Source organism: Bradyrhizobium daqingense (genome assembly GCF_021044685.1).
Lineage (GTDB): Bacteria > Pseudomonadota > Alphaproteobacteria > Rhizobiales > Xanthobacteraceae > Bradyrhizobium > Bradyrhizobium daqingense.
In genome coordinates this window covers 4,898,821-4,954,789 of sequence record NZ_CP088014.1, presented here as the reverse complement: position 1 = coordinate 4,954,789, position 55,969 = coordinate 4,898,821, and the positions used below count along the sequence as shown (strand labels likewise).

The 55,969-nt window shown below is 64.7% G+C and carries 55 protein-coding genes and 1 pseudogene (2 of these 56 running past the window's edge); 30 read left to right on the top strand and 26 right to left on the bottom strand.

The features are described from left to right. Together LPJ38_RS23415 and LPJ38_RS23410 are read left to right on the top strand one after the other, a co-directional pair. Positions 1-166, top strand: partial view of an amidase gene (locus LPJ38_RS23415; protein WP_145631383.1) — the end only. 1,331 nt of this gene lie to the left of the window's left edge; only the last 166 of its 1,497 coding nucleotides appear in the window; the start codon falls outside the window, past its left edge; it ends in the stop codon at positions 164-166. Between the two features lie 25 nt (positions 167-191). Further along, positions 192-1,424, top strand: a complete 1,233-nt coding sequence (locus LPJ38_RS23410; RefSeq protein WP_145631386.1) for an NAD(P)/FAD-dependent oxidoreductase — start codon at positions 192-194, stop codon at positions 1,422-1,424. 21 nt (positions 1,425-1,445) lie between these two features. Here the strand turns inward: LPJ38_RS23410 and LPJ38_RS23405 are convergent. The 3 genes and pseudogenes from LPJ38_RS23405 to LPJ38_RS23395 all read right to left on the bottom strand — a co-directional run. Beyond that, positions 1,446-1,576, bottom strand: a pseudogene (locus LPJ38_RS23405) (cation:dicarboxylate symporter family transporter); the annotation flags it as partial. Between the two features lie 50 nt (positions 1,577-1,626). Beyond that, positions 1,627-2,184, bottom strand: a complete 558-nt coding sequence (locus tag LPJ38_RS23400) for a biotin transporter BioY (protein WP_145631389.1) — start codon at positions 2,182-2,184, stop codon at positions 1,627-1,629. 90 nt (positions 2,185-2,274) lie between these two features. Continuing rightward, positions 2,275-3,462 (bottom strand): pyridoxal phosphate-dependent aminotransferase, encoded by a 1,188-nt coding sequence (locus LPJ38_RS23395; RefSeq protein ID WP_145631392.1) that lies wholly within the window; start codon positions 3,460-3,462, stop codon positions 2,275-2,277. A gap of 204 nt (positions 3,463-3,666) precedes the next feature. Between LPJ38_RS23395 and LPJ38_RS23390 the strand changes: the two genes are divergently transcribed. The 10 genes from LPJ38_RS23390 to aat all read left to right on the top strand — a co-directional run bounded on the left by LPJ38_RS23390 (position 3,667) and on the right by aat (position 13,578). Next, a complete protein-coding gene (locus LPJ38_RS23390) occupies positions 3,667-5,067 on the top strand; it encodes a M48 family metalloprotease (protein WP_145631395.1) in 1,401 nt (466 codons plus the stop codon). A 102-nt stretch (positions 5,068-5,169) separates the two neighbouring features. Continuing rightward, on the top strand, positions 5,170-5,937 hold the full coding sequence (locus tag LPJ38_RS23385) for a DsbA family protein (protein WP_145631400.1): 768 nt from the start codon (positions 5,170-5,172) through the stop codon (positions 5,935-5,937). Positions 5,938-6,142: 205 nt separating this feature from the next. Next, entirely contained in the window at positions 6,143-7,006 is an 864-nt protein-coding gene (locus tag LPJ38_RS23380; protein ID WP_145631403.1) for a DUF1236 domain-containing protein, read from the top strand. Between the two features lie 230 nt (positions 7,007-7,236). Beyond that, positions 7,237-7,704: a type II 3-dehydroquinate dehydratase gene (gene aroQ, locus LPJ38_RS23375; protein ID WP_145631405.1), complete on the top strand. Its 468-nt coding sequence runs from the start codon at positions 7,237-7,239 to the stop codon at positions 7,702-7,704. A gap of 35 nt (positions 7,705-7,739) precedes the next feature. Continuing rightward, a complete protein-coding gene (gene accB, locus LPJ38_RS23370) occupies positions 7,740-8,234 on the top strand; it encodes an acetyl-CoA carboxylase biotin carboxyl carrier protein (RefSeq protein ID WP_145631408.1) in 495 nt (164 codons plus the stop codon). A gap of 81 nt (positions 8,235-8,315) precedes the next feature. After that, positions 8,316-9,674, top strand: coding sequence for an acetyl-CoA carboxylase biotin carboxylase subunit (accC, locus tag LPJ38_RS23365; RefSeq protein ID WP_145631412.1), 1,359 nt, complete (start codon positions 8,316-8,318; stop codon positions 9,672-9,674). 99 nt (positions 9,675-9,773) lie between these two features. Continuing rightward, positions 9,774-11,300, top strand: a complete 1,527-nt coding sequence (locus LPJ38_RS23360; protein ID WP_145631415.1) for a sensor histidine kinase — start codon at positions 9,774-9,776, stop codon at positions 11,298-11,300. After that, positions 11,297-11,737, top strand: coding sequence for a response regulator (locus LPJ38_RS23355; protein WP_145631418.1), 441 nt, complete (start codon positions 11,297-11,299; stop codon positions 11,735-11,737). The genes LPJ38_RS23360 and LPJ38_RS23355 overlap by 4 nt, the downstream gene beginning before the upstream one ends. Then, complete coding sequence (locus LPJ38_RS23350) at positions 11,734-12,837, top strand: sensor histidine kinase (protein WP_145631421.1); 1,104 nt, start codon at positions 11,734-11,736, stop codon at positions 12,835-12,837. The genes LPJ38_RS23355 and LPJ38_RS23350 overlap by 4 nt, the downstream gene beginning before the upstream one ends. A 60-nt stretch (positions 12,838-12,897) precedes the next feature. After that, on the top strand, positions 12,898-13,578 hold the full coding sequence (gene aat / locus LPJ38_RS23345; protein ID WP_145631424.1) for a leucyl/phenylalanyl-tRNA--protein transferase: 681 nt from the start codon (positions 12,898-12,900) through the stop codon (positions 13,576-13,578). Positions 13,579-13,587: 9 nt separating this feature from the next. Here aat and LPJ38_RS23340 read toward each other — a convergent pair whose 3' ends face one another. Beyond that, a complete protein-coding gene (locus LPJ38_RS23340) occupies positions 13,588-14,601 on the bottom strand; it encodes a DUF2155 domain-containing protein (RefSeq protein WP_167520410.1) in 1,014 nt (337 codons plus the stop codon). Between the two features lie 203 nt (positions 14,602-14,804). Here LPJ38_RS23340 and LPJ38_RS23335 point away from each other — a divergent pair, with 203 nt between their 5' ends. Continuing rightward, entirely contained in the window at positions 14,805-15,752 is a 948-nt protein-coding gene (locus LPJ38_RS23335) for an alpha/beta hydrolase (RefSeq protein ID WP_145631430.1), read from the top strand. Between the two features lie 13 nt (positions 15,753-15,765). Then, positions 15,766-16,830 (top strand): Na+-dependent transporter, encoded by a 1,065-nt coding sequence (locus tag LPJ38_RS23330; protein ID WP_145631433.1) that lies wholly within the window; start codon positions 15,766-15,768, stop codon positions 16,828-16,830. Positions 16,831-17,428: 598 nt separating this feature from the next. Here the strand turns inward: LPJ38_RS23330 and LPJ38_RS23325 are convergent. Further along, positions 17,429-18,373 carry a GlxA family transcriptional regulator gene (locus LPJ38_RS23325; RefSeq protein WP_145631439.1) on the bottom strand — a complete coding sequence of 315 codons (945 nt, stop codon included), beginning with the start codon at positions 18,371-18,373 and terminating at the stop codon, positions 17,429-17,431. Positions 18,374-18,482: 109 nt separating this feature from the next. On the opposite strand from LPJ38_RS23325, the gene LPJ38_RS23320 reads away from it, so the two are divergent. Beyond that, complete coding sequence (locus LPJ38_RS23320; protein ID WP_145631442.1) at positions 18,483-19,169, top strand: DJ-1/PfpI family protein; 687 nt, start codon at positions 18,483-18,485, stop codon at positions 19,167-19,169. Between the two features lie 495 nt (positions 19,170-19,664). Here LPJ38_RS23320 and LPJ38_RS23315 read toward each other — a convergent pair whose 3' ends face one another. Beyond that, positions 19,665-20,075 carry an NADH:ubiquinone oxidoreductase subunit NDUFA12 gene (locus LPJ38_RS23315; RefSeq protein ID WP_145631445.1) on the bottom strand — a complete coding sequence of 137 codons (411 nt, stop codon included), beginning with the start codon at positions 20,073-20,075 and terminating at the stop codon, positions 19,665-19,667. Positions 20,076-20,320: 245 nt separating this feature from the next. Between LPJ38_RS23315 and LPJ38_RS23310 the strand changes: the two genes are divergently transcribed. Then, the gene (locus tag LPJ38_RS23310) at positions 20,321-21,118 is read left to right on the top strand and encodes a BA14K family protein (RefSeq protein ID WP_145631448.1); all 798 of its coding nucleotides are present in this window, start codon (positions 20,321-20,323) and stop codon (positions 21,116-21,118) included. Positions 21,119-21,289: 171 nt separating this feature from the next. Here the strand turns inward: LPJ38_RS23310 and LPJ38_RS23305 are convergent, their stop codons facing one another. Further along, the gene (locus tag LPJ38_RS23305) at positions 21,290-22,429 is read right to left on the bottom strand and encodes a helix-turn-helix transcriptional regulator (protein WP_145631452.1); all 1,140 of its coding nucleotides are present in this window, start codon (positions 22,427-22,429) and stop codon (positions 21,290-21,292) included. 765 nt (positions 22,430-23,194) lie between these two features. On the opposite strand from LPJ38_RS23305, the gene LPJ38_RS23300 reads away from it, so the two are divergent. The 3 genes from LPJ38_RS23300 to LPJ38_RS23290 all read left to right on the top strand — a co-directional run bounded on the left by LPJ38_RS23300 (position 23,195) and on the right by LPJ38_RS23290 (position 27,825). Continuing rightward, positions 23,195-23,617, top strand: coding sequence for a response regulator (locus LPJ38_RS23300; RefSeq protein WP_145631456.1), 423 nt, complete (start codon positions 23,195-23,197; stop codon positions 23,615-23,617). Further along, positions 23,614-25,866 carry a CHASE3 domain-containing protein gene (locus tag LPJ38_RS23295; protein WP_145631459.1) on the top strand — a complete coding sequence of 751 codons (2,253 nt, stop codon included), beginning with the start codon at positions 23,614-23,616 and terminating at the stop codon, positions 25,864-25,866. The genes LPJ38_RS23300 and LPJ38_RS23295 overlap by 4 nt, the downstream gene beginning before the upstream one ends. A gap of 144 nt (positions 25,867-26,010) precedes the next feature. Beyond that, positions 26,011-27,825: a caspase family protein gene (locus LPJ38_RS23290; protein ID WP_145631462.1), complete on the top strand. Its 1,815-nt coding sequence runs from the start codon at positions 26,011-26,013 to the stop codon at positions 27,823-27,825. Here LPJ38_RS23290 and LPJ38_RS23285 read toward each other — a convergent pair. Further along, positions 27,822-28,721, bottom strand: coding sequence for a DMT family transporter (locus LPJ38_RS23285; protein ID WP_145631465.1), 900 nt, complete (start codon positions 28,719-28,721; stop codon positions 27,822-27,824). The two genes, LPJ38_RS23290 and LPJ38_RS23285, sit on opposite strands and share 4 nt — an antisense overlap. A 770-nt stretch (positions 28,722-29,491) precedes the next feature. Between LPJ38_RS23285 and LPJ38_RS23280 the strand changes: the two genes are divergently transcribed. The 3 genes from LPJ38_RS23280 to LPJ38_RS23270 all read left to right on the top strand — a co-directional run bounded on the left by LPJ38_RS23280 (position 29,492) and on the right by LPJ38_RS23270 (position 35,768). Continuing rightward, positions 29,492-33,262 (top strand): vitamin B12-dependent ribonucleotide reductase, encoded by a 3,771-nt coding sequence (locus tag LPJ38_RS23280; protein ID WP_145631468.1) that lies wholly within the window; start codon positions 29,492-29,494, stop codon positions 33,260-33,262. A 62-nt stretch (positions 33,263-33,324) separates the two neighbouring features. Beyond that, a complete protein-coding gene (locus LPJ38_RS23275) occupies positions 33,325-34,926 on the top strand; it encodes an AAA family ATPase (RefSeq protein WP_145631471.1) in 1,602 nt (533 codons plus the stop codon). A 326-nt stretch (positions 34,927-35,252) separates the two neighbouring features. Further along, positions 35,253-35,768 carry a ParB N-terminal domain-containing protein gene (locus LPJ38_RS23270; protein ID WP_145631474.1) on the top strand — a complete coding sequence of 172 codons (516 nt, stop codon included), beginning with the start codon at positions 35,253-35,255 and terminating at the stop codon, positions 35,766-35,768. Positions 35,769-36,048: 280 nt separating this feature from the next. Here LPJ38_RS23270 and LPJ38_RS23265 read toward each other — a convergent pair whose 3' ends face one another. Further along, a complete protein-coding gene (locus LPJ38_RS23265) occupies positions 36,049-36,315 on the bottom strand; it encodes a DUF2312 domain-containing protein (protein WP_145631477.1) in 267 nt (88 codons plus the stop codon). A 402-nt stretch (positions 36,316-36,717) separates the two neighbouring features. On the opposite strand from LPJ38_RS23265, the gene LPJ38_RS23260 reads away from it, so the two are divergent. After that, positions 36,718-37,701 (top strand): hypothetical protein, encoded by a 984-nt coding sequence (locus tag LPJ38_RS23260; RefSeq protein ID WP_145632487.1) that lies wholly within the window; start codon positions 36,718-36,720, stop codon positions 37,699-37,701. A gap of 92 nt (positions 37,702-37,793) precedes the next feature. Here LPJ38_RS23260 and LPJ38_RS23255 read toward each other — a convergent pair whose 3' ends face one another. After that, a complete protein-coding gene (locus LPJ38_RS23255; RefSeq protein WP_145631480.1) occupies positions 37,794-38,828 on the bottom strand; it encodes an acyl-CoA desaturase in 1,035 nt (344 codons plus the stop codon). Between the two features lie 257 nt (positions 38,829-39,085). On the opposite strand from LPJ38_RS23255, the gene LPJ38_RS23250 reads away from it, so the two are divergent. Beyond that, positions 39,086-39,820: a transglycosylase SLT domain-containing protein gene (locus tag LPJ38_RS23250; protein ID WP_404437689.1), complete on the top strand. Its 735-nt coding sequence runs from the start codon at positions 39,086-39,088 to the stop codon at positions 39,818-39,820. Positions 39,821-39,964: 144 nt separating this feature from the next. Here the strand turns inward: LPJ38_RS23250 and LPJ38_RS23245 are convergent, their stop codons facing one another. The 6 genes from LPJ38_RS23245 to LPJ38_RS23220 form a co-directional block, all read right to left on the bottom strand. After that, complete coding sequence (locus LPJ38_RS23245; protein ID WP_145631487.1) at positions 39,965-40,471, bottom strand: hypothetical protein; 507 nt, start codon at positions 40,469-40,471, stop codon at positions 39,965-39,967. Between the two features lie 336 nt (positions 40,472-40,807). Beyond that, positions 40,808-41,086 carry a hypothetical protein gene (locus LPJ38_RS23240; RefSeq protein ID WP_060737711.1) on the bottom strand — a complete coding sequence of 93 codons (279 nt, stop codon included), beginning with the start codon at positions 41,084-41,086 and terminating at the stop codon, positions 40,808-40,810. A 273-nt stretch (positions 41,087-41,359) separates the two neighbouring features. Then, positions 41,360-42,004 carry a cell envelope biogenesis protein TolA gene (locus LPJ38_RS23235; RefSeq protein ID WP_145631491.1) on the bottom strand — a complete coding sequence of 215 codons (645 nt, stop codon included), beginning with the start codon at positions 42,002-42,004 and terminating at the stop codon, positions 41,360-41,362. 228 nt (positions 42,005-42,232) lie between these two features. After that, a complete protein-coding gene (locus LPJ38_RS23230) occupies positions 42,233-42,643 on the bottom strand; it encodes a VOC family protein (protein WP_145631493.1) in 411 nt (136 codons plus the stop codon). Positions 42,644-42,940: 297 nt separating this feature from the next. Then, the gene (locus LPJ38_RS23225) at positions 42,941-43,861 is read right to left on the bottom strand and encodes a DMT family transporter (protein WP_145631496.1); all 921 of its coding nucleotides are present in this window, start codon (positions 43,859-43,861) and stop codon (positions 42,941-42,943) included. 88 nt (positions 43,862-43,949) lie between these two features. Continuing rightward, complete coding sequence (locus tag LPJ38_RS23220) at positions 43,950-44,366, bottom strand: nuclear transport factor 2 family protein (RefSeq protein WP_145631501.1); 417 nt, start codon at positions 44,364-44,366, stop codon at positions 43,950-43,952. 130 nt (positions 44,367-44,496) lie between these two features. Here LPJ38_RS23220 and LPJ38_RS23215 point away from each other — a divergent pair, with 130 nt between their 5' ends. Continuing rightward, on the top strand, positions 44,497-45,108 hold the full coding sequence (locus tag LPJ38_RS23215; protein WP_145631504.1) for a bifunctional transcriptional activator/DNA repair enzyme AdaA: 612 nt from the start codon (positions 44,497-44,499) through the stop codon (positions 45,106-45,108). 49 nt (positions 45,109-45,157) lie between these two features. On the opposite strand, the gene LPJ38_RS23210 is transcribed toward LPJ38_RS23215, so the two are convergent. The 3 genes from LPJ38_RS23210 to LPJ38_RS23200 all read right to left on the bottom strand — a co-directional run bounded on the left by LPJ38_RS23210 (position 45,158) and on the right by LPJ38_RS23200 (position 46,050). After that, on the bottom strand, positions 45,158-45,412 hold the full coding sequence (locus LPJ38_RS23210) for a hypothetical protein (RefSeq protein WP_145631507.1): 255 nt from the start codon (positions 45,410-45,412) through the stop codon (positions 45,158-45,160). A 170-nt stretch (positions 45,413-45,582) separates the two neighbouring features. Further along, positions 45,583-45,762: a hypothetical protein gene (locus LPJ38_RS23205; RefSeq protein WP_231088381.1), complete on the bottom strand. Its 180-nt coding sequence runs from the start codon at positions 45,760-45,762 to the stop codon at positions 45,583-45,585. A gap of 117 nt (positions 45,763-45,879) precedes the next feature. Continuing rightward, the gene (locus LPJ38_RS23200) at positions 45,880-46,050 is read right to left on the bottom strand and encodes a Flp family type IVb pilin (protein WP_145631510.1); all 171 of its coding nucleotides are present in this window, start codon (positions 46,048-46,050) and stop codon (positions 45,880-45,882) included. Between the two features lie 344 nt (positions 46,051-46,394). Between LPJ38_RS23200 and LPJ38_RS23195 the strand changes: the two genes are divergently transcribed. Then, positions 46,395-47,693, top strand: coding sequence for a M15 family metallopeptidase domain-containing protein (locus LPJ38_RS23195; protein WP_145631513.1), 1,299 nt, complete (start codon positions 46,395-46,397; stop codon positions 47,691-47,693). Between the two features lie 4 nt (positions 47,694-47,697). Here LPJ38_RS23195 and pdxY read toward each other — a convergent pair whose 3' ends face one another. Both pdxY and LPJ38_RS23185 read right to left on the bottom strand, forming a co-directional pair. After that, entirely contained in the window at positions 47,698-48,510 is an 813-nt protein-coding gene (gene pdxY, locus LPJ38_RS23190; RefSeq protein WP_145631517.1) for a pyridoxal kinase, read from the bottom strand. A gap of 40 nt (positions 48,511-48,550) precedes the next feature. Continuing rightward, positions 48,551-49,192 carry an FMN-binding negative transcriptional regulator gene (locus LPJ38_RS23185; RefSeq protein WP_145631520.1) on the bottom strand — a complete coding sequence of 214 codons (642 nt, stop codon included), beginning with the start codon at positions 49,190-49,192 and terminating at the stop codon, positions 48,551-48,553. Positions 49,193-49,529: 337 nt separating this feature from the next. Here LPJ38_RS23185 and LPJ38_RS23180 point away from each other — a divergent pair, with 337 nt between their 5' ends. Both LPJ38_RS23180 and LPJ38_RS23175 read left to right on the top strand, forming a co-directional pair. Then, complete coding sequence (locus LPJ38_RS23180; RefSeq protein ID WP_145632494.1) at positions 49,530-49,874, top strand: DMT family transporter; 345 nt, start codon at positions 49,530-49,532, stop codon at positions 49,872-49,874. Beyond that, entirely contained in the window at positions 49,874-50,443 is a 570-nt protein-coding gene (locus LPJ38_RS23175; protein ID WP_145631523.1) for a TetR/AcrR family transcriptional regulator, read from the top strand. The genes LPJ38_RS23180 and LPJ38_RS23175 overlap by 1 nt, the downstream gene beginning before the upstream one ends. Before the next feature lie 105 nt (positions 50,444-50,548). On the opposite strand, the gene LPJ38_RS23170 is transcribed toward LPJ38_RS23175, so the two are convergent. From LPJ38_RS23170 to LPJ38_RS23155, 4 genes are all read right to left on the bottom strand, one after another. Further along, positions 50,549-50,728 (bottom strand): hypothetical protein, encoded by a 180-nt coding sequence (locus LPJ38_RS23170; RefSeq protein ID WP_167520408.1) that lies wholly within the window; start codon positions 50,726-50,728, stop codon positions 50,549-50,551. A gap of 211 nt (positions 50,729-50,939) precedes the next feature. Next, the gene (locus tag LPJ38_RS23165; RefSeq protein WP_231088380.1) at positions 50,940-51,167 is read right to left on the bottom strand and encodes a hypothetical protein; all 228 of its coding nucleotides are present in this window, start codon (positions 51,165-51,167) and stop codon (positions 50,940-50,942) included. Positions 51,168-51,421: 254 nt separating this feature from the next. Further along, entirely contained in the window at positions 51,422-52,393 is a 972-nt protein-coding gene (locus LPJ38_RS23160) for an SH3 domain-containing protein (protein ID WP_145631530.1), read from the bottom strand. A gap of 152 nt (positions 52,394-52,545) precedes the next feature. Further along, the gene (locus tag LPJ38_RS23155) at positions 52,546-54,468 is read right to left on the bottom strand and encodes an FAD-binding monooxygenase (RefSeq protein ID WP_167520413.1); all 1,923 of its coding nucleotides are present in this window, start codon (positions 54,466-54,468) and stop codon (positions 52,546-52,548) included. Between the two features lie 101 nt (positions 54,469-54,569). Here LPJ38_RS23155 and LPJ38_RS23150 point away from each other — a divergent pair, with 101 nt between their 5' ends. Next, entirely contained in the window at positions 54,570-55,034 is a 465-nt protein-coding gene (locus tag LPJ38_RS23150) for a MarR family winged helix-turn-helix transcriptional regulator (protein WP_145631536.1), read from the top strand. 121 nt (positions 55,035-55,155) lie between these two features. After that, the gene (locus tag LPJ38_RS23145; protein ID WP_145631539.1) at positions 55,156-55,587 is read left to right on the top strand and encodes a COG4315 family predicted lipoprotein; all 432 of its coding nucleotides are present in this window, start codon (positions 55,156-55,158) and stop codon (positions 55,585-55,587) included. A gap of 60 nt (positions 55,588-55,647) precedes the next feature. Here LPJ38_RS23145 and LPJ38_RS23140 read toward each other — a convergent pair whose 3' ends face one another. Continuing rightward, positions 55,648-55,969 carry the 3' portion of a L,D-transpeptidase gene (locus LPJ38_RS23140; protein ID WP_167520414.1) on the bottom strand. 281 nt of this gene lie beyond the right edge of the window, so only the last 322 of its 603 coding nucleotides appear in the window; its start codon lies beyond the right edge, outside the window — the gene reads right to left on this strand; it ends in the stop codon at positions 55,648-55,650.

Sequence of the window (55,969 nt, the reverse complement as noted above, 5' to 3'; positions counted from 1 at the left end):
GATCGTCGGCCCGCGCGGCGGCGACGCGATCGTGCTCTCGGTGGCCGCCAGCATCGAGGCGGCGTTCACAAGCGATGCACAGCTGTGCCGGCCCGTGCCCGACCTGGCGCGGCTCGCCGCAGCGCCGCCTCTATCGTCCGCTCCCGGCTTCCTCGTTTGGGAATGACCCGGTCCGACAGGAGATTCTGCCAATGCAAAGCGTGATCGTTCTCGGCGGCGGCATGATCGGCGTCAGCGCGGCGCTGCACCTGCGCAAGCGCGGCTGGTCCGTCACGCTCGTCGACCGCAGGGAGCCCGGCCGCGAGACCAGCTACGGCAATGCCGGCATGATCCAGGCGGAAGCGGTCCGTCCCTATCCGATGCCGCGCGACCTCGCCACGCTCCTGAAGATCGCGACCGGTCGCACCAACGACGTGCGCTACAGCCTGTCGTCGCTTCATCGCCACATCGAGCCCTTGCTGCGCTATTGGTGGCATTCGGCGCCGAGGCGGCATCGCGAGGCGAGCGAGGCGTGGGCGCGGCTGATCGCCTACGCGACGGCGGAGCACGACGTCCTCATTCGCGAAGCCCATGCCGACAATCTGATCCGCCGCGCCGGATACCGGCACCTGCATCGCGACGCTGCCTCTCTCGAACTCGCCATCAAGGCGGCGGAACAAGACCAGCGTGAGTTCGGCGTGAAGTTTCGCGCGCTCACGGGGGCCGAGCTCGCCAAGGCCGAGCCGATCCTGCGCGACGACCTTCCCGGGGCGATCCATTGGCTCGACACCTGGACCGTGTCCGATCCCGGCGCGCTGGTCACGGCTTATGCCGAGCTGTTCGAGCGCCTCGGCGGCACCATCGTCCTCGGCGATGCGCAGAGCCTGCGGCAGACCGCGACCGGCTGGTCGGTCGATACGGACCAGGGGCGCCTCGATGCGCCCCACGCCGTCGTGACGCTCGGGCCGTGGTCGCCCGATCTGCTGCACAGGTTCGGCTACCGCATTCCGCTGGTGCGCAAGCGCGGCTACCACATGCATTACAGCGGCGGCGCCTCGCTCGACCTGCCTCTCGTCGACAAGGGCGGCGGCTACGCCATGGGTCCGATGGCCAAGGGCATCCGCATCACCACCGGCGCGGAATTGACCGGCATGGACGCGCTGGCGACGCCGGTGCAGCTCGCCAGCGCCGAAGCCTCCGCGCGCGAACTGATCGATCTCGGCAAGCGGGTCGAGCCCGACCCGTGGTTCGGCACCCGCCCCTGCACGCCCGACATGCTGCCGGTGCTCGGCCAGGCTCCGCGACATCAGGGCCTTTGGATGAATTTCGGCCACGGCCACCAGGGCTTTACCCTGGGACCCGCGACCGGACGCCTGCTCGCCGAGATCATGAGCGGCGAGCTGCCGGCGATCGATCCGGCACCGTACAGGCCGGAGCGGTTTTAGCTCTCGGCCTGCGCTATTGCTCGAGATGACGCCGAACACGGCATGGGCGGCGTCGTCGATGAAGCTGCGGATGGTTTGGCCGCGCGCTCGCCGAGGCTCATCAGCGCGAAGCCGAACAGCACCGAGAACAGCAGCACCTGCAGGATCTCGCCAAGATCAACTTGGCCGGCCCTGTCAATTCAAGCTGCTGGTTGTGTCGCCTCTATCCGCGGCGATCGACGATCCGCCGCGCAGCCGGCATCAACGCCGCGCCAAGCGCGTTCTTGACCAGCGAGCCCGCGATGAACGGCACAATGCCGACCTGCCAGGCCTTCGCGGCACCGAAACCAACGCCAAAGGCCAACCAGCCGAAGCCGGCAGCGAGAATGACGACATGGCCGGCGGCCATCGCTGCAAACAGCAGCACCACGCTGCGATCCCAGCCGCGCTCGGCGAGCCAACCGGTCACGAAGGCTGCCGCAACGAAGCCGAACAGATAGCCCGCGGTCGGCCCGACCAGCGGTGCGATCCCACCCACCGGGCCGGCAAACACCGGAAGCCCGAGCGCACCCTCGACGAGGTAAGCGATCATGGTTGCGCCGCCAAGGCGCCAGCCATAAGCGGCGCCGATCATCAGCACGACGAGCGTTTGCAACGTCATGGGCACGTAAGGCAGGGGCAGATTCACCTTGGCCGATAGCGTCATCAGAGCCGTGCCGAGTGCGATCAGCACGATCGCGCGCAACGCACCAACGGTTTCGCCCGGTCGGGTCGGCCACATCAAGGCAACAAGAGATGAATGCGAAGCGGCGGCAGACGGGGCAGATCGGTCGGACAAGTTGAACTCCGGAAGGCTGTCGAAAACTGCCGGCTATTTAAGCCAGTGAGCGATCCGGTCAACTGCCTCCCGCATCTCTTCAGGCGAACGTGCGTAGGAAAATCGGACGAACGAACGTCCATGGATCGGGTCGAAATCGAGGCCGGGCGTCGCCGCAACATGGGCCTCTTCCAGCATCTGCTTGGCGAATTCGAAACTGTCGGAGGTGAAGTCCGAGACGTCGGCATAGAGATAGAATGCACCATCGGCCGGCAGGAACTTGCTGAGCCCCGCTTTCGGCAATCCCTCGATCAAAATGCGCCGGTTTTCCTGATAGCCGTGCTTGATCTCCTCCATCTCGGCAGCGCCGTCGAAGGCCGCCTCTGCCGCGATCTGCGACAGTGACGGCACCGAGATCGAGAGGTTCTGCTGCAGCCGCTCGATCGGCCGCACCAGGATCTCAGGCACGACCATCCAGCCGACGCGCCAGCCCGTCATGCAAAAATATTTCGAGAACGAGTTGATCACGAGTGCGTGGTCCGACAGCGACGCCGCTGTCACCGCGGGAAACGCGTAGTCGAGCCCGTGATAGATCTCGTCGGAGATGAAGCGGATGCCGGCGTCCTCCGCCGCGGTGATGAGTCCCGCGAGCGCCTCGCGGGACATCATGGTCCCCGTGGGATTGGCGGGGCTGCCGACCAGCACGCCCTTCAGCGGCGCCTTGCGATGGGCTGCGAGCAGCGCCTCGCCGGTGAGCGCATGGCGAGTCTCGTTCGTGGTCTCGATCAGCACCGGCTCGCAGCCGAGCGCGGTGAGGATATGGCGGTATGGCGGGTAGCCCGGCACGGTTACGGCGACGCGATCGCCTGGCTCGAACATCGACAGGAAGGCCAGGATGAATCCGCCGGAGGACCCGGTGGTCACCACGATCCGCTCGGGATTGACCTCGCAGCCATGGACCTCGCGATAATGCCGGCCGATGCGCTGGCGCAGCGAGGGGATGCCTAGCGCCGAGGTATAATCGATCCGCCCCGCCTCGAGCGCCGCATGGGCGGCCGCGATCGCGGTCCTGGGCGCGCCGGCCGCGGGCTGGCCGACCTCCATGTGGATGACATGGCCGCCGGCGGCCTCGATTCGGGCCGCCGCGGCCATCACGTCCATCACCATGAACGGGGGAACATCGCTGCGGCGGGAAGGCTCGAGCCACTTCCACAACCGGTTCCTCAATGTCGCATCGTGCATCGATTTCTGCTATTTCGCTGGCGAACCGGTCCGTCCGGTCCGGAAAACGGGGCTCTTGCGCCCCAGACTAGCCGCATTGTACGGCTCATAAGGGGGACGGCGCAGAGGGGCTCACAAGGGCATATCGCGTAACCGGTCCGCCGCCAATCGCCAAAACCAATCACGAAAACTGCTCGACCAAGACCGTTTGACCCAGACCGTTTGATGTTGCTCCAGACCGCATTGCGCAGGAAGGCCTCTGCCCTCACCGCCCTCGTCACGGCTGCGGCGATCGCGCTGACGCCGTTCTCTGCCGTGCGCGCGCAAGCCAAGGGGCCGCCGGTCCTGCGCGACACCGAAACCGAGCAGCTGCTGCGCGACTATACCCGCCCCATCCTGCGGGTCGCCGGACTGGAAAAACAGAATATCCAGATGGTGATCATCAACGACGGCTCGTTCAACGCGTTCGTCGCGGATGGCCGCCGCATCTTCGTCAATTGGGGCGCGCTCCTGCAGTCTGAGACGCCGAACCAGATCATTGGCGTGCTCGCGCACGAGACCGGGCATCTGGCGGGCGGCCATCTGTCCAAGCTGCGCGAGCAGCTCGCCACCGCCCAGACCCAGATGATCATCGCGATGCTGCTCGGCGCGGGCGCGATCGCAGCCGGCAGCACCCAGCGCAGCAGCGCCGGCAACAACGGCCTTGCCAATGCCGGCGCGGCCGCGCTCTCGGCTCCGCAGGAAGTGATCCGCCGTACCCTGCTGTCCTATCAGCGCCAACAGGAGGAGAACGCCGACCGTGCCGGCGTGAAATTCCTGACCGCGACGGCACAGTCGCCCAAGGGCATGTACGAGACCTTCAAGCGCTTCACCAGCGAGAGCCTGTTCGCTGCGCGCGGCGCCGATCCCTACCTCCAGTCCCACCCGATGCCGGCCGAGCGCGTCGCCGCGCTCCAGGAATTCGCGAGCTCCAGTCCCTATTGGGACAAGAAGGACGATCCCGCGCTGCAGCTCCGCCACGACATGGTGCGCGCCAAGATCTCCGCCTTCATGGAGCGGCCGCAGACGGTGTATCGCCGCTATCCCCAGACCAACGACAGCATGCCGGCACGCTATGCTCGCGCCATCAGCACCTATCTGCATGGAGATTTGCGCAGCGCCCTCGCCCAGATCGACGCGCTGATCCAGGTGCAGCCGAACAACCCGTACTTCTACGAGGTGCGCGGGCAGGCCTTGCTGGAGAGCGGCAAGGCCGCCGAGGCCATAGCGCCCCTGCGCAAGGCGGCGCAGCTGTCGAACAATGCCCCCCTCATCGAGATGTTACTTGGGCAGGCTCTGGTTGGAACCGATAATAAGGCCTACACCGACGACGCCGTTCGGATTCTGCGCGCCGCGGTGGCACGAGAGCCCGAGGCCGTGCTCGGCTATACCCAGCTCGCGATGGCCTATGGCCGGAAGGGAGATTATGCCGAGGCGGATCTCGCGTCGGCGCAGGCCGCCTATCTGCGCGGCGACAACAAGACCGCCCGCGAGCTCGCCACGCGCGCGAAAACCCGTTTCGCCGTCGGCACGCCCGGATGGGTCAAGGCCGACGACATCGTGGCATCCAAGCCGCCACGCAACTGACGCAACGCATACGACACCCGACACCCGACACCATGACGTCACGACATCGAGCTTGAGTCCGGGACGTTTCATCGAAACCTGCTTTGGATAGAGGATTTGCCCATGCCTTCGCTGCGCCTGCTTGCTCCCGTGCTGTTCGCGCTCGCCATGTTCGGCGCGTCCGCGCCTGCGTCGGCTGACAGCTTCTCCGATGCGCAGCGCACCGATATCGAGAAGATCATCAAGAACTATATCGTCAGCCATCCCGAGGTGCTCGAGGAAGCGATGGCCGAGCTCAGCAAGCGCCAGGCGGCGGCGGAAGCACAGAAACATGAGGCGAGCGTCGCGCAGAATGCCGATGCGATCTTCAACTCGCCGCGTCAGGTCGTGCTCGGCAACCGAGACGGCGACGTCACTTTCGTCGAGTTCTTCGACTACAATTGCGGCTACTGCAAACGCGCCATGGGCGACATGCTCGACATCATGAAGAGCGATCCGAAGCTGAAGGTCGTGCTGAAGGAATTTCCGGTGCTGAGCCAGGGCTCGGTCGAAGCGGCCCAGGTCGGGGTCGCCGTACGCATGCAGGATCCGTCCGGCAAGAAATATCTCGACTTCCACCAGAAGCTGCTCAACGGTCGCGGCGCTGCGGACAAGGCGCGCGCGCTTCAGGCGGCCAAGGAGGCCGGCCTCGACACCGCCAGGATCGAGAAGGACATCGCCAGCCCGGAGGTGCGCGCCACCATCGAGGAGAACTTCAAGCTCGCCGAAGCGATGGGCATGAACGGCACGCCGAGCTACGTGATCGGCAAGCAGATCGTGATCGGCGCCGTCGGCGTCGAAGCCCTCAAGGAAAAGATCAGCATCGCCCGCTGCGGCAAAGCTACCTGCTGACCACGTTTACGACACGGAGAGTGCAAAAAGGCCGGCTGAAAAGCCGGCCTTTTATCTTGCCACGAACATTTGGCGTCTTCGTGCAAAGTCGTTCATCTGGCGTTCAACAAACAAAAGCCGCGGAACAGGCGAAGTTCCGGAACAACTGAAATCTCCTTTCGTTGTTGGCGCGGGCAATGACGCGAAACACGTGAGGAGAATTTCGATGTTGAACCGCTTTATGATCTCGGTCGCCGCAATCGCACTGGTCGCAGGCACCGGTCTGGCGAACGCACAGGGCACGGGCCGCGACAGCGGCGGCGCCGGTGGCGCACAGATGCAGAACTCGCAGCCCTCCGGCGGCGGCGCTGAACGCGGCTCGATGGGCCGCGATTCGATGAGCCAGGATAAGGGCACGGTCGGCCAGTCCGGCGGCGCCAACCGCGCCTCCGAAGACAAGTCCGGCGCGATGAAGGACGAGCGGCCTTCGGGCGGCGCGATGAACAAGAACGCGGCCGAGGACAAGGCCGGCGCTACCAAGGGTCAGCGTACTGACGACCGCGCGCAGGGCCAGATGGACAAATCCCAGCAGGACAAGTCCAAGAGCATGAGCCAGGACACCAGCAAGGACTCGACGAAGTCCGGCAAGGACCAGAAGGACATGAAGGCTGAGGGCAGCAAGAGCGGCACCTCGACCAACAATGCCGAGACCCAGAAGGGTACCGGCACGAGCACCAACCAGAATGCTCAGGGCCAGACCGGCACGAGCACCAACCAGAACGCGCAGGGCCAGAGCTCGACCTCGACCACGGTCGGCCAGGCTGGCGCAGCTGCGAAGCTCTCGACCGAGCAGCGCACGCAGATCACGTCCGTGATCCGCGAAGAGCGCGTGCAGCCCGTGACCAACGTCAACTTCTCGATCTCGGTCGGCACCCGCGTGCCGCGCGAGGGCGTCACCTTCCATCCGTTGCCGTCCCGCGTCGTGACGATCTATCCGGAGTGGCGGAGCTACAAGTACATCCTGGTCAGGGAAGAGATCGTTATCATCAATCCTGACACCTACGAGATCGTGGCGGTCCTGAACGTCTAAGGCCGGTTACGGTTGACCTCTTGGGGGCGGGCAGCGATGCCCGCCCCATTTGCGTTCGGCCGGCAGCCATGCTTTGGGCTGGTTAACAAGCAATTTCCGTAGCTTCCGCACAGGTTTTTGCGCACTGGATGAGGCACTTGAAGCCCCTGGGGAGGTCCTTCAAGGCTTCCCCTCACGCGGTTTGTTACCTATAACCGCCGCCACGCCGAAGCACCTCTTCCGGGATTGGAATGGCCGAACCTGCAACCGACACGATCCTCGTCCTGAACGGGCCGAACCTCAACATGCTGGGGACGCGCGAGCCCGAGAAATACGGCCATGCGACGCTGGCCGACGTCGAGGCGCTATGCCGCGAGAGCGCGGCGACCTTCGGCCTCAAGGCCGACTGCCGGCAGTCCAACCGCGAAGGCGAGCTGATCGATTTCATCCATGAGGCGCATGCGCGCAAGATGAAAGGCATCATCATCAATGCCGGCGGCTATTCCCACACCTCGATCGCACTCCATGACGCGCTGCTCGCGGTGCAGATTCCCACCGTCGAAGTGCACGTGACCAACATCCACGCCCGCGAGAGCTTCCGTCATCACTCCTACACCGCGCGCGCGGCCTTCGCCTCGCTGTGCGGCTTCGGCATCGAGGGCTACCGCCTCGCCATCCAGGGCCTTGCCGCCAAGCTCGGCATCAAGCCCAAAGCCTGACGCTCCCCTCCAACAGAACATTCGGATCAAACAATATGGCGCGCCAGCCAGACGACAAAGCAGCCGCAAAGTTCTCCAGCGAGGATTCCGCGCTCGTCCGCGAGCTCGCACTTCTGCTCGACGAGACCAGCCTCACCGAGATCGAGATCGAACGGGCGGGCCTGCGCCTGCGCGTCGCCCGCAACATCAGCGTTGCCGCGACCATGCCGATGCCGATGGCGGCCGCTCCCGCCGCCTTGCCCGTAGCAGCAAGCCCCACCGCGCCCGCAGCGGCTGCGGCCGATCTGTCGAAGCATCCCGGCGCCGTGACCTCGCCGATGGTCGGCACCGCCTATTGGGCGCCGGAGCCGGGCGCAAAACCGTTCATCGACGTCGGAGCCAAGGTCTCGGTCGGCCAGACCCTGCTGATCATCGAGGCGATGAAGACGATGAACCAGATCCCGTCGCCCCGCGCCGGCACGGTGACGCAGATCCTGGTCGAGGACGGCCAGCCGGTCGAGTACGGCGAGCCGCTGGTGATTATTGAGTAAGCGAATGGGGAATAGCGAATAGCGAATGGTCCACCCCTTCCCTACTCGCCATTCGCCACTCGCCATGCGCGACAGGACACCATGTTCGACAAGATCCTCATAGCCAATCGCGGCGAGATCGCCCTTCGCATCCTCCGGGCCTGCAAGGAGCTCGGGATCGCGACCGTCGCCGTGCACTCCACCGCCGACGCCGATGCCATGCATGTGCGTCTGTCGGACGAGAGCGTCTGCATCGGGCCGCCGCCCTCGAAGGACAGCTATCTCAACGTGCCCGCGCTGCTCGCGGCCTGCGAGATCACGGGCGCGGATGCGGTCCATCCCGGCTACGGCTTCCTGTCCGAAAACGCCCGCTTTGCGGAGATTCTCGGGGAGCACAATCTGCATTTCATCGGCCCCAAGGCCGAGCACATCCGCCTGATGGGCGACAAGATCGAGGCCAAGAAGACCGCCAAGCGCCTTGGTATCCCCGTCGTGCCCGGCTCCGACGGCGCCGTCGGCCCCGATGACGACGCGATGACGATCGCGAGGAAGATCGGCTTCCCCGTGCTGGTCAAGGCTGCGGCCGGCGGCGGTGGCCGTGGCATGAAGGTCGCCCGCAGCGAGGCCGACCTGCAGGTGGCGCTGTCGACGGCGGCCAACGAAGCCAAATCCGCCTTCGGCGATGCCTCGGTCTACCTCGAAAAATACCTGCAGAAGCCGCGCCACATCGAGATCCAGATCCTCGGCGACGGCCGCGGCGGCGCCATCCATCTCGGCGAGCGCGACTGCTCGCTGCAACGCCGCCACCAGAAGGTCTGGGAAGAAGGCCCCTCGCCCGTGCTTGCCGCCGCCGCGCGCGCGAGGATCGGCGAGACCTGCGCCAAGGCGATGCGCGAGATGAAATATCTCGGCGTCGGCACCATCGAGTTCCTGTTCGAGGACGGCGAGTTCTACTTCATCGAGATGAACACGCGCATCCAGGTCGAGCATCCCGTCACCGAGAGCATCACCGACATCGACCTCGTGCTGGAGCAGATCCGCATCGCCGCCGGCGGCGATCTGCCGGCGAAACAGGAAGAAGTTCAGATCATCGGCCACGCCATCGAGTGCCGTATCAACGCCGAGAATCCGCAAACCTTCCGGCCCTCGCCGGGTCGCATCACGCAATATCATCCGCCCGGCGGCCTCGGCGTCCGCATCGATTCCGCGGTCTATCAGGGCTACACGATCCCGCCCTATTACGACTCGCTGGTCGGTAAGCTGATCGTCCACGGCAAGACCCGGGCCGAGTGCCTGATGCGGCTGCGCCGGGCGCTGGACGAGATGGTGGTAGACGGCATCGAGACCACGCTGCCGCTGTTCCGCGACCTAGTCCGGCAGGACGACATCATCAACGGCGACTATCACATCCACTGGCTGGAACAGTATCTGGCCGGCAAGGCGGAACCCGCCCCGAGATAATCTGCTTCCCGTGGAACCCTTCGGCTTCGATCGCGTTCTGGACGGTTGGGGCCAGTTCCAAGGGGGCGTTGAATTCCGCTGAACGTAGACAGGTTCGTCGTGACGGCTGAAGGCCATCGGCGGCGCAAATTCTGGCAAATCCTGCTGCTTTCAGCGGGCCTCTTGGTGCTGACGGTGATCAGCGCCGGCTCCGTCTACCTCGTCAACAAAGCGCGGGAGGACAACAAATGGGTGGTTCACACCATCGAGGTGGAGAACCAGATCCACGCCCTGCTCCTCGAAGTTCGCCGCGCGGAAAGCTCCGCGCGCGGTTATCTCCTGACGCAGGGAGCGGATTTCAAGACCGATCATGAGAAGGCCGTGACAGCCATCATCCCGGCACTTGATCGGCTGACGCGTCTTTCCGGCGACAATCCGGGGCAGCGTGCAAAGATCGAAAAGCTGAGCGCCTCGATCGAGACCCGGCTCGGTCAGTTTGCGCAGGAAATGGATTTCATCAGCAAGGGTGAGCCGCAAAGGGCCGCAGCGCTTGTCCGCGAGATCGCCTCCACTGACGCTACCGCCGCGATCGCCAAAGTCGCGACCGAAATGCTCCAGGAGGAGGAGCGCCTATTCCGCCTACGCACGGCCAATGCCGACCGCAGCCAGACCTTCGCCGCCTCGATGACGGGCATCGGCTCCGGCCTCGTCGTGGTGTTGGCGCTGATCTCGATCTGGCTGGTGCGGCGCTCGGCCCGCGCCCGCGACGAGGCCGAAACTCGCCTGCGCGAAGCCTATGCCAACCTCGAGTCCGTCGTCGATGAGCGCACGGCGGACCTGCGCGAGGCCAATGACGAGATCCAGCGCTTTGCCTATATCGTCAGCCACGATCTGCGCTCGCCGCTCGTCAACATCATGGGTTTCACCAGCGAGCTCGATGAGCTCGGCAGCGATATCTTTCGCCGCATCGGCGGCCTCGCCCATGTGCCTGCAGACGGTGCGCCGCTCGCGCCCGCAGGGCCCGGCGAGATTGCGCTCGAAGGCCCGGACAAGCAGCTCTCGGAGGACTTCTCCGAAGCGCTTGGCTTCATCAAATCATCCATCGCCAAGATGGATCGGTTGATCTCGGCCATCCTCAACCTCACCCGCGAGGGCCGCCGCGAATTCCAGCCGGTGAAGATCGACACGACCGAGCTGATCGAGGCGATCGTGTCGACGGTGGCGCACCAGGCCGCCGAGGCGCAGGCCGAGATCCACCTCGAACCCCTGCCGAACCTCGTGAGCGACCGCCTCGCCCTCGAGCAAATCTTCTCCAACCTGATCGACAACGCGATCAAGTATTTGAAGAGCGGCGTGCCCGGCGAGATCAGAATCCGCGGGCGCACCAAGCTTGGTTATGCCATCTTCGAGATCAGCGACAATGGCCGCGGCATCGACCCGAAGGACCACCAGCGGATATTCGACCTGTTCCGCCGCGCGGGAACCCAGGACAAGCCCGGCCAGGGCATCGGTCTTGCGCATGTTCGTGCACTTGTGCGTCGCCTCGGCGGCACCATGTCGGTATCATCGGAACTGAACGCAGGCAGCACCTTCACCATCACGCTGCCGATCGCCTGGAACGCGAGTAACCGGAATAGAGAGCGATGACCCAGCCTGTCACCATCATCATGATCGAGGACGACGAGGGCCACGCCCGCCTGATCGAGCGCAACATCCGGCGGTCCGGCGTCAACAACGAGATCGTCTCCTTCAAGAACGGCACCGATGCGATGACGCACCTGTTCGGGACCGACGGCTCGGGGCTCGTACAGAAGGGCAATGCGCTCCTGATCCTGCTCGACCTCAACCTCCCCGACATGACCGGGATCGACATCCTGAAGCAGATCAAGGAGAATAAATATCTGAAGGCCTCGCCCGTGGTGGTTCTGACCACCACCGACGATTCCCAGGAAATCAAGCGCTGCTACGAGCTCGGCTGCAACGTCTACATCACCAAGCCGGTCAATTACGAGAATTTCGCCAATGCCATCCGGCAGCTCGGCCTGTTCTTCTCCGTCATCCAGGTCCCGCCCGCCGCCCCATGAACCAGCACATCCCGACACTGCTCTACATCGACGACGACAACGCGCTCGCGCGCCTGGTCGATCGCGGCCTGACGCGGCGCGGCTACCGGGTCGTTCATGCCGCGAGCGGCGAGGAAGGTCTCGAGCGCATCCGCCGCGCCGGCGCCGAGGGCGGCATCGATGTCGTGGCGCTCGACCAGTACATGCCGGGCCTCGACGGGCTGGAGACGCTCGAGCAGATCATGGCGATCCCGGAGGCGCCGCCGGTCGTGTTCGTCACGGCGTCGCAGGATTCCAGCATCGCGGTCACCGCGCTGAAGGCCGGCGCGGCCGATTATCTGGTCAAGGACGTCCAGGGCGATTTCATCCCGCTGCTCCACGTCGCCGCCGAAGGCGCGCTGCGTCAGGCCGAGTTGCAGCGGGCGCGCGAGGAAGCCGAAGCCGAGATCCACGCCTCGCGCGACCGCTACGCGGCGCTTGCCGCCGAGCGCGAGCTCCTGCTGCGCGAGGTCAACCATCGCGTCGGCAATTCGCTCCAGATCATCGCCTCGCTGCTGCACCTTCAGGCGAGCTCGGCCGCGCAGGACGAGGTTAAGGCAGCGCTGACCAATGCGATGGGCCGCGTCGCTGCGGTCGCGCAGGTGCACCGCCGGCTCTATACCTCGCAGGACCTGAAGAGCGTGGTCCTGAACCAATATCTGGACTCTTTGCTCGAGGATCTCCGCCGCTCGGCCGAAGGCAACCGGATGTCGCGCCTGACGCTGAAGGCGGAGCCGATCGAGATCGATCCGGACCGCGCCGTTGCCGTCGGCATCATCGTCAACGAGCTGGTGATGAACGCGGTGAAATACGCCTATCCCGACGGCGCCGGCCCGATCCATGTCGAGCTGATCTCGCGGGGCGACGATCTCCTGCTGTCGATCAGCGACGATGGCGTCGGCGATAACGTCAAGGCCGATCCGCGCTCCACCGGCATGGGCCAGCGTATCGTCGCGGCCATGGCTTCCAAGCTCGACGCCTCCGTCGAGCGCGATCCCGCCCATAGCGGAACCCGCATCGTGCTGAAGTTCCAGCGCGAGCCGCCGGCGCCCGGCAAGAGCAACCACGCGGCCGCGGGCTAACGCCGTCTCCGCCGCACCACCCATCGCAACGGCCTCGCGATCCTGCTATGGTCGCATGTCATGAATTCGCGCGACTCTGCCTCGTCTGAAATCACGCCGGCCGTGCTACTGCGCGCCTATGCCTGCGGCATCTTTCCGATGGCGGAGAGCGCCGACGATCCGACCCTGTTCTGGGTCGAGCCGGAGCTGCGCGGCGTCATCCCGCTCGACGGCTTTCGCGTCGCCTCGCGGCTCGCGCGCACGGTGCGCTCGGATACCTTCCGCGTCACCGTCAACCAAGCGTTCAAGGCGACGATCGCTGGCTGCGCCATGCCGCAGGAAGGCCGCGAGGACACCTGGATCAACAAGCGCATCCGCGACCTCTATGGCGGCCTGTTCGAGCTCGGCCATTGCCACAGCGTCGAGGCCTGGCAGGGTGACGATCTCGTCGGCGGGCTCTACGGCGTGAGCCTCGGGCGCGCCTTCTTCGGCGAGAGCATGTTCCACACCGCGCGCGATGCCTCGAAGGTCGCGCTGGTGCATCTGGTCGCGCGGCTCATTGAGGGCGGCTTCGAGCTGCTCGACACGCAATATGTCACCGAGCATCTGAAGAGTTTTGGCGCGGTCGAGATTTCCCGGCGGCGCTACACGGCGCTGCTCGACAAGGCCCTCGCCGGCGAGCCCGGCGATTTCCTGAGGCTCTCCGCTGGCGAAGCGATCCCGGGGGCGCGCGCGCTCGAGATCATCGCTTCGCGGCAATGATCGCTGGCTTCACCGGCTGAAGCCGGGGAAATTGAACAGGCCCGGCTGCTGCTGTGGCGGCGGCGGTGGAGGAGCCGGTTGCTGCTGCGGCGGTGGCGGCAAGGGTTGCGGCGGGCGCTGCTGCGTGGCCTGCTTGGGCGCGGCCTTTTTCTGCGCGGGCGGCGGCGGGGCCGGCTTGGCCGCGGGATCCGGCGCTGCGGTCGCAACGGTCTGCTGCGGCTCTTTGCAGTCGGTGAGCCAGATGTCGTAGATCGGATGCTCGACGCCGTGCAGGCCGGGGCTCGCGGCATACATCCAGCCCGAGAAGATGCGCTTCACCTCGCCCTGCAAGGTAATCTCGTCGACCTCGACGAAAGCGTCGGTATTGGCGGCCTCCGTGGCCGGCCGCGTATAGCAGGCGTTGGTCTTGACCCTGAGCGCGCCGAACTGGACGGTCTCGCCGATCTCCTCGTCGAAATTGATGATGCGCCCGGTGATCTTGTCGAGGCCTGAGAAGGTCGCCTTCTTGTTCACGATCTTCTGGGCCGGCGGCTCGGTCACGACCTCGTCGCCCGGCTGCAGGCTCGCGGGCGCCTGCGGCACCGCGCCTTTCTGCTGGGGCTGGCGCTGACCCGGCGCGCCTTGCGGAGGCGGCGGGATTGCGGCCGAGGGCGGCTGGTTCGGCGGCGCGACGCTCGACCCCGGCGGCGGCGCCAACGGCTGGCTCTCGACCGGCCCCGGCATCACGTTACCCTGGCGGCCCTGAGGCGGCGGCATCGGACGCGACGGCAGCACACGGCCCTGCGGCGGCAGCTCCGGCACCTCTTCGTCGTCCTCGGGCATCTGCTGCGGCTGCGGCTGACCACGCGGAATGTTTCCGGGCGGCCGCAGCGGCGGCGGATCGGAGAAGATCGTGCCGATCTGCGCCCGGGCCGGCGTCGCAACCGTCAGCGCGGTGGCGGCCAGCAATGCCGCAAGGCCTGTCAGGGAAAAGGTTTTGAGCATCTCGCGCGGCTTCAACAGCGAATCGGGCTCGTTGGACATTCTATAGAGGATACCGCCGCTCGCAGGCCCTCCGGTTAACACGCCGAATACGGCGGGGGAAGGGCGGCATCCCTGCCCCGCCCGGCCCCGGCTGGCCATACCGGCGCCCGGATGGGATAGTCGCAAAGCCCCTCCCGGCACCGAGACGGGCCCGCCCGCAAACGACGTTCCGAACCAGCCTGGAAACCCAGAGGCCGCCCCCCATGCCCGTTGTGCTCGATCCCGATGCCGCTGCCGTCTACAAGGCTTTCCAGGAGGCCGGCCGCCCCGCCTACGAGACCCTGACCGCACCGGAGGCGCGCGCCTATTATTCGCAGGCGCGCTTCGCCACCAATCCTGATGCGCCGGAACTCGCCCGCGTCGAAGAGCTCGCCATCCCGGCGCCGCACGGGAAAATCCCCGCCCGCCTCTACATTCCCAGGCAGCCGCGCCGGCACGACGGCCTGTCGCCGGCGCTGGTGTTCTTCCATGGCGGCGGCTGGGTGATCGGCGATCTCGACACCCACGACGTCGTCTGCCGCCAGCTCGCGGTCGAAGGCGCGCTGATCGTGATCTCGGTCGACTACCGTCTCGCGCCCGAGCACAAATTTCCCGCCGCGACCGAGGACGCCATCGCCGCGACCAAATGGATCGCTGCGAACGCGCGCGAGCTCGGCATCGACGCCGCGCGTCTTGCGATCGGCGGCGACAGTGCCGGCGGCAATCTCGCCGCGGTCGTAGCCCTTGCCGCGCGCGACGCCGGCGGCCCCGCCATCGCGGGCCAGCTGTTGATCTATCCCGCCACCGATTTCGCCATGACGCACGGCTCGCATCGCGAGCCTGAGACCAGCGTGCTCTTGACCCATTCCGTGATCCGCTGGTTCCGCGACCATTATCTCAATGGCGCTGACGCCATCCACGACTGGCGCGCCTCGCCAGCACGCGCGACCAGCCTTCTCGGATTGCCGCCCGCTTATGTCCTGACGGCCGGCGCCGATCCGCTGCGCGACGAAGGCAACGAATATGCCGCGCGCTTGAAGCAGGCCGGCGTGCCCGTGACGACCAGGCACTATCCCGGCCAATTCCATGGCTTCTTCACGATGGGCAAGCTGTTGCAACAGGCCAATGTCGCGGTGGGCGAAATCGGCGCGTGGTTGAAGGGGCTGGGCTGAGACGCCGCGGCGCATGCCTTCCGCACTTCAAATCGTCGCCCTCCCCCTGCGCGGACTGACATGGCTCGGCGGTCAGGGCACCCGCGCGGTGGCGGCCATCGCCTTCGTCGCGGTCGCGATGCCGCCGCTCGGCGCGCTGCTGCGCCCCTATGTCACCGAGGCGATCTTCCTTCTGCTCTGCATCTCCTTCATGCGCGTCGATCTCGTGGCGCTTTACGGGCACCTGCGCCGGCCGGGGCTGATCGCGGCCGCCACGGCCTGGACCACGATCGGCGTGCCGCTGATCGTCGCCCTCGCCGCCTACGCGACGGGGCTGACCACGAGCTCACCGGGCCTTGCGCTTGCGCTGATGCTCCAGGGCGTGGCCTCGCCGATGATGGCCGCACCGGCCCTTGCCGCGTTGATGGGCCTCGATGCAACGCTCGTGCTGGTCACGCTGGTGACCTCGACCGCGCTCGTACCATTCACGGCCTCGCTGTTCGCGAGCCTGTTTCTCGGCGGCATGCTCAGCATCTCGCCGGCCACGCTCGGCCTCAAGCTACTCGGCATCCTCGCCGCGTCGCTGCTGACCGCGACCATCATCCGCCGCATGTTCGGCACTGAGGCGATTCAACGCCACAAGCAGCCGATCGACGGCCTCAACATCATCATCCTTCTGGTGTTCGCCTCCGCGGTGATGGGCGACGTCGCAACCGACTTCATCGCCAATCCGCTGTTCATGATCGTAGTCGCCTTGCTCGCCTTTGCGGTCTACTTCACCCTGCTCGCGGTCACGACGCTGATCTTCCTCCGCGTCGGCACCGAGCGCGCCCTCGCGCTCGGCCTGATGGTGTCACAGCGCAATCTGGGCCTGATGCTGGCGGCAACCGCCGGCGCGTTGCCGCAGGCAACCTGGTCCTATTTCGCGCTGACGCAGTTCCCGATTCACCTCGCGCCATATCTGCTGATGCCGATCGCGCGGCGACTGACGGCGCTGACCGCCAATTTCGTGTCTGCCCCGCCTAAAGAGGGAAGAGTGCCCCAGGGCGCATCCGAGGTGCAACAACATGACGCGCCTCCCCGAACTGGTTGCCGCTAAGATCAACCAGCATATCCTCGTAATCATGACCGAGGCGATGCCGCTCTGAGATCCTGAGCTTCGTGAGTGCGATCTCGAAGCTGCCATCGGTGCGCTGGTGCGTCCGGCCGCTTCAAGGTCGGTCTGGATCCGAGAGCAGCGGGCAGCCGCCGAATAGACCACAGTTCTCGGCGCAGCAACCTATCGGCGTTCGCGGCTAGAGGAGGTGAGCATGGCTCTCATATGGCTAGGTGTGCTCCTTGTTTTTGTCGGCGTACTCCAATTGGCGTTCCAGCCCATCTGGCGAAGCCGATTCAGCGGTGGAAGGTGGCTTCGCTCCGGGCGTGACACTCTGGAGCCTGAAAGGCCAGCTAGCGGCTTCGACATCAAATCGAACTGGCCTGGACTTGTGATGGTCGCGCTCGGGGGCGCTTTCTTGCTGGCCGGAGCTGCCATCTGACTGAAACGCATGTCTCGGGCGTTGCCCGTTATCTGCCGCGCGCTCCCTTTGCCTGCTGCGCCGATTTGTCTGCTGCGCCCAATGTGCCAGAGCCATGTCTCTTCCAGTGGCAACGCGGCTTGCTCTCGCTCTCGCGCTGCGGATTGACGAGCACACGCCCTACCCCGCCCCCGCCCGCGCCGCGCGCCGTAGCGCCTGCGGTGGCTGGCCAAAGGCGCGGATGAAGGCGCGCCGCATTCGCTCGGGATCGCCGAAGCCCGTCACTTCCGCAACGCGCTCGATTGCCTCGCGCGAGGACTGCACACGCTCGCGCGCGACTTCGATCCGCAGGCGCTCGATGGCCTTCGACGGCGTCGTGCCGGTCTCGGCGGCGAAGGCGCGGGCAAAGTGCCGGGCGCTCATGCCGGCGCGATCGGCGAGGTCCTCGACCGTCAGAGGCGCATCGAGGTTTTCGCGCGCCCAGGACAACAGCGCGCCGAACCGCCCGTTCGGCGTCTTCAACTCCAGCAGCGATGAGAATTGCGACTGGCCGCCGCTGCGGCGGTGATAGAGCACGAGATGGCGCGCGGCTGCCCGCGCGATCTCCTCGCCATGGTCCTCGGTGACCATCGCGAGCGCGAGATCGATGCCAGCCGTGATGCCCGCCGAGGTCCAGACATTGCCGTCGCGGGTGAAGATCTGGTCCGGCTCGAACTTGACCTTCGGATAGCGCGCGACGAAATCGCGCGTGCGGCCCCAATGCGTGGTGGCGCGGCGACCGTCGAGCAGGCCGGCTTCAGCCAGCACATAGGCGCCCGAGCAGACGCTCGCGACCCGCACGCCCCGCTTTGCCAGCCGCTGCACCAAGGCGCGCGTGACTTCGCAGCGCGCCGCATCCACGACCCCCGCACCGCCGGCCACGACCAGCGTCGTGATCGCGTTCGCCGACTTGAAATCGCGCGCCATCATCTCGACCCCGGACGAGCTGCGTACCAGTCCCGCCTTCGCCGCAAGCACGCGGATGTTGGGCGGTTTGCCGAGGCAGCGCGCGGCGACCTCGAACGCCGAGATCGGCCCCGCCGCGTCGAGCAATTGGAAGTCCGGGAAGATCAGGATGCCGATCATTGACCGAGTCCGAAAGTGAGTGATGTCCGAAAATGAGGGAATTGCGCCATTTCGGACAGGAGGCCACCATGCCATCCTGCTCCCGTCAAGATCAATCTCGGAGGCCTCCATGTCGTCACCGCTTCAGATCGGAATCCTGGTGTTTCCGCGCGTCACCCAGCTCGACTTCACGGGCCCCCTGCAAGTGTTCGCCATGCTTCCGGGCGCGAAGCTGCACCTGATCTGGAAGCGGATCGAGCCGGTGCCGAGCGATTCCGTGATGACGCTGACGCCGACCACGACCTTTGCGGATTGCCCTGAGCTCGACGTGATCTGCGTGCCCGGCGGCCAAGGCACCAACGATCTGCTCAACGACGCGGAGGTGCTCGACTTCCTGCGCAGGCAAGCCGAAGGCGCCAGATATGTCACGTCGGTCTGCACGGGATCGCTGGCGCTCGGCGCCGCGGGCCTGCTCAAGGGCTACCGCGCTGCCACCCACTGGAGCGCGATGGAGATGCTCGCCCAGTTCGGCGCGACGCCGACCAAGACGCGCGTCTGCGTCGACCGCAACCGCATCACTGGCGGCGGCGTCACCGCCGGCATCGACTTCGCGCTGACGCTGGTGTCGATCTTGGTCGATCGCACCACGGCGGAAGCGATCCAGCTCCAGATAGAGTACAATCCCGCCCCGCCGTTCAATTCGGGCTCGCCCGACACGGCGCCAGGGGAGGTGTTGGCCCTGCTGAAGGAGCGCGGCGCGCAGAACCACGCCCGCCGGCTCGAGGCGGTGAAGCGCGCGGCCGAAAGGGTGATGTAGCGCGCCACTCCTCTCGTGTCCCGGACGCGCCGCAGCGCGTAGCGCTGCCGCGCAGAGCCGGGACCCAGGAAGCCAAACGGGTCGCTGCGAATTTTTGGGCCCCGGCTCTGCAGCGCACCGTCGAAGAGACGCTGCGCCGCGCCCGGGGCACGCGACCTTGCCAAAGAAAAAGGCCGCCCGGTTTCCCAAGCGGCCTTTCCTGTCTTACGGCAGCTGCACATTCCATCGGGCGATTTCGGAGCTTCCAGACCGGGGGCCTATCTCCCGATCGAGTCCTTCCTCGGCAGCCGCTGCATTTCGGGACAGTCGCGAACTGTTGCCCGAACCGAACGCGATGGTCTCCCATCTCCGTAAGATGGGATGATTGAGCCCGATCGCTCCTGTAAGCGCAACGGCTGCGCAGGCGGCATCCCCGCTGTTCCCGTTCTCCACAGCGCTACGAGACGCATGCGCGCGCATCCAGTGCCGCGACGACGATTCGCGTCCGGGCAGCGCTTAGCTGGCGGGCGTCCAGGGCTGATAGTCGCCGGTCGCCTTCGGCCGCCGGCCACTGGCGAGCGTCGAGCCGGAGGGACGGTAGGCCTTTGCCGTGCCGGTGAGATTCGGCTGGTGCGGCTTTTCCCACTCGCGCGGCTGGTAGTTGGCCTCGGTCGGCGGCACATCGACGACGTGGTGGATCCAGCCGTGCCAGGACGGCGGAATGCGGCTCGCCTCGGCATAGCCGTTATAGACAACCCAGCGCCGCTCGAAGCCGAGCGTCGGATCGATCGCCCCGCCGCGGGTGCGATAATAGAGATTGCCCTGCTCGTCCTGACCAACCAGCTCCCCGTACCGCCTGGTCCAGAGTTGGGTGCCAAACGTCTGGCCATTCCACCAGGTGAAGAACTTGAGGAAGAATTGTTTCATGCGGCACGGGCCCTGCTTCGTGGGGTCCTGATGCCATCCGGAGGCCGAAATGTCCAGTTCGGCGGGGGCGACCGTCCCCTCCGCAAATGCGGTGCCCGGGACGGGCGCTGCCGCAAATCGGACGCGATCCGTTCATGCGGGGTCCAGCGGTCGGATGGGGATTTTTCCTGTCCGCACGCAAACCGGCGTGATCCAGGAACCACCGCCTTTTCTCAGGGTTGGCTTGCGGGAAAAGGAGTTTGATCATGAACAATCTAAAAGTTTTGAGTGCCGCCGCGGCCGTGGCGCTGGTTCTTCCGCTGGCGAGCCCGAGCTTTGCTCAGAATCGTCCTGCGCTGGGCGGAGGCGCCCATGCAGGTGGTGGCGGTGGCGGTGCTAGCTTCGGCGGAGGCGGCGCCCGCATGGGCGGCGGCGGCTTCGGTGGCGGAGCAGGAATGGGCGGCGGCGCCGCATTCCGTGGAGGCGGTGGCAATTTCGGAGGCGGCGCAGCGGTTCGTCCGAGCGGCGGTGGTTTTGCAGCCGGTGCCGCGGTCCGTCCGAGCGGCGGTGGTTTCGCAGCCGGCGCCGCGGTCCGTCCGAGCGGCGGCGGATTCGCAGCCGCCGCGGTCCGTCCGGGCGGCGGCAGTTTCGCAGCACGCCCGACCGGTGGCAGTTTCGTAGCCGGAGCAGCGGCGGCTCGTCCCGCCCTTTCGCCGTCCGTCGGCGGTCCTCGCGATGTCGCAACCGCGGGCAGCTGGCAGGGCGGACGCAACTGGAGCGGCCGCCATTGGCATCACCATCGTCGCGGCGGCTTCTGGCCCGGTTTCGCAACGGGTGTGGCGTTCGGCGGCCTCGGCTCGTACGCCTATTACGGCGGCGGCTACGGCTATGGCGGCTATTATGACGATCCCTACTACTACGGCAGCTACTATGATGAGCCGTCGGTGGCGGTGGTGCAGGACGGCGGCGGTGACTCCGCCTATTGCGCGCAGCGCTACAAGTCCTACGACCCGGCCTCGGGCACCTATCTTGGCTACGACGGCAAGCGTCACCCTTGCCCGTAACGCGGTCTAAAGGATCGACACAAACAATTCGTGAGCGGCGCCGGTGACTCCCGGCGCCGCTCACGCGTTTTGGCGAACCGCGTGCATTTCGAACCCCACGAGTTCGTTCGAGGTCCTGCAATCCGGGTGCCAAAAAAGACCATCGACGCATGGTCCCGGCCTTGTGATGCATTAGTCTCGCGGATTCATGTCTCCGATCCGAACGCTGCCGAGGGCGGCGATGAGCCCAGCGAGTTCGGCTTGGCGTCCGGTCGCCGTCTTCGCGAAGACGCGGCGCAGATGAGTCTTGATGGTGTTAGGCGAGCATCCGAGCGACTGCGCGGTCTCAATGGTCGTGTTGCCGGCCGACGAGGCGAGCGCGACTCGCGCCTCGGCGTGGGTCAGACCGTAGGCATCCATGATCTGCTCGAGCGGGATCGATCGCCGGTTGGCGGGATCGACGACGAACAGCAGCACCGCCGCATCCTTAACGCCGGCATCTGAGAGCCGCCCCAGATCCTTGCTTCGGATCGAGGAGACCAGGATGGTCAGAAGCCGGCCGTCAAGATGACGCGGCAGGCTCATCGTACCGCCGGCACCTCCCTGCAGCGCGCCGCGGATCAACTCGATGAGTCGCTGCGAATGCGCTGGCGAATGAGTCGTGACCGACTGATGCAGCCCCAACGATCCCTCGTCCGCCATCTGCCGCACCGCTGCATTGGCGAACAGAACCCGCGCCTTGCGATCGAGGACGACGACGCCGTCCGCGAGCCGGTCCAGGACGTCGAATGCCGCTTGCTGCATGGCGAGGTAGCCGTCGATCCGAAACCCGAGCGTCACCGACCGGCACAGGTGCGGCGACAGCCATTCCAGAATTCGTTGCTGATCGGGAGCGAACGGCCCCCGCTGCGCGCTGCGGCACATGTTGAAGGCCGCGCGAAAATCGCGGCGCGCCGCGAGCGCTATCATTCCGTTGTGAGCAATCTGCTGCGGCTGCAGCACCTCTTCGTAGAACAGGGACTTCCGAAGGCTGGCCAACGGAACTGCTTCGTCAGACGGCACCAGTCGTCCGACCGGCTGCGTCTCCATGTATTGCGACCACGGGTTCTGCATATGCCGCTCCTGATAAGTGCGGTTGCATGCCTCGTCCAAGCGGCCGTTGAAATCAAAATAGACCCGCTTCGCGGTGAGAGACTGGCCGAACAGGATACCCCCTTCGCTCTGGGTGAGATCCGCGATCGCCGTCAGCGCCTGCCGCCATAAGGCGTTTTCTGCCGCGGCGTCGTAGATCAGGTCGAGGACCTTTTCGATCTTGTCGTCGGACAAATTCATCCTGTTCCTCCGCTCAAGGCCGTCGGCAGCCGGCCGGGCGGCAACCTAAGGAGGTAACATGATGATACGACGACTAGCGGCAAGCCGCCTCACCCGATCGGGTGACCACGCCCGATCTCAGTCAATATCCGTTTTCAATCTCCCATAATACACGTCGTCGGCCATCTGAAATACAACCTTTGAGCGACGACCTGATCAGCGCGGCGAAAATGATGAAATCGAATGCGCGCCCAGCGCCGTTGGATTGGCTGTCTCGCTGCGCTGGTTCTGGCACGCGTGCGGAGACGTGCGCATCCGCATCGCAAGTCTGGTCATCGTAGATCGTCCCGCACGACGGATGCGGGCATGCATCCATTCGCGAACGAAATCTCCGGCACGCCCCGACCAGGGATGCCGATCGCGCGTCATCATCCAGTCCGGTGAGACCGTGCGCATTGATCACGGACTCACGCCTCACGCCTGAGCGCGTTCTGGACGCGCGCCGAGCGACAGTCCGTGAGTTTTTGCTGGGCGCCGGACCGCAGGGGCTGCACCCCGGCCGGCGACATCGCAATGGGGAAGAGACGTCCTGTCGGATCGCTCGGTCTGCCTCGATTTTTCATCGAAATGTCGCGATTGATGGGGATCCGTAGCATTCTGAGGGACCCGCACGGAGCCTCCTATGCACCGCGCCGTGCATATCCTCATTGATCCAATCCAAAATTGACCGGGCATACGATTCGCGGATATCACCCTTATGGGGACTTCGATTTGCTGGGAAGAGTCATGCCGCGTATCCTCGTGGTTGATGACGATCCGATGGTCGGCGCGACCATCGAGGTCCTCCTCCAACGTCAGGGCTTCGACGTCACGTTGACCGACGGCGGAGAAACGGGATTGGCTGCGCTCGAAACACAGGTTTTCGACGTGATGCTGGTCGACATCTTCATGCCGCATATGCGCGGCTTCGAATCCATCCGCATCTTTCACGAGCGCGCGCCGGCCACGCCGCTGATCGCGATGTCCGGCTACGCCTTCGCCTCGTCGGCATCGCCCTCTCCCGACTTTCTCCGCATGGCGCTGGAGCTCGGCGCGACCCGATGCTTGCGCAAGCCGTTCACGCCGGACGCGCTGCTGACCACGATCCGGGAATGCCTCACCGGTATGGGCGAGAGCGCACAGCCGAAGGACAAGAAAGAAGCCCCTTGATCCCAACGCAGCGCGTCATTCTCGGTGCTGGACTTGCCATCCTCCTGATCATCACCGCAGCCTCGATCGCCCTCGACGTCAAGTCGCGGTCCGACGCGGCATGGGTCAATCACACCGTGCAGGTGCAGAAGAAGATTTCCGACCTGCGGGTGCTGATGCGCCGCGCCGAGAGCGCCGCGCGCGGCTATGAGCTCTATCGCAGCGCAGGCTTCAACGATGAGTTCCAGGCGGTGCGTGCCCAGATCGCGCCGGCGCTCGCCGATCTCAAGCGGAGCGTGCGCGACATTCCCGATCAGGTCGCGCTGATGGAGGGCACCGAGCCGCTGGCGCTGCGCCGGATCGAGATCGCCGCAGAAGCCATGCGCATGCGCGCCGCGAACGACCTCGCCGGCATCGCCGCGCTCCAAGGCAGGGCCGAGGGCCGCGGCTTGATGGATACGGTGATGGGCAATCTGGATAAATTGAGCGCCGCTGAGGAACGCCTGCTCAGCGAGCGCTCTCAGGATTCGCGCCGCACCGGCATTGTTCTGCTGGGCATCGACGTGGCTGGCGCGCTGGTGATCCTGCTGCTGGTCGTGATGGTGATGCGCGAAAGCCGGCGCACCGAATTCGCGCTCAAGAGCACGCTGATGGAGACCACGGCCGCCAAGGAGGCACTCGCCGAGGCGGTGGCCGAGCGCACCGAGCATCTGGTCACCGCGCATGACGAGCTGCGCCTCTCCGTCAACGTGCTGCAAAGCACGTTCCACAGCATGGCGGAGGCCGTGCTGGTCATCGATGCCGAGGGCACCGTCCTCCTGTCCAATCCGGCCGCCGAGCGCATGCTGCTGCACCGCGCCGGCATGAACTTGAAGAATCTGCGTGCGCTGTCCGACGTCTTCCATGGCGACGGCGTCACGCCGCTGAGGGCCGAGGAGCTACCGTCGACGCGCGTGCTGCGCGGCGAGCAGTTCGAAGAGCTCGAGATGATCGTCCGCCCGCACAGCGGCAATCCTCCGCGGCATCTCATGATCAGCGGCCGGCCGATGCTGGACGGGCAAGGCAATGTCTCCGGCGCCGTGCTGGTCTATCACGACGCAACGACCTCGCGGGAGACGGAGCGACAGCTGTATCAGTCGCAGAAGCTCGATGCGATCGGCAAGCTGACCGGCGGCGTCGCGCACGACTTCAACAACATGCTGACGGTCATCTCCGGCAACACCGAGACGCTGGTGGAGAGCCTGAAGAGCCAGCCCGAGCTCCAGCGCACCGCACGCCTGATCGACGATGCCGCCGAGCGCTGCGCCGAGCTGATCCAGCATTTGCTCGCCTTTGCACGCCGGCAGCCGCTCCAGCCGCGCAACGTCGAGATCAACGCCGCGGTCGCCGACATCGCAAAACTCCTGCGCCCCACCCTCGGCGAGCAGATCCAGATCGAGACCGTGCTCGAACAGGGTCGGATGACCAGCCACATCGATCCGTCCCGGCTCACCAATGCCGTGCTCAACATGGCCATCAACGCCCGCGACGCCATGCCGAACGGCGGCAAGCTGCTGCTGGAGACCCACCGCGTCGTGCTGGACGAAGCCTATGCGCAGGCCAATGCGGACGTGACGCCGGGTCCCTACGTGATGCTCGCAGTCAGCGACACCGGTACCGGCATGTCGACGGAAACCCAGCAGAAGGCGTTCGAGCCGTTCTTCACCACCAAGGAGGTCGGCAAGGGGTCGGGCCTCGGCCTGTCCATGGTCTATGGCTTCGTCAAGCAATCCGGCGGCCACATCAAGATCTACAGCGAGGAAGACCACGGCACCACGATCAAGCTCTATCTGCCGCCGGGCGAAGCCACGGCGGACGTGGCCGCTCCTGTCGCGCCGCAGGCCGAAGGCGGCGCCGAGACCATCTTCGTAGTCGAAGACGATAGCCTGGTGCGCAACTTCGTCACCGCACAGCTCCAGAGTCTCGGTTACAGGACGGTGGCCGCATCCGACGGCCGAAGCGCGCTGGAGTTGATCGACGCCGGTCAGAAGTTCGACCTGCTCTTCACCGACGTCGTCATCCCCGGCGGCATGAGCGGACGCGACCTCGCCGACGAGGTGGCCAGGCGCCGGCCGGGGCTGAAGGTGCTCTACACCTCCGGCTACACCGACAACGCCATCGTCCATCACGGCAAACTCGATGACGGCGTGATGCTCTTGACGAAACCCTACCGGCGCAACCAGCTCGCCGAGATGATCCGGAAGGCGCTGGGCACCGGGATGACCGGCTAGTGCACGCCCCGTGATGATCTGACGAGACGCGCGTACCCGCGCAGCTTCTTCCCGCCGGCCCCCGACGGTGACCGAGATCACAGAGGCGCGCCTTGCCTCGGATCAGTTTATGGAGACGCTGCGCACATATTACGCGAGGCTGAGATGGGCGCGTTTCGCTGGCTTTTGTTATTCCTTTTGATCTCGTTGACCTGCGGTTCGGCCCGAGCCGAGCGCCGTGTTGCGCTGGTGATCGGCAACTCCTCCTACAAGAACGTGCCGAAGTTGGCCAATCCCGTGAACGACGCCGCGCTGGTCGGCGGCATGTTCAAGAAGGCCGGGTTCGACAGCGTGGAAGTCAGGGCCGACCTCAGCGCCCCCGAGATGCGCAAAGCGTTGCGCGAGTTCGGCATGAGGACACGCGATGCCGAGATGGCCGTGGTCTACTACGCCGGCCATGGGATCGAGATCGACGGCAACAACTATCTGATTCCGGTCGATGCGGTTCTCGAGGTCGATACGGATGTCTACGACGAGGCATTTGCGCTCGACCGGGTGCTGGCATCCGTCGAACCCGCCAAGCAGCTTCGCCTCGTCATCCTCGACGCCTGCCGCGACAACCCGTTCGCCAAGACCATGAAGCGGACCGTTGCAGCGCGCGCGATCGGCAGGGGCCTTGCCAAGGTCGAACCGACTAGCCCGAATACGATGATCGCCTTTGCCGCGAAGGCGGGCTCGACAGCCTCCGATGGTGATTCCAGGAACAGCCCGTTCGCGGCATCGCTCGTCGACCGCCTGCCGACGCCCGGCCTCGACCTGCGCAAGGCGTTCGGATTCGTCCGCGACGACGTGTTGAAGAATACCGGCCACAGGCAGGAGCCCTACGTCTACGGCTCGCTCGGTGGCAACGACGTGCCACTGATCCCGGCAAAACCGGCCGCGGCTGGACCGCAGGCGAGCCCGGATGAATCTATCCGCCGCGACTATGAACTGGCGCTGCAGATCGGCACGCGAGAGGTCTGGACCGCTTTTCTCGCCAAATATACCGATGGCTTCTACGCCAGCCTCGCCCAAGGACAATTGAAACGGATCGCCGCCGAGGAAACGCGCCTCGCCGCGGCCGAAAAGGCGCGCCAAGCCGAGCATGAGAAAGCGCGTCTTGCCGCAGAACAGGCCAAGGCAGCCGAGCAGCAGAAAGCGGCTGCGGCGGTAAAGGCCGCGGAGGATGCACGGCTCGCCGCGGAGAAGGCAAAACAGGTCGAGGACGCCAAGGCGGCTGCGACCGAGCAGCGGCGCAAGGATGCCGAAGCCGCAGCGGCGAAGGTGATCGCTGAAAAGCAGGCCGCCGAGAGACAAGCCGCCGAAACGCAAGGCGCAGACAAGCCGGCGGCTACGAACCAGACCGTCGCTGCACTCGCGCCCGCGCCGACGCAGCCCGCACTCTCGCCTCAGGATATCACCAAGCTGACGCAACTGGAGCTGCGCCGGGTTGGCTGCCAGTCCGCCGCCGCGACCGGCGATTGGAATGCGACCGCACAGCGCTCACTTTCGACGTTCAACAAATATGCCGGCACGAAGCTCGACGCCAAGATGGCCAGCCTCGAGGCGCTCGATGCCATCAAGGCCAAGCCGGGCCGTGTCTGTCCGCTGGTCTGCGAACGCGGCTTCAAGACCGACGGCGATCAATGCACTAAGATCACCTGCCGGACCGGATTCCGCATCAATGACGACAACGAATGCGAGAAGATCCCGGATAGGAAGCCCGCGACCGCGCGTGAGGATTCGAAGCCACGCGACGAGCAGCGCAAGCAGGTCGAATCCGCGCCCAGCCAGCCGCAGGCCTCGGGTCAAATCCTGTGCAATCAGGCAGGGTGCAGACCGGTCAGATCGGGGTGCCGACTTCTGGCAACCAACAACAACGGCAAGCACGCGGCGCTCAATTCCGGTGGAGCGGTGCCGAGCATCGAGGTCTGCGACTAACCCCGCGTCGCCAGCACCACCGCGGCCAGCGTGAAGATCAGCGCCGCGATCTGCCCCGGCCCGAGCGGCTCACCGAGCGCGATCGCCGACGCCACCACGCCGATGACAGGCACTGCCATGGTGCCGATCGCTGCGACCGAGGCCGGCAGGCGCGCCAGCGCTGCGAACCAGCTGACATAGGCGATGCAGAACTGCACCACGGTGGAATAGACCAGGAGCCACCAGCCGAGCGGCGTCACGTTCGACAAATGCGTGGTCTCGACCAGGAGGCCGACGATCGAGATCGGCAGGCAGCCGATCCCGATCTGCCAGGCCGCAGCCGTGAGCGGCGGCAGATGGATCGGGTACTTCTTCGAGAACACCGTGCCGACCGCGAAGCCGAACGCGCCGCACAGCGCCATGATGATCCCAGGCGCCTTCTCGACGCTGGCGGCGATGCCATTGCCGCCCATGATCGAGGCAAGGCCGGCAAAGGCCATCACCAGCCCCAGCGTGCGCAGCACCGTCGGCCGCTCCCCCAGCACCGGCCAGGCGATGATCGAGGCCCAGACCGGCATGGTGTAGGCGATCAACGCCGCCTCGCTGGCCGGCAGCCACAGCAGCGCCAGCCCCATCAGCACCATCCAGCCGGTGACGTTGAGCACGGCGGCGGTGAGGAGGCGCGGCCAGATCGCCCGCTCGACCTTCAGGCTCTGCCGGCGCATGACCGCAAGCAGCGCCAGCAGCACGGCTCCGAGCACGCCGGTGACCCCGCGCAGGGTCAGCGGCGGCAGCTCGGCGAGCAGGAACTTGGTCACCGGCCAATTGAAGCCCCAGCCGATCGAGGTGATCGCGAGGAACATCAGGCCGGCCGGGGCGATGCGCGCGCGCGCATCCCGGCGGGTCGAATCAAGCATTGGGGCAGTCCGGCAAAAACTTGCGGTCAGCTTGGCGCGGATTCGCCGCGCAAACCACCGCCCCCGCGGGCATGCCTGCCCTCACCTTCCGTAGGGCTACGTGAGTCCTGCTGACGCAATCCCATGGCTCAAAAATATACCTGCCCTGTGAACAGCGGGATGAAGGCTCCGCATCATCACGGGACGCAAATTTTTTCGGTTGGGAATCTCTGAGGACTCACTGATACTTGCCTCCACAACAGGCGCGGCCGAGTCCCCTGTTATCCCCCACAATCCACCATATTTAGTATTTGATTCAGGAACTCGCACTAGTTCTTGACGGGCGCTTTGGAGAGTCCTAGCTTTCGGTCCGTTCGGCGCGAGTGAGTTTGCGTCCCGCCGGCACTCCCCCAAAGGGTCTCGCAAATCGACACTCCGCCCAGCCAGCCAAAGGCAGCGGATGAGGGCTTGTCTGCCCTCGGAATGCGGACTTTTCGGGCGCCAAACGGGCCGGCAACAGGCTCGCATGGCATCGGTAGAAGTTGTGACGTTGTGGGGCGTTGAACGCATGTCGGACCCATCCCCTTGGGGGCGGACGGGTCTGGACATGCCGGCGGATGCAAGGTGCTCGCACCGGGCCTTCGCCGGGAGAAAGTGAGCCGGATCCACCGGCCAGAACTGCGAAACCCTCTGGGGGCCACGAAGCCCTTCAAGGGCTCGCCAAACGAAATGTCGACCGGACGCCTGAACGGAGGCGGTTCGGTCAAGAGATTAAAGGACGGGGCAAGACCATGCGGATTGAGCGGCGCCACACCACTTCAGGACAGTCACCTTACGCGGGAATCGATTTCCGCCTGACCACGTCGGAGATTCGCAATCCCGACGGCTCGGTCGTGTTCAAGCTGGACGGCGTCGAGGTGCCGACCGAGTGGTCGCAGGTCGCCTCCGACGTGCTCGCCCAGAAATACTTCCGCAAGGCCGGCGTTGCCGCGCGCCTGAAGAAGGTCGAGGAGGAATCCGTCCCCTCCTTCCTGTGGCGCTCCGTCCCCGACACCGAGGCGCTCGCCGCCCTGCCCGAGAAGGAGCGCTATGTCAGCGAGCTCTCGGCCAAGCAGGTGTTCGACCGCCTCGCCGGCTGCTGGACCTATTGGGGCTGGAAGGGCGGCTATTTCTCCACCGACGAGGACGCGCAGGCCTTCTATGACGAGCTCCGCTACATGCTCGCCATGCAGATGGTCGCGCCGAACTCGCCGCAATGGTTCAACACCGGCCTGCACTGGGCCTATGGCATCGACGGCCCCGGCCAAGGCCACTATTACGTCGACCCCTTCACCGGCAAGCTGACCAAGTCCAAATCGGCCTATGAGCATCCGCAGCCGCATGCCTGCTTCATCCAGGGCGTCGGCGACGATCTCGTCAACGAGGGCGGCATCATGGATCTCTGGGTCCGCGAAGCGCGCCTGTTCAAATACGGCTCCGGCACCGGCTCCAACTTCTCGCGCCTGCGCGGCGAAGGCGAGAAGCTCTCGGGCGGCGGCCGCTCGTCCGGCCTGATGAGCTTCCTCAAGATCGGCGACCGCGCGGCGGGCGCGATCAAGAGCGGCGGCACCACGCGCCGCGCGGCCAAGATGGTCGTGGTCGACGTCGATCACCCCGACATCGAGACCTATATCGACTGGAAGGTGAAGGAGGAGCAGAAGGTCGCCGCCCTCGTCACGGGCTCCAAGATCAACCAGAAGCACCTCAAGGCGGTGCTGAAGGCCTGCGTGAACTGCGAAGGCTCGGGCGACGATTGCTTCGACCCCGAGAAGAACCCGGCGCTGCGCCGCGAGATCAAGCTCGCGCGCCGCTCGCTCGTGCCCGACAATTACATCAAGCGCGTCATCCAGTTCGCCAAGCAGGGCTACAAGGACATCGCGTTCGACACCTACGACACCGACTGGGACTCTGAAGCCTATCTCACGGTCTCCGGGCAGAACTCCAACAACTCGGTCTCGCTGAAGGACGACTTCCTGCGCGCCGTGGAGACCGACGGCGACTGGAATCTGAACGCCCGCACCTCCAAGAAGGTGACGAAGACGCTGAAGGCGCGCGACCTCTGGGAAAAGATCGGCTACGCCGCCTGGGCCTCGGCCGATCCCGGCCTGCACTTCAACACCACCATGAACGACTGGCATACCTGCAAGGCGTCCGGCGACATCCGCGCGTCCAATCCGTGCTCGGAATACATGTTCCTGGACGACACGGCGTGCAACCTCGCCTCCGCCAATCTGCTGACGTTCTACAACACCACGACCAAGCATTTCGACGTCGAGGGCTATGAGCATCTCTGCCGCTTGTGGACCCTCGTGCTCGAAATCTCCGTGATGATGGCGCAGTTCCCGTCCAAGGCGATCGCCGAGCTCTCCTACGAGTTCCGCACGCTCGGTCTCGGCTACGCCAATATCGGCGGCCTGCTGATGACCATGGGCCTGCCCTATGACAGCAAGGAAGGCCGCGCGCTCTGCGGCGCCCTCACCGCGGTCATGACCGGCATCACCTACAAGACCTCGGCAGAGATCGCTTCCGAGCTCGGCACCTTCCCCGGCTACAAGAAGAACGCCGCGCACATGCTGCGCGTCATCCGTAACCACCGCCGCGCCGCGCACGGCCAATCGAACGGCTATGAGGCGCTCAGCGTCAACCCTGTGCCGCTCGACCTCGTCTCCTGCCCGCAAGCCGACATCGTCAGCCACGCCCAGGCGGCCTGGGATGCGGCGCTCGAGCTCGGCGAGAAGCACGGCTATCGCAACGCCCAGACCACCGTCATCGCGCCGACCGGCACGATCGGCCTCGTCATGGATTGCGACACCACCGGCATCGAACCGGACTTCGCGCTGGTGAAGTTCAAGAAGCTCGCCGGCGGCGGCTACTTCAAGATCATCAACCGCGCGGTCCCCGCAGCGCTGCGCGCGCTCGGCTATCGCGAGAGCGAGATCGCGGAGATCGAGGCCTACGCCGTCGGCCACGGCTCGCTTTCCAACGCGCCCGGCATCAACGCCTCGACCCTGAAGGCCAAGGGCTTCACCGATGAGGCCATTGCCAAGGTCGAAAAGGCGCTGCCGACCGCCTTCGACATCAAGTTCGCCTTCAACAAGTGGACCTTTGGCGAGGACTTCATCCGCGACCAGCTCGGCATCGGTGCCGAGGCGATCGCAGCCCCCGGCTTCGACCTGCTCCAGGCCGTCGGCTTCACCCGACGCGAGATCGAGGCGGCCAACGTCCACATCTGCGGCGCGATGACGGTGGAAGGTGCCCCGCACCTCAAGGCCGAGCACTATCCGGTGTTCGACTGCGCCAATCCCTGCGGCAAGATCGGCAAGCGCTATCTGTCGGTCGAGAGCCACATCCGCATGATGGCGGCGGCGCAGCCCTTCATCTCGGGCGCGATCTCCAAGACCATCAACATGCCGAACGACGCCACGGTGGAGGACTGCAAGTCCGCCTACATGCTGTCGTGGAAGCTCGCCCTGAAGGCCAACGCACTCTATCGCGACGGCTCGAAGCTCAGCCAGCCGCTCAACTCGCAGCTCATCAGCGATGATGAGGACGAGGACGATGCGGTCGAGACCCTCTACGAGAAGCCGATGGCGGCGCGCGCCGCCCAGGTCTCGGAGAAGATCGTCGAGAAGCTCGTCGAGCGCATCATCGTGATGCGCGAGCGCGAGAAGATGCCGGATCGCCGCAAGGGCTATACCCAGAAGGCGGTCGTCGGCGGCCACAAGGTCTATCTGCGCACCGGCGAGTATGACGACGGCCGTCTCGGCGAGATCTTCATCGACATGCACAAGGAAGGCGCGGCGCTCCGCTCCTTCATCAACAACTTCGCCATCGCGGTGTCGCTCGGCCTGCAATACGGCGTGCCGCTGGACGAATATGTCGACGCCTTCACCTTCACCCGCTTCGAGCCGGCGGGCCCCGTGCAGGGCAACGACAGCATCAAGTACGCGACCTCGATCCTCGACTACGTCTTCCGCGAGCTCGCGGTGAGCTACCTCTCCCGCTTCGACCTCGCCCATGTCGATCCCAACGAGACGGGTTTTGACGCGCTCGGCAAGGGCGTCGAGGAAGGCAAGGAGCCGGACGAGGACGGCGGCCACCACGCCACCAAGCTGGTCTCGCGCGGCCTCACCCGCTCGCGCACGGACAACCTCGTTGTGATGCGCGGCGGCTCGACCGCGGTCTCGCAAGGCAACGATGGCGCGCCATCAGGCGGCAGCCGCGTCACGGCCCTCGCCGCGCACGGCACGAGTGCCCGCGCCGGCGATGCCATCGAAGGCGCCGTCGCCCTGAAGCAGGAAGCCCAGCACGATCTGTCTCCGACGGAGAAGCTCGAAGCGCTGCAGTGGAGCAAGGCCGGCAGCGCTGCGGTTGCAGCGCCCACCAAGGCCGAGCGCCGCGCGGAAGCCAAGGCCAAGGGCTACGAAGGCGAGATGTGCTCGGAGTGCGGCAACTTCACGCTGGTGCGGAATGGGACCTGCATGAAGTGCGATACTTGCGGGAGCACGACGGGGTGTTCGTGAGGAAAACCACTAGCCATGAAGGCCGCTCGGAAGAGCGGCCTTTTTCTTAAGCGTCCAAACCAATGACATTTGAATTCCAGGTCCCCACTCCAAACGGGAAAATGACATTCCGGATCGATACCGGGACATCTCTTTTATTTGTCGGGGCAAACGGCGGCGGCAAAACGCGACTTGCAGTCTTGATTGAAGAAGAGCTGGGGAAGCAGGCACATCGAATCTCCGCGCATCGCGCTCTATCGCTCAATCCATCGGTCGCCAAGGTTACAGAACAGCGCGCCCTTGACGCTCTCCGAATAGGGACCACTGGCGAGCGATTCCGGGTCGACAATCGAACTATCGCGCGGTGGGACAGCAAGGCCGCCACGATCCTGCTCGACGACTATGACTATCTGCTGCAGGCACTTTTCGCCGATCAGATAAGCATCTCGCTGACTGCCTACAAAAACGCACGCGACGGAAACTACCAATCCGTGAGGCCCACAAAATTCGACCAACTGAGGGACATATGGGATCGGGTCGTTTCCAATCGAACGCTCGACATTGGCAGCGACAGCATAGAGGTCATTACTCAATATGGCAGCTATCCCGCGGCTGAAATGAGCGACGGCGAACGGGCTATCTTCTATCTAATAGGCCAGACGCTGATGGCCGCCACTAACAGCCTCATTATTTTCGATGAACCCGAGCTTCACATACACCGCTCAATAATGTCACGACTGTGGGATGAATTAGAAGCAGCACGACCCGATTGCGCCATCGTAATAATCTCGCACGACCTTGAGTTCATTGCCGCTAGAGAGGGCAGCAAGTACGTAATTCGCAGCTATGATCCGCGCAAAATGTGGACGATCGAGGCCGTCCCAGAACAGGTGGGCTTCCCGGAAGACATAACGACTCTGATCCTCGGCAGTCCAAAGCCAATTCTATTTGTTGAAGGGAGTGGTGAAAGTCTTGATCGCGCAATCTACCGAGCATGCTATCCCAATTGGACCATCATCCCTCGGGGCTCGTGCGAAGAAGTAGTGCACGCCGTTGTCACAATGAGGGCCAACGGGACTCTCACCGGCATTACGTGCGCCGGTATCGTTGATGCTGATGCCTACGAGCCGAGCGAGATCGAATTCCTCAGGAGCAAGGGAATTGCGGTGCTACCGGTATCGGAGGTTGAAAACCTGTTCCTGTTGCCGACAGTCATAGAAGCGATCGCAAGAGTTGAGGGCTTTGATGACGCCGCGCTCTCCACAAAAGTCGCCGACGTTTTGAATGAGCTTTTCGAACACGCGAAGCGTCCCGAAAATCAGCTGCCCGCCGTCATGCGCTATTGTCGTCGTAGAATCGACCGAACGCTCAAGAAGCTAGATCTGAACTCGGCCAAAGATATTTCGACACTCATATCTGAATACTCAAGCAGCACCAGCAGCCTAGACATCTCTAGATTGGCAGCATTAGCTACCAAGAGCATCCAGACAGCCATTGCCGATAGAAATGCAGTCGAACTGCTAAAGTGGTACGACAACAAAGGCGTTCTCGCACTCGCCTCAAAGGCGAAGGGCACAACGAAGATTCAGTTCGAGCAGTGGGTCTTGCGGGCGCTGCGCAACAACTCAGCTCCTGACGTCACGGCGGCCATTCGGCATTCATTGCCATCCGTTTCAGCTAGCTGAAAGGTAGCTCGTTGGCCCCTGACAGCGCATCATTCGACAAACGATGAGGCGCTCTAATTTGCTACGCTTCTATATGACGAAATGAACGGCAATGGTACGGCAGATCGTACCGCTGTGGCGACGGAAGCCGCTCGCTTGTTACGGTGACAGTGCACTAAATTTCTTCGCTATGCCGGATCGGCTATTTCGACTAACTTTTGCATGTGCCCCTGATTAAGTGCACACCGCATTCCTCCGAATTGCCTTTGCGGTCGAGCCCTTCCCCCCTAAACTCCAGACCCCACCGGCAACGGTTCCGACGGGCCCGGCAGCAGCGGAGTAGACTCATGCCCAAACCGGAAAGCTTCCCGATGGAGAAGATCTTCGTTCCCACGAAGCAGAAGAAAACACTCAGGCCCGAGACCGTCGCGGAGATCGCGGAAAGCATGCTGGAGATCGGACAACAGGAGCCCATTTCCATCAGGCGCGACGGAGACCGCCTCGTCCTGGTCGAGGGACTGCATCGGCTCGAGGCCTGCAAGGCGCTCGGCGAGACGACCATTCTCGGCGTCCTGGTCCCGGCCGAGGTTGCTCAGTACAGGCCGCAGCTCGCCGAGCGACCCGAAGTCGAGGCCGAGCGCATCAAGATGGCGCGATTGAAACAGTTGCGCCTGGAGAAGGAAGCCGCAGAGGCATCGACTGCTGGCTTGAAGAGCGCTGGCGCAACGGAAGTGTCGCGCATCCGTCCGGCGAAAGGCGTCCGCGACAATGCGAAGGCATCAGCGGGCCGGATTGCGAAATCGAAGCCGAAAACATTGTCGGACTGGATCACGCAGCAGAAGGGCAGCGGCGGCCGTTATTGATTTTGGGCGCCGTCATTCCGGGGCGCGCCCGCTTGGGCGCGAGCCCGGAATCCATCGGACGGCACGACGCGTGGCGCAATGGATTCCGGGTTCGCGCTTCGCGCGCCCCGGAATCACGGTCGTTACAGTAACAGTGCGTAGGGTGGATTAGCGAAGCGTAATCCACCTTCTCTCCTTCATCGGCTACGCAGTGGTGGGTTACGCCTGCGGCTAACCCACCCTACGAAGTAGCCGAAATTCGCCGATTGCGGCTATTCCCGCGAAAGCGACCGCAATCCTCTCACGCCGCCTTCGCCTGCTCCGGCGAGGACGTCTCCATCGCGCGCATGTAGAGGTCGAGCAGGCTTTCGCGCTCGTCGCGCTCGTTCTTGTCTTCCTTGCGCAGCTTGATGATCTCCTTGAGGATCTTGACGTCGAAGCCCTCGCCCTTGGCTTCCGCGAAGACTTCCTTCTTCTGTTCGCTCAACTCCTGCATTTCGCTGTCGAGGTTCTCGATCCGCTCGACGAAGGAACGGATCTTGCCGCCGGGAATGGTGATGTCGGACATGGTGCCTCTTTGCTGACTGAGGTCGCGAAAATGACCGCAAAGAAATGACCAATGTCTTAACCTCGCAAGCCGCGTGTTGCCCGCCGATGAACGGCGAGAGCCGTTCCATGCCCAAGCTTCGCTTCGATAAGGGTGCCACTCCTAAACAAGTGAGCGAGTCTGAATCCGTTCGCTCGGCGAAGTCTTCCTCGAATGGCTCTCGCCTGCACACGGGTTGCGCTGGATCGATTTCGGCTGCGGCAACGGCGCGGCGAGAGATTGCGCCTCGTCCAGTCGCGCCACTAACGCCCCGCCCCACTCCCCCGCCCGCCATAATTTTTCCTCGCCATACGCGTTGTGTCTGACAGCAGCGAGACCTATCCTTCCCGGAGATCGGACTGCCTCCCATTGACGCCCGACCGGATGGAGAGCGCATCGGTGCCTGACACGAACGATCCCAAACCTGATACCGGCAAGCCGGACGAGGCGCGCGCCGATAGCGGGCTGACGCGGGCCTATGACCGGATCAAGAGCGCAGAGGAAGACCTTGCGCGGCTGGACCGGCTGGTTTCCGGAATGGAACGCAACAGCGAAGCTCCGCGGACCTCGCACGCCAGCGCCGCCGCGACGGCAGCTGCCACTTCCGGAGACAAGACGCCGCCGCCGGACGCCAAGGTTCTAAACACCAAGCCTCGCGAGCAAGGCCTGAAGGGAGACCGGGCCATGATGCGCGCTTTGATCATTCTCGTGCTGGCCATCGGCCTGCTCGGTGCCGCCGTCGCTTCGCAGTATGGCGATGAGGCCACATCGATCGGCAAGTCGATCATGGCGCTATGGGCTCCGCCGGCCGCGAGCGTGCCCCCGCAGGCGTCAGCGCCGGACAATCCGGCGCAGCCGCCGGTCGTGCTGCTGGCTGCTGCAGGCGACTCGAGCCCGGTGCCCGCCCCGCCGCCTGATGCCAAGGACATCGAAAGCCCGCCAAAACCTGCCGCTGCGGCGCCTGAGCCGCCATCGCCGGAGCTCGCGCAATCGCTCAAGGCCATCACGAGCGAGCTTGCGAGCATCAGCGGCAAGCTCGAGCAGCTGAAGAGCAGCAACGAGCAGACCCTGCGCGAGCAGGCCGCCACCATCCAACAGCTCAAGGCGGCGCAGGAGAAGGATGCGGCGGACAATGCGCGCCTCGCCGCGCAGGTCCAGGCGCTGCAATCGCAACTGGGCGTGTCATCGGCGGCATCCGCCCCTGCAGCCCCCAAGCCGGTCGTGCGCAGCGCGGTGAACAATGATGCGGCCGCGCATCCCCGCCCACGCGTACCGGCGGCCGAACCCCGACGGCCCAGACCGCCGCCGCGAGGCCCTTGGATGCCGCCCTATATGGCCGATCCCTATTACGGAGATCCGGATTGGTGAGCCGACAAGGCGCCGGCTAGTTTTCCCAACGCACGATTGATCGAAGTCCGAGGCGGCTGCGGCTACGGCTCGCCTGCGTTAATCGCGCAAGTCTACCGTCCGGCCGAGTGAAGGTCCTCTGCAGCGCCGTCGAATGCGTTCTGACTCTCGGCGGCCCCGCCCTGCTCCCCATCCGCAGCCAGCTGGCGTTTGCCGACACCGACGATATCGTGCACCAGCCCGAGTTTCCCCAGCCCGAGGATGATCAGCCCGTTGATGTCGATCTCGTACCAGGCATGCGAGAGATAGGCGTCGCGCGGAAAGCGGTGATGATTGTTGTGCAGGCCTTCGCCGAAGGTGAGGAGCGAGGTCACCAGCTCGTTGGTGGTGCCGTCATGGGTCTCGAAGCGGCGGTAGCCCCAGCGGCCGTCGCTGTGGCAGACCGAGTTCACCAGCGAGGTCGCCATGGTCATGAGGTAGCTGCGGAACAGGCCGGAGAACAACACGCAGCCGATCATCGTGTGCACGCCGCCGAACACATAGCCGATGGCGCCGGGAATGATCACGGCCGACAGTGCGACCCAGTACCAGCGCGTCCTGGTGAAGAACATCGCGATCGGGTCGGCCAGGATGTCCCTTGCGTAATAGGCGCCGTCGGTGGTCTCGCGGTCCCACACCCAGCCGCCATGGGCATGCATCATGCCCTTGCGGAAGCTGACATGGCTGTTGCCGCTGCCGTCATAGTAAGGACTGTGGACGTCGCCGGGCTTGTCGGAATGCAGGTGGTGGCGGCGGTGGTTGCTCACCCATTTCAGGATCGAGCCCTGCACCGTCATCGTGGCGATGGCGGCGAGGATCGTCCGCATCACCGGCCCGCAGCGAAAGCTGCGGTGCACGAAATAGCGATGCATGAAGCCGATGCCGACCGTGGTCAGCGCGAACATGCCGGCGAAGACCGAAATCTCCACCCAGCCGATGCCTTGCGTGAACACCCAGATCAGCGCCGCGATCGAGCCCCCGACCAGGAAGCCGAACCCGATATAGGAATCGAGAAATTTGGCATCGACCAGCGGTCCCTCGACGACCACGCCCGGTGGCAGTTTCGCCGCCTCAGCCTGCTCCGGCGCGACGCTTTCGATGACGGTCATTCCAGTCGGTCCATTGACGCAAAATTAACGCTTCTGCAGCGCACCGTACAGCCACGGGTTGTCTCTCGCAAGGACGCGATCGACCGTAGAAGTGCGGAGCTGCGTGCAGTCAACGCGAAAAGCGCCTGATTTCCAGGCGTCGCCGATCGCGTTAACCAAGGCCAACTCTGCGTGGATCGCACTTTCGAAACGGCATGGCAAAGACAAGCAGACGCCTCCGCTCTCGCCTTCGCAAGCTCCGGAGTGGCGCCCGGTGGATGCGCAAGATCGTCAAGCGATCACCGCGGATGGTCCGGATCGCGGGCGGCGTCGCCATGCTGCTCGCGGCCGTCATGCTCGTGAACATCGTCACTCAGATCATCCGCAAGCCGACCGAGCTGTTCGCCCTCGTCGGCCACGCGCTCGACAAGGAGCCGGAAGAGACCTGGGCGAGTTACGGGCCGCTGTTCCGCAAACATTCGACCGCTGCGATCACGCCGGAATTGCTGGCCGCGCTGGCGCAGGTCGAGAGTTCGGGCAATCCGGTGGCGCGCACCTATTGGCGCTGGCGCTGGAGGCTCAATCCGCTCGCGATCTACCGCCCCGCCTCGAGCGCCGTCGGCCTCTTCCAGATGACCAATCCGGCCTTCGCCGAAGCCGCACGGTTCTGTGTCCGCGACAACGCCGTCGCGGCCACCGGATGCGGCTTCACGGGTTTCTACATTCGCACGATCCCGAGCCATGCCATCGAGCTGGCATCGGTGTATCTCGACCGGCAAGTGGCGATGGTTCTCGCCCTCGCCGGCGATGCCAAGCCAGGTGCGCAGCAGAAGCAGGACCTGGCCGCCTTCATCCATCTCTGCGGCGCCCGCCCCGCCACATCATATGCCCGCCGCAAGTTCCAGATGATATCAGGCGAGCGTTGCGGCGATCATCTGGTTGCCGGCTACATCGCGCGCGTCAACGCAATGAAGCGGCAGTTTCGACGGCTTGCTGCGGATGAGAGCGATTAGACTGTCGCAGGGCGTAGGATGGGTGGAGCGACCTGTCCGCCCTGGCTCACGGAGCAAAGGCGGAAGCGATACCCATCGACGCTACGCGCGACGACGGGTTTCGCAGGCACTCTACCCATCCTACGAACTCCCCCTACGCCCACTTCACCGTATTTCGTTCAACGACACGTGGGCTGCGATCCCGCTCAACTTGGATTCTTGGGGCGCTGGCTCATCATCTGAAAACGGGCCTACCGAGCCTTCAGTCATTCTGCGCTTGACCTGTTCGCAGGTCTTGCGGACGTCTTCAGTAAACATCGCGCATTCTTCGATGCGCTTGAAGATCTTGCGTCCCTCTTCACGATAGCCCGCCGCCGTTTCGCGCATGAAGGCGATTGCGTCGTGAACCTGGGCCGTCAGCGCCTCGCACTTCCGCGCGGCGTCGATCAACTCCGCGCCCATGGCCTCGATCTCTTTCGCCGCAAACTCATAGTCGCGAATGACTGCCTCTGCACTGAGCGCGCCGACGCGAGACACTCCCTCGGTATGTTCGACATAATCGGGCAGAGAAAGGGAAGCGATCGGGCTGTCCGTGACTCCCGAAGCAATATCCGCCTCGAGTTGAAGGAGGTTCACGCCTTCGCGTCTGTGCAATACTTCAACACTTGCCATGGATTGATCCTCTCAATACGCGCCCCGGACCCCTAACAATATTTTGTTTATTACGGGGACAACCGACGTTCTACTCCGATCTATCCTTGACAGTCTTAGGTTTGCCATTTTCTCCCGCCGCTGGCGGCGCACGCAAAGATGGTTGAATCGCGGGCTTCAACCTGGGCGAAGACTGGCGCTTTTTGGCAAGAAATTCACAGGGGTAAGCGACGAACGAGCCCGGTCGATCGGCGTGATCGGGCCCAGATCGAGCCAACCGGTCGGGGGTTGACGCCGCGAGCTCAACGCGGCGTCCGTCGCCGGCCCATCACCATTTGCCGCGGAGCGTGATGCTATTCACCACCAATACGGCCAACGCCATCCCTCATAGCGAACATAAGACGGCACCAGCGGCGGGCCATAGGGATCGACCTTGTCGTCTTCCGGGCGATAACGATAGCGCGGAACGATGTTGTAATCCCACGGCGTCGGCCGCAGGACGGGCGCCGTGACGATCAGCCTCTCCTGTGGCGCGCGAACCACTTGCTTCCGAGGCTTTGCCTCGACAGCCGATGTCGCAAGGCTCCCCGCTACCAGAGCCGTCCCGAGCGCATAGGCGATGGTCATTTTCTTCATTGCATCGGTCTCCTTGCCGCCAGAGTGCAAAACGATGCAAGCCAAGGCAAGCGGATTTGTTTTCGACTTCGCCCGAATTGAACGCCGATGCTTCCAATGATGGCGCCTGCGGCCGCGGCACTTTCTCGTGTCCCAGACGCGCCGCAGCGCGCAGCGGTGCGGCGCCGAGCCGGGACCCAGCAAGCTGCACGGCCGGAGTTTTCGACGGAACGTCAGTTCATGTGGAGACAGAGCCGTGATCTCGCCGCTGATGATGCGAGCGACATCCCCCGCCTACGCCCGCGCGCGGCGCACCGCCTCCTCCAGCTTCATTCGCTGCGTGTCCCAGCGGTTCTGCTCGGCCTCCGCACGCTCATCCAGCGCAGCGCGCTCGGCCTCGATCGCCTCCGTCCGCGCCTCGTGCTCCCGCCTCGCTTTGTCCAGCGCGGCTTGCGCGCTCGCAACGGCCTTCTCCCGGCGTGCGCGCTCCGTGGCGCGGGCGGCCTCCTCTTTCCTGCGCTCGGCTTCGCGCCGCCGCTCTTCCTTCGCGAACGCCGCGGCGGCCTTGCGTGCGGCCTGATCGTCGCTCTTGCGCGGCGGCGCCTTTGCGGGCGATTTCTTCGGCGCCTTCGCAGCATGCTTCTTCGGCTTGCGCTTGGGTCCCGCGCCATCCTCGGCGAGGTCGGTCGGCAGCTCCGCGCTTTCGGTGAACGCGCCATTCGAACCGACCGGGCGCCTCAGCACCACGCCGGGCTTCTCCATGGTCGCAGCGACGATGTCGGGGTCGTCGGTCTCCTTCGCAACGCCCTGATGGAACAGATTGGAGCTGGCGCCCCAGGCCTCGAGCGCCGCCTTCATCGAGGGCGCGGCGATCGCCTGATCGTAGAAGCCGAGCGAGGTCTGGTAGGTCTTCAGTTTTCGCTTGAGTGCTTTCGGCATGTCGCTCCGGCGCCCTTCGACGCACAAGCCCGCTGTCGCACCGGCGCCACCATGCCAATATGCCCCATGTTTGCCCGACGAGTCAAACGCGATTCGGGATCGCCGAAGTCGATTGGGGCCGTAAAACCCACTCCTCCATTTCTGAATTTAAGAATCGAGGAATATCAACGGGTTCCCTACTGTGCATGGGGTTGTTTTTAACCCCAGCATATTTTTGGCCCGCAAAGCTCAAGCATCGTCCGGCTCGAGCAGCGCGTCATAACCGCGCTCGCTGAACGCCAACAGACAAAATCCGTGGCCGAACGGATCGGCGAGCATGGCGATCCGCCCATAAGGCGCATCGCTTGCGGCGACCTCGAGGATCGCGCCGGCGCGCAGCGCGCGCTCGACGGCGGCATCGACGTCATCGACGACGATGTCGATATGCACCGGCGTCCAGTGCCGCTCATAGCGGCGGCGATCGCCACCGGCGCCCACCGTGCCGGCCTGTTTGGCCAGGAGATAAACCGGCGCCGGCCATCCCTTCAGCTCGACGAAATCGGTGCCGAAGCGACGACCGACGGTGAGGCCGAACGCTTCCGTGTAGAACGTCGTGGCAGCAGTCACGTCAGGGACGTCGATGTTGAGCAGGAAGGACATGGGCACAGCCTAGCCCGGATGGAGCACAGCGCAATCCGGGATGGTGCCGCACCTGGCGGTCGAGGCTGCGCGGTAACGCTAACGCCCGTTCCGTTTTCGGAACAAACTATTTTCTTATCGCTGTCGCAAATCTATGTAAGGTGAGGGCTGCCGGGCAGGCGTTTTCAGTGCGCATCGATTTTCTCGTCCCGGGGCTGGCTTGCAGGGTTACCTGTTCGATTGCATCACAGCTTTGAGACTTCAGCGGCCGCCCACGGGGCGGCCCTCTTATTTCAGCGCGCCGCGACGCATCGGCGTCTATCGCTGCCGCTGCGCCAAATAGAACCCGCACAGCACCGTCACGAGGCCCGCCGTCTGCAGCGTCGTCGGCGGCTCGCCGAGCAGGATCCAGCCGACCAGCAGCGTCAGCGCCGGCACGATCGCGGGAAACACCGCGGCGCGGGCGACGCCAAGGCGCTGCACCGAGACGGCGAACAGATACAGCGCGGCGGGCCCTGCGAGCACGCCCTGCGCCAGCGCCTGAATCGCGTTCTCGCTGAGGCCGATCGCCGCGATGCGAGCTAGCCCCTCGGTTGCGAGATAGATCGGCAGCAGCAGCAGCGACAGCACGTTGATGACGAGCGCGGCCGACACGGCGGAGACACGCCAATGGCGCAGCAATGTGCCGAAGCCGGCGAACATGAAGCCGGTGAGCACGAAGATCAGGTCGCCCAGCACGCCGTCGGCGCCGATATGGCCGATCGATTCCGCGCCGATCACGCCGAGACCGCCGACGATGACGAGCGCACCGGCAAGGCGCGAGGCGGAGATCTTTTCCTTCAGGAACAGGGCTGCGAGCAGCAGGCCGCCGAGCGTCGCGCTGGAAGGCTGGATCACGCTGCCATGACCGAGCGGCACGAACAGGAAGCCGGTGTAGGAGATCAACGCCATCACCGGGCCGCCCAGCACCATCAGCGCAAGGCCCCTGCCCCAGCCGATGCCGCAGAGATCGGAGATGCCGGCGCGAAAGACCAGCGGCAGGAAGGCGACTCCCGACCAGACATAGCGATGCACGAGCAGGTCGACCGGCGTGAAGCCGAGCTTCAGCCCGTGCCGCGTGGCCGCAAAGCCGAGCGCCCAGAACAGCGCCGCCGCCAGCCCGCAGACGACGCCGAGCACCGCCGGGCTTGCGTCGTTCTTCTCGATGAGAGCGTCAGCGCCGCTCGTCCGCTGATCCATGGGAGAAGCATTATGTCAGCGGGCGAGATGCCTCAACCCACACGGCTGCAAGGCTGGCACGCAGCGGCAAAGGCGAGCTCCTGTTGCGTCACGCCTCCTCCCCGAACACCATGCGCCATCCCTTGCGCGTGTCCATGTATTCGCGCACCTCGCGGATCCTGTCGCCGGCAACAGTGAACACGAAGCAATAGTCGTTCTCGTAAGGCGCTCCGCCGGGAAGCGTGGCGCGCATCCGCTCCTCCACGATCACCCTGTCGCCGTCGGCATGGACGCCAACAAACGCGATGTCGATGTTCGAGAACAGCTTGTGCATCTCCTGCGCGATGAAACGCGCAATCTGCGGCGCGCCGATCATGTGGTCGGTGTGATCGAGCGCGACGGCAGTCGCGTTGCCCTTCGGTGCGATCCATTCGGCATCATCGGTGAACACGGCGGCGATGCATGCAGCATCGCGCGAGGCAAAAGTCTTCCAGGCATTGAGGACGATCTCTTTGGGGCTGGTCACGAGGCGGCTCCGCGGCTTGATTGAATCGAGAGCCGCCTTCTAGGCCGTGGGGCGCCGTGCCGCTCGCCACAATCGGACTCGGTCATTCCGCAGCCCTTCCCTCCGGACGCCTCCGCGCTATCATGCGAACATGCTGAGCTTTGCGACCTGCAACGCCGCGCGCCTGCGCCGCGATCCCCGCTATGACGGACGCTTCTTCACGGCGGTGAAGACCACGGGAATCTATTGCCGCCCAGTGTGCCCGGCCAAGCAGCCGTTGACGCGCAACGTCAGCTATTATCCGACGGCGGCCGCGGCGGAAGCCGCAGGCTTCCGGCCTTGCCTGCGCTGCCGTCCCGAGACGGCACCGTTCTGCCCGGCTTGGAACGGCACACGATCCACGGTCGCGCGTGCGGTGAAGCTGATCAATGACGGCGCGCTCGACCAGGATTCTGTGGTGACGCTGGCGCTGCGGCTCGGCATCTCCTCACGTCATCTGGCGCGGTTGTTCGAGCGGCATGTCGGCGCGACGCCTCAGCAGCTCGCCAAGACGGTGCGCGTGCAGCGCGCGAAGCGCCTGCTCGATGCCGGCGACCGCACCATGACAGAGATCGCATTCCAAGCCGGCTTCGGCAGCCTGCGCCGCTTCAACGCCGCATTCGCCGAACTCTACGGCCGCTCGCCCTCGAGCCTGCGCGCACGGCGCACTTCATCCGGTCTGCGCGCGCGAGAAGATCGAACTTCGATGTCAGTGACTACGTAGGCGGCGGATCGCGCGTTGCGAGACCCGCCACCCGTGTTGCGATATCAGCTCAGCGGGCGGCGCCCGTCGTGACGTCGGCAGTCTTGAGGTTGCGGGACCCCAGCACCTTCAGCTGGTGCGCGGTCGCAACCGTCGTGGGTGCGGTGACCTGCTGCTCGACATGGCCCGCGCCGAGCACACGAACCTGCAACGGAGAGACCGGAAATCCATTGGCCTCATAGGTCGGCAGCTCCGCGGCAAAAGCCGAAGTAGCGCCCGCGATAGTCAGGATGGTTGCGGCGATCGTCAAAGTCTTCTTGTTCATTGGGGATGCTCCTGATGGAAGATGCGGAGCAGATCTAAGCCCGATTTGCTGCGTTGCGACATGCTTTGCTGCATTGCAATAACGCGCGTGGCGCATGGCGATATGTTTAACGCGAACAAAGCCTTGACCGAATCGCGCCGGCCGCGACATGGCGCTTTTATGGGCGGTGGTCAGCCGCCAAGCACATTGCCCCAGCCATCGAATAGATAAGTCTTCCAAGCCACGGTTCCATCCGCGCGCGGCCGGCTGGCCCGCCGGTAGTCGTCGGCCTGATCGGCGGTCCAGGTGATGATCGCGTCGGACACGCGATCATGCAGAATAGCGGGCTCGGTGGGGTCGAAGGCGTCCATGGGCCGAAGCGAGGAATGCGTGCTCATAGGCCGATCAACGCTTGGCCCCGCACAAAGTTGCCGAGGCATCTTCCATGACGCCTTCGTCAACCTCGATCGCAGAAGCCTCTTTGTCCGCTACTTCAATGCGGTCGCGAGCGATTGCAATTTCTCAACGAGATTGGTGCCGAGCGCATAGAGGATTTCGATGATCGCGAGCGCGATGCCCGCCGCGATCAGACCATATTCGATTGCGGTAGCGCCGGATTCATCGGCAAGGAATTCAGCCCATTTGCATTTCAACGTCACGGACGCGTCCTTCTCAATTCTACCGGAAATTGCCGGCGTCGGAGCAAGGCACGTCTCAATCCAAGATTGAGTAAACACGTGTCGTTCAATTTGATCTGAATTGAGGCGTTGCATCTGCAGATATTTTCCAAGGGTTTACATCTTTGGAACCGTTTGGGAACTCGCGTTGCAACTTCGCAACACCCTTTCCGAAAAACCTATTTCCGGAGAATACGCCATTGCGCTGCCATACCGTTCTCCGAACAATTGACGTGCTGCGTGCCTTTCCGTGCAAGTCTTGGTTGTTTGCATCATCGCTGTTCGAACCGGACTGGTTCGGACGGTACTGTTTGGAGGCAGGGATCATGAATGATCGGCGGTCTCTTCTGGTGGCTGTCTCGTGCCCCTTGGCCATTCTCGCCGGCTGGCTGTTGCTCTCATTGTCGGCTTACGCGCCTGCCCTGATCGAAAACAGCGGTGCCAATGCGGCCGCTGTCACGCCCGCGAAGGATCTCAGCCGGCTCGAGCTTGCCGACGTGCCCCGCGCCGCGACCATCGAGGACGGCATTACCCTGACGGCCGACATCGCTGCCGCCGCAGCGATCCCGGCAACGGTTGAAGCGGCCGCACCGGAGGTGCCCGGCCCCGCCGTCAAGCTGGCGTCGGCCGATACCGCGGTGATCCTGCCGGCGGAGCCGCCGCCGGCGCCTCAAATTTCACCTGAGCCGGCGCCCGTCGTCGCCGAGGCCCCGCCAGCGCCGGCGCCAGAGCCCGTCAAGCTCGCATCGGCCGATCCCACCGAGATCGTGACCACGGACGCATTGTCGCCTGCGACGATCGCGAGCGGATCCGCCCCGGTTGCAGCAAGCAAGCCATCGCCGCCTGCCGACACCGTTGCCGTGCTCGACGAATGCTTCGTGATGGACGCCTGCATCGACCGTTATCTCTGGGCGCTGTATGAGCGCACCGCCAAGGAAGACTCGATGAAGGTGGTGGAGCGCCGCCCCGTCACCGTCAAGCGCAAGGGCAAGACGGTGACCGTGATGCGCAGCTTCACCAAGCTCGTCGACCAGGATTTCACCTGGAAGGATCCGAAGGCGGCCGAGCGCGCCGGCATGTCGATGATGGACTACGTCATCGGCGGCATGGACAAGAGTTTCAAGCGAAAGCTGTTTCGCACGCTGCTCGCCGCCGAGGCCGCCGGCCTTTCACCCGGCATCACCAGCGCGTTCCGGGACGACTATCGTCAGTCGATCGCGAGCGGCCTGAAGGCTGCCTCCAACCGCTCGTATCACGGCGGCAGCACGCGCGGCGGCTACGGCCACGGCATGGCCGCCGACATCGTCAGCACCCAGGGCAACAACCGGGCGCAACGTTGGGTCTCGACCGAGATACTGTGGAAGTGGGTCGACGCCAACGGCAAGGCCTATGGCATCGGCCGGCCCTATCTCGGGCGCGATCCGCCGCATGTCGGCCCGATCGACGGTCAGGAATACGTCTCGCGCCGGGGCACGGCCGACCGCAAGGAAGCCAGCGTCAAGCCGAAGAAGACGCATGCTGTAGCCCATGCCAAGCCGCCCAAAACGCAGGCCGCGCGCGGCGAGCAGAAGAGTCCGGCAAAGCCGCAGAAGGCGGCACAATCGGCCGGCAAGCGCGCGACCTGACCGGTTACGGCTTGCTGGCTGGCAGCGGCACGAGGCGCATCTCGGCGGTGCCGGCCTCCTGCGTGCGCACCAGCACGGCAAAGATCGTCTTCACCGCGAGCTGCACCGCCACGTCCGTCGCCTCGCCCTTGGCCAGATGCGCTGCGATCAGACCGGTGAGAAGGTCGCCGGTGCCATAGGGTCGGATCGGCAGACGCGACGTCGCGAAGCGCGACAGATGGCCGTCGGCGCAGAGGATCGTTTCCAGCTGCCCTTCCGCCGTGTCCGCGAGCGTGCAGCCGGTGGCGACGACGTCGCTGTGGCGCCCTCTCGCAAGCGCCGCGCAGGCCGCGCGCAGATCCTGCGCATCGGCGATCGAGAGGCCCGCAAGCAGCTCGAGCTCGAACCGGTTCGGTGTGGTCAGGTTCGCAGCCGGCAGCAGCCGATGCCGGACCACATCCAGAATTCCGTCGGCGACATAGACGCGGCCGTCGTCCCCGATCACGGGATCGCAGAGATAGACGAGCTTCGGATTGTGCACCAACGCTCGCTCGACGAAGTCGGCGACGACGGCGGCATTGCCGGGCGAGCCGAGATAGCCGGTGACGAGCACGGCAGCTTCGTCGACAAGGCCGCGCTCCTCGACACCCCTCAGGAGATCGGCGACCAGCTCGGTCTCGAGCACCCGCCCGCGCAGGCTCGGGTAGCGCGGATGGTTCGAGAGCAGCGTCGTCGGCACCGCCGCGACGTTCACGCCTTCGGCCTGCACGGCATAGGCAGCCGCGCTGTTGCCGACATGGCCGTGGACCACCTGGCTTTGAATGGAAATGACGAGCATGAAGGAGGTCCGTAAGGTCAATTCTCAGAGGAGGCAAGCGTTACGGCGTCTTGTATTCAAGCCCCGGCCGCAGCGCCTGCATCTTGCGCGCCAGCCGCCGGTGCCCGGTCTCCTCCGATTGCGCCAATCGATCCGCGACCGCGACATGGTCCGCATCGCTCTTGTGCTGATTGAGCTTGGCCTGCCCTTCGACTTGATCCACCACGAGATCGACGACGCGGATCGCAGCCAGCATGCTCTCGCGCTTGCCCGGCTCCATCTGCGCGAGATCCCAGGGCTGTTTCGGCAACCGCGCTTCTGAGACTGCAAGCAGCGCATCGCCGTGTCCGCGGTTCTCGTCGAGCCCGCGCAGGTGCGCCACGCCCGACAGGTGCACCGCTTCATAGAGCCAGGTCGAGACGTTGTCGCGCGAGGCATACCAGTCGTTGGAGACGTAGGCGTCGTCGCCGGCGACGATCAGCAGGAATCGCCTGCTGCCATCGGCCAGCGGCACAAGCGGATTTTTGGCGGTGAAGTGAATCTGCGCGATGGTGCAGCCGCCGCGCTCGGTCAGTACGAACGGCACGTGCGAGGCCCGCGGCCCGCGTTCGTCCGCCGCCACGATCACGCCGAAGCCGCGAGATGCGGCAAATTCCAGCGCGCGCTGCTCCTCGATGCGGAACTGGGGACGGAGGACATGCATGGCGCGGCGCTCGACGATTGGACGATGAATGAGGCGAGGCTACCCCATGATCCCGCGAAATCTGAAGAACAATCGGTCCTCGATGCGCTGAAGATGCTCACATCCGATCTGCCTGGCCAGGATCGGTGTCGTGCTGCTCCACCGTCGCACCTTAAAGAGCGCAGCACCATTCATCGCGTGGCGGCTTCTCCGCCATTGGCGGCCGTCCGCGGAACCTCGCGCCTGTCGCAGGCCCGTCACTCAGTCGTGATACCTGCTCCTGATTAAAGCCATGTTCCGCGTGCTAAACAAACCTACCGCGCGGTATCTTTCGAGCCGCGCCATGCCCGAGCTCGCCATGACATCCGCCTTCAATGCTTATGCGGCACTTGCTGTCGCCATCGTCTTCGAGGTCACCGCCTCCGCGTTTCTGCAGCAGTCGGCGCAGTTCACGCGGCCATGGCCGACGCTGGCGATGGTTCTGTTCTACGTCGCCTCGTTCTATGCGCTGTCGGTCGCTATACGCGTCATTCCCCTCAGCATCGCCTATGCGATCTGGGGCGGGGTCGGCATCATCCTGACCGCCACGGTCTCGTTCGTGCTGTTCCATCAGATGCTCGATGCCGCCGCGTTCGTCGGCATCGCGCTGATCGTGTCGGGGGTCGTGATCATCAACCTGTTCTCGGAGACCACGGTGCATTGATGCCGGACAGCCGCTACACCCGCGCCAAGCAGCCTGAGCAGGTGCGGCGCGCTTTGCTCGACCACGCGGCTGCCATCGCGCTGGACCATGGCGTTTCCGGCGTCACGGTGCAGGCGGTCGCGGCGGCGGCCGGTGTTACCAAGGGCGGGCTGTTTCATCATTTCGGGAGCAAGCAGGCGCTGATCGAGGGCCTGTTCGCCGATCTCCTCGCCCGCGTCGATGCCGAGATCGACGCGGCCGTCGAAGCCGATCCCAAGCCGCGCGGCAGCTTCACGCGGGCCTATGTGAATGCGGTGTTCACCGGCAAGGCCTTCGGCTTTGCCTCGCCCTGGGCGGCGCTGTGCATGGTCGTGGTCACCGATCCCTCGCTGCGCCGGCTCTGGAACGACTGGATCAAGGACCGGCTCAAGCGCCATCGCGCCACTGACGCGGCGGCCGATCTTCACGTCGTCCGCCTCGCCGCCGACGGCGCCTGGCTGTCCTATGTCACGACGGGACAGACGCGCATGAGCGCGAACCTGCGTGCCGTGCACGACCGGCTGATCGCGCAGACCTATCGGCGCGGTTAGTGGGACCCGGGACGTCGGCTAGTTTACGCCGGCCGAAGAATCATCGAGGCCGCGATCAAGCCGAGCCCCTATTCAAAAGAGAAAAATCAGATTGCTCCTCAGCGGTCACGCCGCCGACAGCTGCTCGAATTCGGACGGCGCGTAGGCCTTGCCGTCCTGATCGGTGATGACGACCCGCCACCCCTCGCTCGCCCACACCTTCGCCTTGGCCACGATGAGCAACCGGCTCTCGCGGGCGAAACTGTATTTCTCATTGTCGCGTTCTGCGACCATTTTGTAGGCCAATGCGCATCCCCTTGCGTTGCCCTGCTCCCGCCCCTCTCGTGGCAGCCGGCTTTGGCGGCAATTCGCCGGGAGCGTGGCAATTTGGTGCCCTCCGCAGGCCGCACGGCGCTGGCCCGCTCACAGCCGGGTGACCCGGGGTGAGCGCGCCGAACCAGGGACGCGCTTCTGATTGCCGTCGGTGCTCGACTGAGATCTGGCCTGCCCGGCGCCGCTAGTGGACGCGGATCACGTGCGGGCGGCCGAGATCAATCAATCCCTGCACTGCCGAGAGGCGGTCGTCGAGGGCCGCGATGGTGAGCAGCAGATTGTTACGGCGCTCGTCGAGCATGCCCATCTCGGCGCCCGTGAGCTTCGTGCCCGACCGCTCCTTGTGGATTTCTTCGAGAGATTTGCGCAGCCCGGCAATCAGGCCGGACAGCTGCTTGGCCTCCTTGGTCATCGACCGCTTCGCAACGTTATGGCGGCGCGCCTCCGCCTGGCTCTGTCTCATCATCATCCTCCCGTGCCCCGCTGCCCCGAGTGGAATGCTTACAGCTTTGAGTACACATATTACGATCGATGAAATCTGCCCGCGAAGAACTGACTTAAATTGTAAAGGCCTCTCGTAAGAAAAAGCCCGGCGCAATGGCCGGGCTTTGTCTCAGAGCATGACTCTGGAGCTTCGGCTCCGATTCAATCAGAGCCGATAATGCTCTAGTGCTTTTGATGGCCGCCGCCGGGACCACCGGCCGGCGCGCCGCCGCCACGTGGGCCGGCGCTGATGTGCGGAGCGCCGCCACCGCCCGCATGCGGCGCAGGCGCGGCCGCGCGCGACGCCGGCATCTGCGCACGGGCATTCATCGGCGAGCCGTGGCTGACGTTCGGCCGGGCGACCTGCGGCGTTGCGGGCCGTGCAACCGGTGCGGTCGACACACGCGGCGCTTCATGCGCACGCGTCATCGGCTGCGCACGCACGGCGGCGCGGCTTGCAGCATTGTCGCGCATTACGCGCGACTGCGCATCGCGCGGGTCACGGTTCTGCACGGCAGTGCGCTCATTGAGGATGCGCTCGCTGCGTCCGGCGCGGATCCGATCAGCCGTAACCGCATCACGCTTGGTGATGGCGGCAGCGGGCCGGGCCGTCGTGGCGGCATCACGCCGAGAGATTGCAGCCTCTCCTTTGCCGCGCACGCCGCTGCGTTCGAGTGCGATCGCTCCGTCACGCGTCGCAGCGCGACCGATGCGAGCCGCCCGCGGATCAACGGTCATCCGCGTTGCAGAGCGTTGATGCGAGCTCCAGTAATTATTCCAATGAGCGTGGCGGCGATACCAGGGACGTCCGCCATAGTGGCTCGACCAATACGATGTCAGCACGAAGGGAACGACAGGAACGTCAATCACGCCGACATAGTCGGGGAGATAGACGTAATGATTGCGATAGAGGTATTGCAGATATTGCGACGATACCCAGCCGCGATCGTCGGAAAAGCTCACATCGCACCAGGCATTGCCGCGCAGGCAGCCATGGATGTTGACGCGGGCGCCGCCGGGGATGCGATCGACCAGCGGAAAGCCCGTGCCCGGTCCGGCGCGCAGGCCGGTCGAGACGGTGACGATGCCCGGTGCGGCCAGCGCGGCCGTCGGGGCAAGCAGCAATGCGGCAAGTAAAACGCTCTTGAGTCTCATGGCGTGTTCCTCCTCTGCCAGTCGGAACGCGCTGGCGAAACGGGCGTTCCGCCTGAGGTCATCGCATGCGTCGAAAGAGTGAGAACTTAGGCCGCATGCGGTTCAATATTCATTCGCCATTCATCGGCACAGCGCGCAAAAGCGCCGGGCCGTCAGTTTGCTCGCAACATGAAGGCGTCGAAGTACGACGCAAGCCCAGCAAAATCATCGAGCGGCAGCACGTTCGCGACATACTGGTCCGGCCGCACCACGACCAGGCAGCCGGCCTTGCGGTCGATGCCGCGCATTGCAAACACGTCGTTGCCGCTCTTGAGATCCGGGCAGAACATCTTCTCGTAATCGATCAGACCATAGCGCCCCTTGCGCGGGAGCAGCAGAGGCGGCATCGCTTCCACGGCAAGCTGGCGATGATCCTGCTGGAAGACCGCGCGCAGGTCGATCACGCTGTCGATGTCGGCCCCTGAAGGCGTGTGGCGTCTGATCGGCGACTCCCTGGATTCGCCGAGGAAATTGCAGAGAGCGCGTATGGCCGAGCCGGCCGCGGCAGGATTTTCCGCAGGCGAGAACGCGTAGATGCGGAAGCGACCATCAGCCTGCGCCGCGTGGCCGAGATGCACCGGCTTCGCATCTGCCAGCCGGATCACCGGCGCGGAATGGAAGCGGGTGCCGATGACGAGGCCTGCTGCGAGATGCTGATGCGAGGCCGCACCCGTGAGCAGCGACGGACGGTAATGCGTGGCGGTCCCTGCCGTGTAACGCCCATGCCGGACGAAATAGTCCTGTGTCTTCGCCGAATCGGCACCGCCCATCTTGGCAGCCGAGGCGAGAATCCCGGCCCATTCCCGATCGAAGTCGATCAGCTCCTTGGCAACCGCCTGGCGTTCGGCCGAATAGGAATGCAGCAGAGCCGGTGCGCACTGCTTGCGAAGGACGGCGGCGAGCTTCCAGCCGAGATTGAAGGCATCCTGCATCGAGACGTTCATACCCTGTCCCGCCTTCGGGCTATGGGTATGGCAGGCATCGCCGGCGATGAAGATGCGCGGCAGTCGCCCAGCGACCTCGGCCTCCGGCACGTCGTCGAACTTGTCGGTGAGGCGCTGGCCGATCTCGTAGACCGACCACCATGCGATCTCCTTCACGTCCAGCGTATGCGGCTTCAGGATCCGCTGCGCCTTCGCGATCACGTCGTCGGCGGTGATGTTGCGATTGGCGACGCGCTCACCGATGTCGAGCTTGGCGAGCTCGACATAGATGCGGACCATGTAACCGCCCTCGCGCGGAATGATCAGCAGGCTGCCGTCGTTCGCCGACTGGATCAGCGACTTGAAGCGGATGTCCGGGAAGTCGGTCACCGCCAGCACGTCCATCACGCCCCAGGCATGGTTGGCGGAATCGCCGTGCAGCTCGCGGCCGATCGACTTGCGCACCGTGCTGCGCGCGCCGTCGCAGCCGACGACATAGCGCGCCCGGATTGTCTCGACCTTGTTCCCCTCAGCGGCATCGACGCATTCGAGACGCACCGTCACCGCGTGAGCGGCGGCATCAACGGCGGGTTCGACCTGGAGATCGAGCACGCGCCGGTTGTAATACGGCGCGAGCTTGGCCGACGATTTGCGCATGACATCGAGAAATGCGTCGTGGATGCGTGCCTGGTTGAGAATGACATGCGGGAATTCCGACAGCCCGTCCTCGACATCCTGCACCCGTCCACTGCGCACGATGGCCTCAGGCCGCCGCGCGTCCGGCTTCCAGAACGTCGTCTCATTGATCCAGCATGCCTCCTTTTGCACGCGCTCGCTGAAGCCGAAAGCGTGAAACATCTCCAGGGTGCGGCAGGCGATGCCGTCGGCCTGCCCGACCAGCAGGCGGCCGGGCTTCTGCTCGACGATGCACGTCTTGATGTCGGGGAATTGCGAGAGCTGGGCGGCGAGCGTCAAGCCGGCCGGCCCGCAGCCGACGATGAGGACGTCGACCTCCTCGGGCACGCCGCCCGCCGCATCCGGGGCCTGAACGCGTGCGGCAGGATCCGCGATCTCGGGATCGCCCGGCTGAAATCCATTCAGATGGAATTGCATGAGCACCTCCCCGCCAAATCTCCGTTTGGATATTGCTCAGTATGCTGACGATCAGTATACTTGTCAACGATCCCCGCCGTCCCTGCCCAACGGAGAATTCGGTGAAAGACAACAACGACATGCCTGGACATCTGGCGCGCCGGTTCCAGCAGATCGCGGTCGCGGTATTCCTGGCTGAGGTCGGAGATGCGGGCTTCGATCTGACGCCCGTGCAATACGCCGCGCTCGCGACCATCAAAGCCAATCCGGGGCTCGACCAGGTGACGCTGGCAGGGTTGATCGCCTATGACCGCACCACCATCACAGGCGTGATCGATCGCCTGGTGCAGAAGGGCCTCATCGAGCGTCGCGCCTCCAGCCGCGACCGCCGCGCACGGGAGCTCGAGATCACCGACGAAGGACGGCACACGCTGCGAAGGATCACGCCGGCGGTCGAATCGGCGCAGCGCGTCCTCTTGCGCGGACTGAGCGCGAGGGAAGGCGAGGAATTGATGCGGTTGCTGCGCAAGGCGATCGCCGCCGGCAATGAGCTCAGCCGCGCACCGCTGCGCGAGGTGCAGGCATAGATTGGGACGGCTTGTCCGCAATTGACGCAGGACTGCGAAACCAGGAACTAACCTTCGGCTGCTAACGTCGACCGCATTGGGCGTTTAACGCGCGATTAACTTTGCGGGATGGAGTTTCGGAATGTTCAGGTTCCTCGTTGTGGCCTCAGCCATGACGCTCTCGGCCAGTCATGCGCTCGCGGGCGGCCATGGCGGAGGCGACCCTCCTCCGCCAAAGGTCGAGGCGCCGACGGCTCCAGCAAAGGTCATCCTGACCAAGCAGGGCTCCAAGTTGGTCGATCTCAACGGCATGACGCTCTACACCTACGAGCGCGACACCACCGGCAAGACGTCGAACTGCAACGACAAGTGCACCGAGCTATGGGTTCCGCTCGCCGCCACGGCCGACGCCAGAGCCGTCGGTGACTTCACCGTGATCAGCCGCAACGACGGCACCAAGATGTGGGCCTACCGCTATCGCCCGCTCTACACATCGCCCGCCGACAAGGCGCCGGGCGATGCCAACGGCAACGCCATGACGCTGCAATGGCGCGTCGCGCGGCCGGAAAACTAGGCCAAGTGTACAAGGCCCAGTGCCGGCTGCCTGATTCCGATTGACCGAAAGCGCGGGCCCTCAGCCGCGCCAGCGCGGACGCGTGCCCGTCTCGGCCTGCGCGTTCTGCCCGGGTGGCAGCACCACCACCATCGAGTTGAGCTTCACGCGGTCGTAGAGGTCGATGATGTCCTCGTTGCGCATCCGGATGCAGCCCGACGAGATCGCCTGCCCGATATATTCTGGCTGGTTGGTGCCGTGGATGCGGTAGAGCGTGTCCTTGTTTCCGACATAGAGATAGATGCCACGCGCCCCCAGTGGATTGGCGGGGCCGCCGGCCACGCGCGGGGGATAGGGTCCAAGCCGCGCCTGGATGTCCGCGGTCGGAACCCAGTCCGGCCAT

Coding starts and splice junctions, on each gene's coding strand:
- LPJ38_RS23410 (WP_145631386.1), top strand. CDS start 192: ATGCAAAGCGTGATCGTTCTCGGCGGCGGCATGATCGGCGTCAGCGCG.
- LPJ38_RS23400 (WP_145631389.1), bottom strand. CDS start 2,184: ATGTGGCCGACCCGACCGGGCGAAACCGTTGGTGCGTTGCGCGCGATC.
- LPJ38_RS23395 (WP_145631392.1), bottom strand. CDS start 3,462: ATGCACGATGCGACATTGAGGAACCGGTTGTGGAAGTGGCTCGAGCCT.
- LPJ38_RS23390 (WP_145631395.1), top strand. CDS start 3,667: ATGTTGCTCCAGACCGCATTGCGCAGGAAGGCCTCTGCCCTCACCGCC.
- LPJ38_RS23385 (WP_145631400.1), top strand. CDS start 5,170: ATGCCTTCGCTGCGCCTGCTTGCTCCCGTGCTGTTCGCGCTCGCCATG.
- LPJ38_RS23380 (WP_145631403.1), top strand. CDS start 6,143: ATGTTGAACCGCTTTATGATCTCGGTCGCCGCAATCGCACTGGTCGCA.
- aroQ (WP_145631405.1), top strand. CDS start 7,237: ATGGCCGAACCTGCAACCGACACGATCCTCGTCCTGAACGGGCCGAAC.
- accB (WP_145631408.1), top strand. CDS start 7,740: ATGGCGCGCCAGCCAGACGACAAAGCAGCCGCAAAGTTCTCCAGCGAG.
- accC (WP_145631412.1), top strand. CDS start 8,316: ATGTTCGACAAGATCCTCATAGCCAATCGCGGCGAGATCGCCCTTCGC.
- LPJ38_RS23355 (WP_145631418.1), top strand. CDS start 11,297: ATGACCCAGCCTGTCACCATCATCATGATCGAGGACGACGAGGGCCAC.
- LPJ38_RS23350 (WP_145631421.1), top strand. CDS start 11,734: ATGAACCAGCACATCCCGACACTGCTCTACATCGACGACGACAACGCG.
- aat (WP_145631424.1), top strand. CDS start 12,898: ATGAATTCGCGCGACTCTGCCTCGTCTGAAATCACGCCGGCCGTGCTA.
- LPJ38_RS23340 (WP_167520410.1), bottom strand. CDS start 14,601: ATGTCCAACGAGCCCGATTCGCTGTTGAAGCCGCGCGAGATGCTCAAA.
- LPJ38_RS23335 (WP_145631430.1), top strand. CDS start 14,805: ATGCCCGTTGTGCTCGATCCCGATGCCGCTGCCGTCTACAAGGCTTTC.
- LPJ38_RS23330 (WP_145631433.1), top strand. CDS start 15,766: ATGCCTTCCGCACTTCAAATCGTCGCCCTCCCCCTGCGCGGACTGACA.
- LPJ38_RS23325 (WP_145631439.1), bottom strand. CDS start 18,373: ATGATCGGCATCCTGATCTTCCCGGACTTCCAATTGCTCGACGCGGCG.
- LPJ38_RS23320 (WP_145631442.1), top strand. CDS start 18,483: ATGTCGTCACCGCTTCAGATCGGAATCCTGGTGTTTCCGCGCGTCACC.
- LPJ38_RS23315 (WP_145631445.1), bottom strand. CDS start 20,075: ATGAAACAATTCTTCCTCAAGTTCTTCACCTGGTGGAATGGCCAGACG.
- LPJ38_RS23310 (WP_145631448.1), top strand. CDS start 20,321: ATGAACAATCTAAAAGTTTTGAGTGCCGCCGCGGCCGTGGCGCTGGTT.
- LPJ38_RS23305 (WP_145631452.1), bottom strand. CDS start 22,429: ATGAATTTGTCCGACGACAAGATCGAAAAGGTCCTCGACCTGATCTAC.
- LPJ38_RS23300 (WP_145631456.1), top strand. CDS start 23,195: ATGCCGCGTATCCTCGTGGTTGATGACGATCCGATGGTCGGCGCGACC.
- LPJ38_RS23290 (WP_145631462.1), top strand. CDS start 26,011: ATGGGCGCGTTTCGCTGGCTTTTGTTATTCCTTTTGATCTCGTTGACC.
- LPJ38_RS23285 (WP_145631465.1), bottom strand. CDS start 28,721: ATGCTTGATTCGACCCGCCGGGATGCGCGCGCGCGCATCGCCCCGGCC.
- LPJ38_RS23280 (WP_145631468.1), top strand. CDS start 29,492: ATGCGGATTGAGCGGCGCCACACCACTTCAGGACAGTCACCTTACGCG.
- LPJ38_RS23275 (WP_145631471.1), top strand. CDS start 33,325: ATGACATTTGAATTCCAGGTCCCCACTCCAAACGGGAAAATGACATTC.
- LPJ38_RS23270 (WP_145631474.1), top strand. CDS start 35,253: ATGCCCAAACCGGAAAGCTTCCCGATGGAGAAGATCTTCGTTCCCACG.
- LPJ38_RS23265 (WP_145631477.1), bottom strand. CDS start 36,315: ATGTCCGACATCACCATTCCCGGCGGCAAGATCCGTTCCTTCGTCGAG.
- LPJ38_RS23260 (WP_145632487.1), top strand. CDS start 36,718: ATGGAGAGCGCATCGGTGCCTGACACGAACGATCCCAAACCTGATACC.
- LPJ38_RS23255 (WP_145631480.1), bottom strand. CDS start 38,828: ATGACCGTCATCGAAAGCGTCGCGCCGGAGCAGGCTGAGGCGGCGAAA.
- LPJ38_RS23250 (WP_404437689.1), top strand. CDS start 39,086: ATGCGCAAGATCGTCAAGCGATCACCGCGGATGGTCCGGATCGCGGGC.
- LPJ38_RS23245 (WP_145631487.1), bottom strand. CDS start 40,471: ATGGCAAGTGTTGAAGTATTGCACAGACGCGAAGGCGTGAACCTCCTT.
- LPJ38_RS23240 (WP_060737711.1), bottom strand. CDS start 41,086: ATGAAGAAAATGACCATCGCCTATGCGCTCGGGACGGCTCTGGTAGCG.
- LPJ38_RS23235 (WP_145631491.1), bottom strand. CDS start 42,004: ATGCCGAAAGCACTCAAGCGAAAACTGAAGACCTACCAGACCTCGCTC.
- LPJ38_RS23230 (WP_145631493.1), bottom strand. CDS start 42,643: ATGTCCTTCCTGCTCAACATCGACGTCCCTGACGTGACTGCTGCCACG.
- LPJ38_RS23225 (WP_145631496.1), bottom strand. CDS start 43,861: ATGGATCAGCGGACGAGCGGCGCTGACGCTCTCATCGAGAAGAACGAC.
- LPJ38_RS23215 (WP_145631504.1), top strand. CDS start 44,497: ATGCTGAGCTTTGCGACCTGCAACGCCGCGCGCCTGCGCCGCGATCCC.
- LPJ38_RS23210 (WP_145631507.1), bottom strand. CDS start 45,412: ATGAACAAGAAGACTTTGACGATCGCCGCAACCATCCTGACTATCGCG.
- LPJ38_RS23205 (WP_231088381.1), bottom strand. CDS start 45,762: ATGGACGCCTTCGACCCCACCGAGCCCGCTATTCTGCATGATCGCGTG.
- LPJ38_RS23195 (WP_145631513.1), top strand. CDS start 46,395: ATGAATGATCGGCGGTCTCTTCTGGTGGCTGTCTCGTGCCCCTTGGCC.
- pdxY (WP_145631517.1), bottom strand. CDS start 48,510: ATGCTCGTCATTTCCATTCAAAGCCAGGTGGTCCACGGCCATGTCGGC.
- LPJ38_RS23185 (WP_145631520.1), bottom strand. CDS start 49,192: ATGCATGTCCTCCGTCCCCAGTTCCGCATCGAGGAGCAGCGCGCGCTG.
- LPJ38_RS23180 (WP_145632494.1), top strand. CDS start 49,530: ATGACATCCGCCTTCAATGCTTATGCGGCACTTGCTGTCGCCATCGTC.
- LPJ38_RS23175 (WP_145631523.1), top strand. CDS start 49,874: ATGCCGGACAGCCGCTACACCCGCGCCAAGCAGCCTGAGCAGGTGCGG.
- LPJ38_RS23165 (WP_231088380.1), bottom strand. CDS start 51,167: ATGACCAAGGAGGCCAAGCAGCTGTCCGGCCTGATTGCCGGGCTGCGC.
- LPJ38_RS23160 (WP_145631530.1), bottom strand. CDS start 52,393: ATGAGACTCAAGAGCGTTTTACTTGCCGCATTGCTGCTTGCCCCGACG.
- LPJ38_RS23155 (WP_167520413.1), bottom strand. CDS start 54,468: ATGCAATTCCATCTGAATGGATTTCAGCCGGGCGATCCCGAGATCGCG.
- LPJ38_RS23145 (WP_145631539.1), top strand. CDS start 55,156: ATGTTCAGGTTCCTCGTTGTGGCCTCAGCCATGACGCTCTCGGCCAGT.